Source organism: Glutamicibacter sp. MNS18 (assembly GCF_026107515.2).
Classification (GTDB): Bacteria; Actinomycetota; Actinomycetes; order Actinomycetales; family Micrococcaceae; genus Glutamicibacter.
In genome coordinates this window covers 173,015-230,685 of sequence record NZ_JAPCHW010000006.1, presented here as the reverse complement: position 1 = coordinate 230,685, position 57,671 = coordinate 173,015, and the positions used below count along the sequence as shown (strand labels likewise).

The following is a 57,671-nucleotide window of genomic DNA, read 5'->3' as shown; positions in this document are numbered from 1 at the left end:
TGATGCCCCAGGTATCGGCTTCTCCTCCGGGCACAATGGCGGATCGGCCCGCCTGCACGTTCAGATCGAAGACGGTGGTCCCTGGGGAGCGGATCGGCTCGGCCAGCGGTGGGATGTGTAGCCGGTTCCGGAAATCGACCTGTCCCACCGTGTTGACAGGGTTACGCGCGTCGAAGATGCTACAACCGGTAAGTGTAACGGCACCGGTTCCCACGGCGGTGAGTCTCAGAAACATGCGGCGATCCAGGTCGCGACGGGTCATGGGCGGCCCTTCCGTGTGCGCTGGGCGTACGTACGTGTTGGTCCGACGATCCCCAAGTCGAGGACGGGAACGGTCAGTAAGGTCCGGGGGTCTTCTATTAGTTCGTTCGTTCGTACGAACTAATAGAAAAAAGGTAGCATGGTGCCATGACGTGGTCAACTGAGGAGAACCCGGCCCGGGCCGAAGTGTTGCAGGCGCTGGCCGATGCCGGGCGGCACCAGAGTACGGCGATGATCCTGTTTCATACCAACTTGTCCAAACGCGTCGGCCTGGGTACGACCGAGGAAAAGGTGCTGGAACTGGTGCGCCGCCACGACCACCCCTCGGTGGGTGATCTTGCCGCGCACACGGGTATGGCCAAGAACTCGATCAGCGATGTGTTAGACCGGCTGGAGGCCAAGGGCTTTGTCGCCCGCGAACGGCATCCTGAGGATGGGCGCAAGGTCGCGATCATCGCTACCGAAGAGGGCGTGGCACGAATCGGCCGGCTCTTCGCCGGCCTGATGGGGCGGCTGAGTCAACTCCAGGCCGAGTATACAACCGAGGAGCTGGCCCTGATTGCGGAATACCAGCGCCGTGCCGCAGAGATTCAATCGGATGAGGCCCGCACCCTGGCCGAGGAAAGCTGATCACCGGGCCTGCCCCGGTGAGTCTGGACCGTAACTCCGTTGCTGTCTGCTGTTCACCAGGGTCCCGCCCCACACCGGGGCGGGTTTTCTGGGCAGGGGCGTTGACTGACAGCGAGGTATCGTATTGCGCGACAGTCCCATAGAAACACAGGAGACAGCGGGGCGGCATACCGGGCCGTTGTGTGGGTGAGACAAAAAGGCGCGGACGCAAGAGCTGGCGGCAGCCCCAGTGATTCTGGCCTGGTCTTGATCCCGGGTCTCATTCGGGGCATCGAGGGTGTTACCGGGGAAATGGAAGACCAGGTTCGGATGCGCTGCTCATTCTTTCCGGGCGGTCCTCCGCCCGGCAACGCATGAACCATCGCCAGGGAACCCTGGAGAACCGTTGTTGGCGCATTCGCGCTTGCAAGACGCGTCACATAGCTGACGCTCCGGCTAGCTGCCGCGCCGATGCCGCTGCAACTATCCGATGCGTCCAGAGAATGGGTAACTTCTCATAAACCGCTTCCTGACGTGGGTTGGAGGACAACTCGTGACCTGCTTGCCTCCTGGCGCCGCTGGACTGGCCGCCGATCATCTCAGCAGGCCACGAACCGAAGATGAGAACATGCTCATCTGATTCTCTTATTTCCTTCATTTGGCTTTTCTAGGCTCGTACCAAGACGAAAAGTTCCACGAAAGGGAAGAAAATGCTGTCGTTCTGGATGGGATTGACCGCCAATATTGTTGGCATGACCGTGCTGGTCTACTTCGTGTATTTCCGCCGGCACTTCCGGCGTGACCTGGTTCTGGCCTACATCGCCCTGAGCATGGGCATCTTCGCGGTCACCATGCTGCTCTCCGGTTCGGGAGCCGGCATGGGGCTAGGCCTGGGACTGTTCGGCATCCTGTCGATCATCCGCCTTCGCTCGGACACCCTGACCCAGGAGGAAGTGGCCTACTACTTCATCTCGCTGGCCATTGGCCTGGTCAACGGCCTGCACCCGGACCCGGCCTGGTTCTCCCCGGCTGTCACCGCTGCCCTGGTCGCCATGATGTTCCTGGCCGACCACCCCGGATTCGCCCCACGCACCCAGCGCCAGACCGTGACCCTGGAAAAGGCCTACCCGCGCAACGAGGACCTGGTTCCGGCCCTGGAACAGCTGCTCGGTGCCAAGGTGCTGCGCACCGTGGTGATCGAACTGGACATGGTCCGCGACCTGACAATCGTGGACGTGCGCTTCCGTGTCAACACGGTGAGGGCAAACAGCGAGTACACCGGAACCTACCAGCTGGCCAATTCGCCGCGGCAGGACACGATGGCCAAACAGGGTGTGTGGTCCTGATGCAGCCGATTGTCGAGAGGCCCGCCATGCGGCGTCCCGAACGGGCGGAAACGATCGGCAAGGCCCGTGCCGCACTGGAGGCGGCCGTGGCGCACCGGGAGCCGATCGGGCTGGATGAAGTCATTGCCGAAGCCGCGTTGCAGACCCGTGTGGACCGCAAATTCCTGCTCACCCCCGGGGAATTCACCGCACTTGCCCGGCGTCTGGGTGAGGAGTTCCGGATCATGGAGATCGATGGACTGCGCACCTTCCGCTATGAATCGGTCTACTTCGATACCGAGGATTTCGAGCAGTACCGGGCGCACCGACAGGGCCGTCGGCGCCGCTACAAGGTGCGAAGCCGCACCTATGCGGACACCGGGCTGTCGATGTTCGAGATCAAGACCAAGGGCCTGCGCGGGGCCACCGTCAAGCACCGTATCGAGCAGGATCCCCGGGAAGCGGGAATGCTCACCGAACACTCCCTGGGGTTCCTGGACGAGGTGGTGACCCGCGAATACGGGGAGCACGTGCCGCCGTTGCAACCGGTCCTGGACAGCTCCTACGTGCGTGGCACCTTCGTCAACCCGCTTGATGGCGAACGGGTGACCTGCGATGTCGAGCTGAGCTACGCCAACGACGAGCGGCGGATCGACGGTCCGGACCTGATCGTGGTGGAAACCAAGTCCGCCGACGGACGCGGGGTCAGCGACCAGGCCCTGGCCGAACTTGGCATCCGGCCGGTGAGCATGAGCAAGTACTGCATAGGTATCGCCTTGCTGAATCCGCAGTTACCGGCCAACAAATGGAGCCGCTTGTTGCATCAGCGCTTCAATGCCCCACAAGATTCGCGCGGGCCACGGACCCGGGCAGGCGCTGCCCTGCGCCGCCCGGTGCGGATACCGGGTCGCGGATGATCCCCGCGGGGGCGAATTCCTGTGCGAAAAACCGGTGGTTGAGCGGTCCACCAACCGGAACCGCCGCGGTATCATGGTGCCCATGATGACCAGTCGGGTCTTCAACGGCCACTCACGGGCAGGCAACCTGGTCGTGTCCTGAGCCGCGCACCTCCCGGTGTCTGGAAGAACAGCCATTCATCGACACCAACCCAGGGAGAGACTTGCCAGCACGTTTTAACCCCACCATCATTGCCTCGTACGACGCCCCTGAAATGGCGGCCTTCTACACCGACCTGCTGGAAGCGGATCCGGCCCCTTCCTGGGGGCCGTTCAGCAACATCCGGATCGCCGACGGGGTGCTGTTGCAGTTCGCGGTCCCGCCGATCGAGTTCCCGCCGCAGCACTACGCCTACCTGCTTGATGACGCGCATTTCGATCGCGCCTACGCCAAGATCACCGCGCGCAACCGCGAGCATTGGGCGGATCCGGGCAGGACCCGTCCGGGCCGGATCAACCATGAGCATGAAGGCTGCGGGGTCTACCTGCTCGACCCTTCAGGGCATTACCTGGAACTGATCACCCGGCCCTATCTCTGAGCCGCTGCCCGATGCGGGCCCTGCAGGGACACCCGGTCCCGGGTATTATGGTTGTGTGCCCCGGGCCAGGCGGTAGCCGACACCGCGGACTGTTTCGAAGCGCTCGCCACCGAGCTTGTTGCGCAGGTAACGCACGTAGACATCCACCACATTGGAGCCGGGGTCGAAGTCGTAGCCCCACACGCGCGAGAGCAGCTGTTCGCGGCTGAGCACCAGCCCCGGATTGCGCAGGAAGGCCTCGGCCAGGGAGAATTCCCGGGCCGAAAGATCGACTTCGGCCCCGTCGACCGTGACCAGACGACGCAGCAGATCCATTTCCAGGTCCCCATGGCTGAGCACCGCGGTATCCGAGCCGTTGTCCTCGGCGCGCAGTCGCAGCCGCACCCGGGCCAGTAATTCGTCGAAGTGGAAGGGTTTGGCCATGTAGTCGTCGGCACCGTTTTGCAGGCCGGCCACGGTGTCGTCCACGCTATTGCGTGCGGTCAGGATGATGACCGGTGAATCGATGTGGGTGGCCCGCAACCGGCGCAGCAGGCTGAAACCGTCCTCATCGGGCAACCCCAGATCCAGGATGATCAGTTCGAAATTCCCGGTCTGGGCCTGGTCGAATCCCTCGCCGGCGGTACCGCAGACGGTGGGCGCGAGCCCCGCAGAGCGCAGCCCCTTGGCGATGAACGAACTGATCCGTGGCTCATCCTCGATGATCAAGATCCGGCTCATACGGCATGGGCTCCTTCGGCTAGGGGAATGTCGATATAGAACGTGGACCCGCTGCCGGGCACCGAATCCACCCAGACCATTCCACCATGGGAGGTCGCGATCGCCGAGACGATGTTAAGGCCCAACCCCGAGCCGCTGGCCCGGTCGCTGTTCTGTCCACGGCCGAAGCGTTCGAAGATCCGCTCCAGGTCCTCCTGGGCGATGCCGACTCCCGCGTCGTGGACCCATAGGCGTAAGGTAGGTCGGCCTTGCTGGTCGTCCAGCACGGCCGAACCGAGATCGATCCGTGAGCCCGCTGCGGAGAACTTCACCGCATTGGCAATCAACTGCAGCATCGCCTGGGTGATGCGCGTGGGGTCCAGGGCCACGCTGACCTCGGCACGGTTCCCGATCCGCCAGTCACGATCACCCAGGGCCCGGGCCTTGTCCAGGATGTCATCCAGAAGCGCGCCCACGTCGGTGGGCTTGCTGGTCACGAAATCCGCGCGGTTGGCCCCGGCCAGAGTCATCAGGTCGTTGATCAGCATGGACATGCGTTTGAGCTCATCCAGCGAGATGTCCTTGGTCTGGGCCACGTCTTCCGCGTCGGCGATATCCATCAGCTCCAGGTGACCGCGGATAATGGTGACCGGGGTGCGCAGTTCATGGCCCACGTCATCGAGCAGCTGGCGCTGCGAGTTCAGCGCCTCCTCCAGCCGGTCCAGCATTTCGTTGATGGTGGCGGTCAATTCGGCGAACTCGTCATGCCCGGATACCTCGATACGGGAGGACTGGTCGGATTCGGAGATCTGCTGTGCGGTGTCACGCAGCTTCCGGATGGGTTCGAGCATGCGTCCGACAATCAGGTAGGCCGCGCCACCGGCCAGCAGCATCACCACGATGCCCACACCAATAAACACCGCGAACTGGGTGTCTATGCGCCGCACCTCGGCCGAGTAGTCGTAGGCCAGCACGAAACGGGCGGGATTGGGATCCGAGGAGAGCTGGATCGGCACCACCACGGCACGGTAATCGCTCATCTCGGTTTCGACGTTGGCGATGCGCACATGTTCATCGGTGGAACTTGTCCTCGCCCACTCCAGGAACTCCGGATCATCCTCGAGGCGCAATTCCACCGAGGACGGTGCGGTCCATTGCAACTGGTCGGCGCTCAAGCCGAGCATGCCCTGGAAGCGGGCCGGCAGGGTCCGTTGCATTGCGGTATACAGCAGGTCCTCGGCATGGGCGAAGCCCTGCCGGGTCTGCGGATCAACGCCCGTTTCGGCCAGTACCCGGAATTCCTCCACAGTACGGGTCAGCGAATCGTCCAGCCGCTCGTTGAGCTCGTGGCGTTCCAGGACGTAGCTTGCCGTCCCCGAGGCGGTGAGCGCGAAGCCGACCAGCAGGATCATGCCGCTTAGCACCCGCGCGCGGATGGAGACCCGGCGCTTGGGCCGTCTAGTCGTCATCGTCGTCGTCATCGTCCCAATCGTCGTCATCGTCGTCATCATCATCATCCCAGTCATCGTCATCGTCGACGTAGACCTTAGGCGACTTGGGAGGAAGCGGTTTCACCGGGCCCTGGGAACGGGTTGATTCCGGCGCAGTGGTGGCCGCCGGGGTGCTGGACCTCGTTTCCGTCGGTTCCGGGGTACGGCTATCCTGCGGCATCGTTCCCGCCGACTCCTCCGGTGCTGTTGGGGATCCGGTGTCGCCAGTAGTTGGATCCTCCTGTGGGGGAGCGAACTGCTGGTCGACCACGATTCCCGGGCCGAGGTCCCTCTGTGTGGGGCCGGAAAGGATCTGGGCCAGGCCGGCGACGCCCAGCGCGATCAAGGCCACCGCCACGAGCAGGCCAATTGTCCGTAGTATGCCGAGTTTTCCCATGGTGCCATTCTCTCCAAGCCAAATGAGATGATCATGAGAAAGCTGCCTCCACACGGGTGGCGCCCATGGGACCTGTGCGGGGCACCGGGGCAACGTTCGCCCTGGCCCGGTCGCCACACCCACTCAAAATACCTGGTCATAGCGGGGTACTGGGGATTTCCATGCGGTCAACCTGCAGCCGGGAGAACGGGTAACGGCCAACGCCGGATCGCCTTGTGTTAACCAGCTGTTCATGGTGGGGTCACTTTGCGCCAGGACACCCGTCCGGCCGGCGGTCGTCGCTCGGATCAGCGAAGGTGTTCGAAGATGATATTGGTTTGCGTGGAAGAGAACGCCCGGTTGGATCCCAGGTGGCTTGCGACGAACGTGCGCAACTCATCAATGGAGCTGGTGGCCACACGGATCAGCAGGTCGGGAGTGCCGCCCAGTACAAAGACATCACGGACCTGCGGCAGTTCCGCCAGCGCCCGCGCCGCGGGTAGCATCCGGTCGCGGGCCTGCGCGGCGACGATGACGGAGATCATCGCGTTGACCGTGACACCGAGGAGCTTCTCGTTGATCCTCGCCTCGAAACCCTCGATGATGCCACGCGTCCGCAAGGCCTTGACGCGCCCCAAGCAGGTGGATGGAGCCAGTCCCACCCGCTGAGCCAGGACGTTGTTGGCCAGGCGGGCATCGTGGTGGAGCTCGGTAAGGATCGCCAAATCGGTATCATCGACCGGCACGAAATTCGATTCGGCGTTAGCAGCCGCGGCCCAGATCGAAGCAGGCACTGTTTTCCTCCAAGATATTTTAGAGAAGTTCGGAATGAGGGGAAACATTCCACTGATGATTCTACGATGAGGAGGAGGGAAACAACGAGTGTGGGAGGAACACCAGAGATGGAAACCGTGGTCGGCCGTGAGGAATTGGAACTGTTGGACCAGCAGGATCCGTTGGATTCTTTCAGGGAGCAGTTCCTGTTGCCCGACGGGGTGCTGTACCTGGACGGAAATTCCCTGGGCCCATTGCCCGTGGGTGCGACCGAACGCGCTGCGGAAGTGGTCACGACCGAATGGGGGCAGGGGCTGATCCGTTCCTGGAATAGTGCCGGCTGGTTCGAGATGCCGACCCGGTTGGGGGACAAGCTTGGCCGGCTGCTGGGAGCGAACCCCGGGGAAACCGTGGTTACCGATACCACCAGCCTGAATTTGTTCAAGGCCCTGGCCTCGGCATTGAGGATCCAACAGGTCGACGGCCCGGGGCGCCGGGTGATCATCACCGAACGTGATAATTTCCCGACCGATATCTACATCGCCGAAGGACTCGCGGACCTGCTGAATTCGGTGGGTGCCGAGAGCGGGACCACCTATGAAGTCAAACTTGTCGACAATGAATCCGAGCTGCGCGCCGCGCTGGGCGGGGATACCGCGGTGGTTTCCCTCTCGCACGTGAACTACCGCACCGGATCCATGTGGGATATGGCGGCGATCAACGAGGCCGTGCACCAGGCCGGGGCACTGGCCATCTGGGACCTGGCCCACGCCGCCGGGGCCGTGCCGGTGGAACTGAATGCCAGCAACGCCGACTACGCGGTGGGGTGCACCTACAAGTACCTGAACGGTGGTCCGGGATCGCCGGCGTTCATTTGGGTCAATGCCAGGCACCAGGACCGCTTCTGGCAGCCGTTGTCCGGGTGGTGGTCCCACGCCGCACCGTTCGAGATGGCACAGAGCTATGCCCCGGCCAACGATGTGCGCCGCTTCATGTGTGGCACCCAGCCGATCACCTCCATGGCCATGGTGGAGACCGGTCTGGATATCTCGTTGTCTGCCGACATGAACCTGCTGCGCGCCAAGTCGCTGGAACTGACCGACCTGTTCATCGAGCTCGTCGAGACCCGCTGTGCCGGGTACGGGCTGACGCTGGTCACTCCCCGGGAACATGCGCAGCGTGGAAGCCATGTCAGTTTCCAGCACCCGGGCGGCTATGCCATCATGGCCGCCTTGATCGACCGAGGGGTTATCGGGGACTACAGGGAGCCTGAGGTGCTGCGTTTCGGCATCACCCCGCTCTACCTGTCCCGCACCGATATCTGGGATTCGGTGGAGATTCTGCGTGAGGTTCTGCACACCGGCTCCTGGCAACGCGAAGAGTATTCCGTGCGAAATGCCGTAACCTAAAGGCGAATCGCGGGTACGGGCCCGTCCTGATCCGCAACGGGATGTTGCCCTGCCGCGCAGTACCGTGGTTCTCGGTGGCCCGCGCGAGGCCGCCGGGAACCACGGATTTTTGCAAGGACGGGACGTGTCACATTCCTCGGTGCGCAATGCGCCTACGACCGGGCTCAAGCAGAACCTGAGTTCGGGACAGATGGCCATGATCGCCCTGGGCGGGGCCATCGGCACGGGCCTGTTCATGGGCAGCAAGCTGGGGATCGAGCTGGCCGGTTCCAGTGTCATCATCAGCTATCTGATCGGCGGGCTGATCGCCCTGGTGGTCATGGGGGCGTTGGCGGAGCTGACTGTTCACCGGCCCGAGGCCGGGGCGTTCGGACACTACGCCGAAAAGTACCTGGGCAACTACGCCGGGTTCCTCACCCGCTACCTGTATTGGTCGGCTCTGGTATTCGCGGTGGGCACGGAAGTCAGTGTGGTGGGCCAATATATGCAACTATGGTTTCCGCAGGTGCCGTCGGTTATCTGGGTGGCAGGGTTCTCCGCGGCTCTGTTGGGTGTGAATATGTCCAACGTCAAGGCGTTTGGAAGCACCGAATACTGGTTCAGCGCCATCAAGGTCTTCGCGGTGTTGGCCTTCGTCATCGTGGCCGGTTGGCTGGTACTGGGCAGCGGCAACCCTGGCTACTCGGTGGCCAATTACGTGGCCGAGTCGGGATTCCTTGCCGGAGGTATCGGTGGCATGTGGGCAGCGGTGATCGTGGCAATCTTCTCCTATATGGGAGTGGAGGTGATCGCGATTGCCGCGGCAGAGGCCCGCGATGCACGAAATGCCGTGAAACGTGCCTTCAGGATCACGTTCCTGCGGCTTCTGCTCTTCTACATCGCCACCCTGTCGTTGATCCTGGCCATGGCCCCACGCAGCGAACTGCTCGATGGCGGTTCGCCCTTCGTCACGGTGATGGGGTTGGTGGGGATCCCCTTCGCCGACACGGTGCTGAATTTTGTGCTGATCGTGGCCGCGTTGTCGGCCATGAACGCCCAACTGTATGCGGCCTCGCGCACCCTGAACTCGCTCTCCCGGGCCGGGCATGCCCCGCGGATTGCCGGCCGGATCGCGTCCAACGGTGCCCCGGTCCATGCGGTGTGGATGTCCGCCGGCGGTATCGCCATCGCCGCGGTGGTCTATGCGCTGGCTCCGGGGGAGGGCCTGGGCATCATGATCTCGCTGGCGACCTTCGGGGCCATGGCCACCTGGCTGATGATCCTGCTTACCCACGTGGTGTTCCGCCGAAAACTACGGCGGGCCGGGGCCGAGCCGGGTTTCCGGCTTCCGGGGTTTCCCGCCGCCTCGCTGGTCGGGGCCGCGCTCCTGGCTGGATTGTTGGTGACCTCCCTGTTCACCGAGCAGTTCCGACTCACCCTGGTCTTCGGGCTCCCGTTCGTGCTGCTGATCAGCACAGTCTACGGATTACTGGCCCACCGGCAGCGGGCACTAAACTCGGAACCGGTGTCATCCGGGTCTACCGGTAATTACTGAGGGGACTTTAGTGGCCAAGCTGTATTTCCGCTACGGGGCGATGAATTCGGGTAAGTCGACGAGCCTGCTTCAGGCTGCGTTCAACTACGAGGAGCGTGGCCAGCGCATTGCCCTGGCCAAGCCCGGGGTCGACACCAAGGGGGATACCGCCATCGTGTCCCGGCTGGGGTTGCGCCGTGAGGTGGACTTCGTGGTGGCTCCGCAGGACGACCTGCGTGAACAGTTCACCGCCATGGCCTCGGGTGAGGACCCCGAAGCGTTGCTCACCCATGTGGACGCCCCGCCGGTGGCCTGCCTGCTGGTGGATGAAGCCCAGTTCCTGACCCGTGCCCAGGTCGATGACCTGCTGCGCATTGCGGTGTTGGACGGGGTGCCGGTGCTGGCCTACGGAATTCGCACGGACTTCCGCACCCATGCCTTCCCCGGGTCGGCCCGTTTGATGGAACTGGCGCATTCATTGGAAGAGCTGAAGACGATTTGCCGGTGCGGTTCCAAGGCCATGTTCAATACGCGGCGTGTGGGTGATGCCGTGGTGTTTGACGGTGACCAGGTGGCCATTGACGGTGAGGACGTCTGGTACGAGTCGCTGTGTGCCCGGTGCTATCTGGAGATTTCCGGCGGACAGCTGGGTTAGGAAACCCCGACCGGGTGTCTCAGCTTCCGAACGGTTCCTCCAACCGGCCGGCGGGCAACAATACGATGTGGGCCCAGATGGCGGCGGTGAAGACCAGCACGAATGCGAGCAACCCCAGCCCCAGGGACTGGGACGTGGCCTCTGCTGGGCTTACACCACGCACGGCAAACAGACTGGCCAGCAGCAGACCCGCCACGGCATAACCGGCCGACAGGAAGCCGGACACGATCATCTTCTGGGTCTGGTACCAATGCCCGTGCTTCCAGAAATCCAGGGCGCAGCAGGAACCGATGGCGAAGAAGACGGCGGCCACCGCGCCGCCGATCAGCAGTACCAGGGCAGTGGGACTGTATCCCAGGCCGTCGGGACCGGCATGCCGGACCAGATGCGAGGGCAGCTGCTCCCTGAACAACCAATAGCCGAGGGCTACCAGCAGCAGTGCGCCGGCCGGCGCCAGCAACAGCAGACGCAGTTTCGGTAACGGGGTATTCCGCGGATCGGCACCGGGGGTTCCAAGCTGCGAAGGCATGGTGGACACCTCCTACTTCCTGTCATGTCGGGGTAGTAGTCCGTCCACGGCGCGTTGCAGGGCCCATTCGAAACCGTCGGGCTGATCGGAGCCGTCCACATCCAGCTGGACCAGGTTCTGCCGGTAGGCCACCGATCCGAGGATGTGGTTCAGCAGCAGCTGCCGGCCGAAGTCCGCTTCCTGCGCCTCTAGGCCGGCGGACCGCAACAGGTCATGCAGTTGGCTCAGCGGTCGCAACTCGGTGGTTTGCAGGGCGCTGGCAACCTCCATGACCTCCGGACTGTCCTGGATCGGCAACAACGTCAGGTAGAGCTTGCGAGAAAGCTGTAGTAGCGCCTGACGAGGATCCGGGAAATCGTGCGGGTCGACTTCCAGATGCGGGGCGTTCAGCAGCTGGGCGGCCACCTGGGCCAACAGTTCCTGCTTGTTTTTCACATGCCAGTACAACGCACCGACCTGGACTTCGAGCTCCTTGGCCAAACGCCGCATGGACAGATCCGCCAACCCGAACCGCTGCAGGATGTCTACTGCGGTGCTCACTACTGCGGATTGTGTCAGGGCCATACCCTCCAGTCTAGGGCCAGCGCCGTCGAATGGGTGGCTCGGGCTGCGTCGCGGCATGGGTTGGCAGTAACCTGAGTCGCAGGTGGTGTTGCGCGAGGTGGGGGTGGCGTTGATGGTCCCGAAGGTGGATTTCAAGAGGGAACTGGAGTCGTATCGAGCCCCGCGCGGCACGTTCCAGCAGCTGCAGGTTCCATCCTTGCAGTACCTGATGATCGACGGGCAGGGGGATCCGAACAGCTCGCCGGCCTTCACCCGGGGAATCGAGGCACTGTATCCGCTGGCCTACAAGCTGAAGTTCCTGAGCAAGCTGGAGCTGGGCCGCGACTACGTGGTGATGCCCCTGGAGGGGCTGTGGTGGGCCGATGACATGGAGAGCTTCACTTCGCGCCGGGACAAGTCCACCTGGAGCTGGACGCTGATGATCATGGTGCCTGACTGGCTGGGTGCAGGCCATTTTGACCGCGCTTTCGAGCAAGCCACCGCCAAGACCCCTCCGACGGGAATCGACAGGGTGCGTTTGGCGAAGCTGGAGGAGGGCCTGTGCGTCCAGACCCTGCATGTGGGTTCCTTCGACGAGGAAGGCCCGGTGCTGGAAAAGATGCACACCGAGGCGATTTCGGGGGCGGGTCTGCAACTGGTCGGCAAGCACCACGAGATCTACCTCAGCGATTTCCGCCGCACGGCACCGGACAAACTGCGTACTATCCTGCGGCAACCAGTGCGACCAGCCTAGGAGGATAAGTCCAGAAACGCTGGAGTGAAACAGCAGACCCCTTGACCGGAAACTTTTTTGGCCACGGGGACTTTTGGTCCTGGTCCGACCCTTGCGGTGTTTTTCTCTGGACTTGCTCCGCCGATGGCAATGCTTCGGCGGGTACCCCTATGGCAACGAGGGGTTGGGTGGACCGGAAGAACCTGAGGTCAGGGCCGGTAGGGTGGTGCCTGCGGAACCGATAAGGAAGGGTTTGCATGGAAGAACCGACACGTGCGCAACGGGCGCTGCTGGATGGGCTGGTTGAGGCCGGAGGGTTGTACGCCCCGGTCCTGGAGGCGCAATTCGCACAATGCCTGACTTGGAATGATGAGATTTGTGCCGAATGCTTCTACGTGAAGCCGACCGTGGGCGCCCCGCGCCTGCCCTCCGGCTCCGAGAAACCCATGGGGTTCTCGGCCACGACAACGGAAGGCCCGGACGGCGCCATGGTGTTGTTGTGGCATACCGGAGGGATGGTGGATTGGGTGGAGATCTCCTGGGTGGGCGAGGAACACCCGCCCCTGGAACGGCTGCGTGTCGACAAGGAGTAGGTCAGCGAGGACGCCCAGCCAGTTGGTAGACGGATCGGTCTAATTGGACTAGTCTGTCTATCGGAGGTCCCCTATGCGCAACAAACCCGATACCCGCAGTAAGCTGCTGGACGCCGCGGCCCGGCTCTTTTACGCCCACGGAATCTCGGCCACCGGCATCGACGCGGTCATCGCCGAAGCCGGTGTGGCCAAGATGAGCCTGTACAACAACTTCGAATCCAAGGCCGGGTTGGTCCAGGCGTATCTCGAGGCCCGCCACCAGCAGTGGCTTGACCTCTACAGGGCACGGCTCGGCGAGGAGCCCGGGGGCCACGACGGGGTCATGGCCGTGGTCGGCGCCTACCTCGACCATGCCGAAGCCGGTTATGAGCACGGGTTCCGTGGCTGCGGACTGCTGAATGCCGCCGCAGAGCTCGAAGCCAGCGACCCCGGCCGCAAGATCGTGGCGGCTCACAAGGAGGAAGTCGAGCAATTCCTGCAGGGGCACCTTGGGAAGCTCACGTCACCGGATACGGCGCGCGATCTGGCCGAGCGGATTTCCTACCTGCTCGAAGGCGCGATTTCCCGGGCCGGGCTGGAGGGGGACAGCCGGCGGTTGCGCCGTGCCGGCGACATGATCAGTTCCATGGTCCGTGCCCTGTGATCCGCGGGCGCTCCGGCGGGATTGCCGTACTGCTGATCACCTCGGTCCTCTGGGGTACCACCGGCACCGCCGCGGCCCTGGCCCGGGATGTCTCGCCGTTGGCCATCGGCGCCGTGTCACTGGGAATCGGCGGACTGCTGCAGGCAGTGGTGGCGCTGCGACCCCTGCGACGTGCCCACGGGAAATTGGCTCAGCACAAGGTGCTGCTGGCCCTGGGTGGCTTCGGAGTGCTGGTCTACCCGCTGGCCTTCTATAGCTCCATGCACCTGGGCGGGGTGGCACTGGGCACCGTGATCTCCCTGGGGTCGGCACCGCTGTTCTCCGGGGTGCTGGAGCGGATGATCGACTCGGTGCGGCTCAGCCGCCGCTGGTATCTCGCCGCGACCCTGGGCATTGCAGGAAGCGCTTTGCTGGGGTTCTCACGATCGGCCCAGCCGAGCGTGGACACCGGGCAGGTGGTGGGTAGCTGCCTTCTGGGGCTGGTGGCTGGCGCAAGTTACGCCTTGTACTCCTGGGTGACCGGCCGGCTGCTGGCCAATGGCATTGACCGTGGAGCCGCCGTGGGCGCGGTCTTCGGGCTGGGAGGAGTGCTGCTCATGCCGGTCCTGTTGGCCACCGGGGCGCCGCTGCTGGCCAGCCCCGCGAACATCGCGGTCGCGGCCTATCTGGCACTGATCCCGATGTTCGTCGGGTACCTGTTGTTCGGGCTGGCGCTGACGAAGGTGTCGGCCAGTACCGCCACCACCGTGACCCTCAGCGAGCCGGCGGTGGCTGCCGCGCTCGCCGTCTGGGTGGTCGGCGAACGGCTGGGCGTCACTGGCTGGATCGGCATGGTCCTGATCGGGGTGGCCCTGACGGTGCTGGTGGCACGTTCACGCACCCTCAAGCCCGGCTCAGAACTTCCCGTATCCGTGTCCGGCACATGACGGCGCGGCTGGCTGGGCTCGAGAATAACCAACCGGTTCGCTAAACTTTGGTTGTAAGAGCCCCTAACTCTTGCATTGCGCCCTTTCGGGCCAGGTGAGCAGGACAGGGGCATATTTTTTGCCCGGTACCGTGCCGGGCCGGCGCGAAGCACGCCGGTACCACTGCTTTATGCAAGGGGGAGGATCCCATGCCAGCAATCGTGATCGTCGGCGCCCAATGGGGCGACGAAGGCAAGGGGAAGGCCACCGACCTACTCGGTGGCAAGGTCGACTACGTAGTCAAGCCCAACGGTGGAAACAACGCCGGGCATACCGTGGTCGTTGGCGGTGAGAAGTACGAGCTCAAGCTCCTTCCCGCCGGCATCCTGTCCCCGAACGCCACCCCGATCATCGGCAACGGCTGCGTGGTGAACCTCGAGGCGCTCTTCGAGGAGATCGACGGCCTGGAAGCCCGTGGGGCGGACACCTCGAAACTTCGGGTTTCGGCCAACGCCCACCTGGTTGCCCCGTACCACCAGACCATGGACAAGGTCACCGAACGCTTTCTGGGTAAGCGTGCCATTGGCACCACCGGTCGCGGCATCGGTCCCACCTACATGGACAAGATCGGGCGTCTGGGCATCCGTGTCCAGGACGTCTTCGACGAATCCATCCTGCGCCAGAAGGTCGAGGGCGCACTGCGCCAGAAGAACGAACTGCTGGTCAAGGTCTACAACCGTCGTGCGGTGACCGTGGATGAGATCGTGGAGTACTTCCTGTCCTTCGCCGAACGCCTGCGCCCCCTGGTCATCGACTCGACCTATGTGCTGAACAAGGCGCTGGATGAGGGCAAGGTCGTCCTGATGGAAGGTGGCCAAGCCACGTTCCTGGACGTGGACCACGGGACCTACCCGTTTGTCACCTCGTCGAACCCCACTGCCGGCGGCGCCAGCGTGGGCTCGGGGATCGGACCGACCCGCATCAACCGCTCGATCGGCATCATCAAGGCCTACACCACCCGTGTGGGTGCCGGGCCGTTCCCCACCGAACTGTTCGACGAGATGGGTGAATACCTGCAGAAGACCGGTGGCGAGTTCGGTGTGAACACCGGCCGCCCACGCCGCTGCGGCTGGTACGACGCGGTGCTCGCCCGCCACGCCTCGCGCGTGAACGGCTTCACCGACTACTTCGTGACCAAACTGGACGTGCTGACCAATATCGAGAAGATTCCGGTCTGCGTGGCCTATGACGTGGATGGGGTGCGCCATGACGAGATGCCGATGACGCAGACCGAGTTCCACCATGCCAAGCCGATCTTCGAGTACTTCGACGGTTGGACCGAGGACATCACCGGAGCACGGACCCTGGAGGACCTGCCGGAGAACGCACGGAACTACATCCTGGCGTTGGAGGCCATCAGTGGTACCCGGATTTCCGCCATCGGCGTGGGCCCGGACCGTGACCAGACAATTGTGCGCCACGACCTGCTCAACGACTGATCCCCGGACCTCCGATGGATTCGAGGGGCCAGCGGTGTGGAGTGATTCCATGCTGCTGGCCCTTCTGGGTTTAAGACTCCGATCCGACTAGGATCGGAGTGTCCAGACGAACCGCCCGAGGAGAACTCCATGGCCGCGAAGGAACCAGCGATGTCGCCGTCGGACCTGCCAGTGGGGCCGGTGCTCGACCGGGCCGCCGGGGCGCGTCGTGCCGAGGTCGATGAGCTGCTGGCCCTGCACCGTGAGGTCAGCGGGTGCGAGCCGGTGGTGTGGGCCGGACGGATTCTCGGTTTTGGTGAATACGAGTACCGGTACGACAGTGGCCATTCGGGACGGGCGCCGCTGCTGGCTTTCGCTCCCGGGCCCACGAAACACACCGTCTACCTCAGCAATGATTTCAGCGAGCGCTGGCCGGAGCTGATGCAGCGGTTGGGAAAGTACCGCGCCAGCAAGGCCTGCCTGTACCTGACCAGGCTCAGCGCCGTGGACAAGGAGGTCCTGAAGGAGCTGCTGGAGCGTTCCCTGGCCGAGACGCTCGCGAACGACTAGGCGGACCAGGCTCCAGGGGGGTCGGGGTCGTGCCGAAGTGCCAGTGACGCGCTTGCCATGCTGCCTTGGGGCCGTTCACCGGCAGGGATGGCGCGTTCCGCAAGCGTCCGCTCCGCGGGGACAAAGCGTTCACCCCGCTCTTGGCCTGCGGGATCCGCCAGGTGGTGACTGCAGGGCGGATGCTGCAACACGAGGGGTGGTTGATGGCCACCCCAGAGGAAGTTGTAACGTGGATCACAATTGCTTGGTATGCGGGCGATACTATGGACAATTTGATCACTGCTACGGGATGTAGAAGTCATTCTGACATAATCACGTAGCATTCCACCCTCAGAATGCATGTTCTGTCTTTCGCGTTGTATTGTTTTCGACGATGCATCCTCTCGGAGTCGAAACCGAGTCAAGCAAACACACGGAAAGTTGCCTGAACCCATGAGCGAACACAGTCACCGCCCGACAAAGAAGTCTGCGGGACATGTCATTGTCGACACCTTGGAAGCCCACGGCGTGGAACGCGCCTACATTGTCCCGGGCGAAAGCTACCTCGATGTCTTGGACGGGTTGCATAAATCCTCCATCGAAACCGTGGTCACCCGCCATGAGGGCGGCGCCGCGTACATGGCCGAAGCCGACGGAAAATTGCATCAGCGCCCGGGTATCGCCATGGTGACCCGCGGCCCCGGTGCGGCCAACGCCCTGGTGGGACTGCATACGGCCTGGCAGGATTCCACGCCCATGGTGTTGTTCGTCGGGTTGATTCCCTTCGAACACCGCGAGAAGGAGGCTTTCCAGGAGTTCGACCCCAAGGCCTGGTTCGGTACCAGCGCCAAGCGCGTCATGGTCCTGGATCACCCGGAGCGGGCCAGCGAAGTAGTCGCCGAGGCCATGTTCGCCGCCATGTCCGGGCGTCCCGGACCGGTGGTTGTCGGCCTGCCGGAGGACATCATCACCAGGGACATCCCCGCGGAGATCCACCCGACGATCCCGGTGGCTACCGGCGGCATGACGGTGACCGACTGGAAGGCCCTGAACTCCGCGCTGCAGGAAGCGGAGAAACCGTTGTTTGTCTTCGGCGGCAACGACTGGTCCCATGAAGGCGCCGAGATCTTTACCCGCTGGCTGGAGGAGCACGACCTGCCGGCGGCAGCGGAATGGCGCTGCGAGGGCACCGTCCCCTTCGACTCCCCGTCCTATGTCGGCCCGATCGGCTATGGCCGGCCGCGTCCAACCTATGACCTGTTGGAGGAAACCGACCTACTGGTCTTCGTGGGCACTGTCCCGGGCGACGTGATCACCAACGGTTTCACCACGCGCCAGAACTGGGAAAAGAACAACTTCCTGGTCACCATCGATCCCTCCCTGCGGGGCCGTTCGGGCCCTGTTTCCCACCAGATCGTGGCTAAGCCCGATGTGTTCGTCCGCGACCTGGTGCTGATGGACCTAACGGTCAAGGACTCCTGGAAGGAATGGACCGCCCGTATGCGCGGGGAACAGGAGAAATTCGCGTCTTTGCCAGAGGCCGAGCCGGGCGACGGCCAGGCGAAGATGGCGACCCTGATGGCGAACCTGGTTCCCACCCTGCCACGTGATGCCATGGTTACCTTCGGTGCCGGTGAACACACCAACTGGGCGCATCGCTACTTCCCCACCAATGGTTACGCCTCGATGATCTCGGCACGCAACGGCTCCATGGGCTACTCGATCCCCTCGGCCGTGGCCGCCTCGCTGTCCTACCCGGAACGTCGCGTGGTCACCATCGCCGGCGACGGTGAGTTCCTGATGAACGGACAGGAACTGGCTACCGCCGCGCAGTACGGGGCTACTCCGCTGGTGATCGTCATGGACAACCAGCAGTATGGGACCATTCGTACCCACCAGGAGCGCGACTACCCGGGACGTGTGTCGGGCACGCAGTTGAAGAACCCAGATTTCGCCCAGATGGCCGAGTCCTTCGGCGGCTTCGGCGTCCGTGTCGAAAACGACGCCGATGTACCGGCGGCCATCGACGCGGCACTGGCGGCCATCGACGAGCAGGGTTCGTTCGCCCTGATCCACCTGGTGGTGGAGCAAGGCGTCAAGGCCTACTGATACCCGCCGGGGCCACCACCCCAGGGCCACGCAGCCGGCCCCCGCACTGACGAGATCAGTGCGGGGGCCTATCTGGCTGGCGGGGACCGGAAGACCCCGGGTAACCGGCATGTCCTGCCGTTACCGTGCAGCCTGATCCGGCACACCGCTGAGGCTGGCAACTCGTGGCACGGGGATCGGCATGGGGCATCCCACCTCGCCGGGTGTCGTTGTTCGCACACCGGAGATTGATCACTGGAATCCGGCATGACAGCGGCCGTCAACCGACATAAGATGAATTGCTACAAATCATCATTCGAACCGAAGCGGAGTAGTCATGGCACAGATGGGCGCGGAGCTCATTGAACAGTGGGCGGATGCCACTGCGGAGATCTACAACGAGTCCCTGACCGGCATCAACTTGTCCCGGCTGGAATCGGCGGTGGACAAGTACATCGAGCTTTTTGCCGAAACCGAGGACCTGACCTTCAACCCGGATGTGACCCCGCTGGATTATTTCGAGCGTCATCCTTTCCACGCCGTCACCACGATCCTGAACATGCCCGAAGCCCAGGAAGTGCTCGACTCGGATCAACTGGACGAGTTGGATGCGATTGCCGACTTCACCGAGGCATGGAACAACTTCGATGCAGAGCAGGAACCCGAACTGGGTATCTCCGAGGCTGACGACGAGGAAGAAGACTGGTAAACCGGCCGCACCAATGCCGTCAAGGAAGGCCCCGGATCATGATCCGGGGCCTTTTCCCTATGGAACCCACCGTTCTGGCTTGGGAATTACCATTCGGGTATTCCCAACCGGTCGCGCAGGTGGCACGATGCGCATATGAGCCAGTTCACCGTTTTCGAAAGCGTGGAGATCATCCACCTGCCGGTTCGCAGGGTCTGGGAGCTGCTGACGGACTGGGGGTCGGCCAACCTGTGGATGCCCCAGGTCACCTACATGGAGCCCAATGAGGACCCGCCGCGGGTAGGGACGATCCTGGACTACCGGACCGAGAAGTATACCCGGCAGTTCGTGATCCACGACCTCATCGAGCAAGCCGCATTGGTGTTGCATACGGCCGAGGACTCGGACAGCCTGTCCTACCGTTTCGATCTGAGCGACAAGGGCGCCGACACACAGGTCATCGTGCAGGTATCCATCATCGACCCCGACCTGTCGGTCGCCGAGTGCGAACAGCTGGCCGAACAGGTACGCGTGATCGATGAACCCATGCTGGCCCGACTCAAGGAGTATGCGCAGAAGGCGCCATAACCCCGGGCCTGCTAATCCCCGGCATCGGCGGAGGAATCCCGGGGTGTGGCCTGCGCTCCGGTTTCCAGACTCGAATACACTGCGCCCGGTTCGAAGTCGCTATGGGCGAAGAGCTCATCCACCGTGACCAACGTGTAGCCCTCGGCCTGCAGCATGTCCACCAGCTCCGGAACCGCCTGGAGCGAGGTTTCGTGGATGTCATGCAAGAGGACCACCGAACCGGGTTTGACCTCTTCACGGGTGATGTCCACGGTCTTCTGCGGGTCATGGTGCGACCAATCCAGGGTGTCGACATCCCAGAGTAGCAAGGGGGTGGGGATCAACCTGTTGTAGACCGCGCCGTTGGCACCATAGGGAGGGCGGAAGACCGTGGGGGTAACCCCCGCGGCCTGTTCCACGGCCTCATCGGTCCACTGCACCTCGTGCTCGATCCCCTCGCGGGTCAGTGTGGTGATGTCCTGGTGGTCGTAGCTGTGGCTGCCGACCTGGTGTCCCTCGTCCACCATGCGCTGCACGGTCTGCGGATGGTTGCCCACGTTCTTGCCCAGGACGAAGAAGGTGGCCGGTGCGTGGTGTTCGGCCAGTACATCCAGTAGTGCCTCGGTGTAGCGGCCCGGTCCGTCGTCAAAGGTGAGCGCGACGCAGGCCACCTGCTGGCAGTTGACCTGCTCGGCCGGTTCCGTGGCGGATGCCGGGTCCGCGGCAGGTGCGGAGCCGCTACTGGCGCAACCGGCCAGCATCGGAAGCAGCAAGGCGGGGATCAGCCACAGGCAATGGTGGCGCCGATTCGTGGAACGCATGATTCCACTGTGCGTGGTTCGTTCCCGAATGGGAAACTGCCACGCACGCCGTCCAGCAACTTCCTAGCCGCGGGCATGGCGAAGCCCGGCGGGTGCCGGTGCATGGTGCACCGAAGCCGCCGGGCCCGCAGTCAAGGGATCGGCTACTCGGCGTCGTGGTCTGTTTCCAGCACGGCCGCCAGGGTTTCCAGTGCCTGTTCCGCGCCTTCACCTTCGGCACGCAGCACGACCTTGGTTCCGTACTCGGCGCCCAGGCCCATCAGGGACAGGATGCTGGAGGCGTCCAGCGCCTCGTCGGCCGGTTCGTTTTCCAGGGCGATGGTGACTTCCACCGGCTGCTCGGCGGCGGCTTCGGCGAAGATGGCTGCCGGGCGGGCGTGCAGCCCGACACGGCTGGCAATGGTTGCGATACGTTCTGCCATGATGACTCCTAGTGTTGGTGGCGGATTAGTTGGTTTACAGGCCGAAAAGTTCGAGTTCGGGTAGTTCGGCGCGCACCAGGCTGCGGGCCTCGGCGGCGTGCGATGCGCCCAGCGCCAGCCGGGCGAGGCGCTGCGCCTTCTCCGGATCCACGCTGCCCAGCACCCGGGCGACGGCCGGCAGTGCGCGCTTGTTCATCGACAGGGTGGCAACCCCCAGCCCGACCAGCACGACCGCCAGCGCCGGGTCGGCCGCGGCCTCGCCGCAGACCCCGACCGGTTTGTTCCCGGCGGCCTGCGCACCACGGACGGTGGCCTGCACCAGGTGCAGCACCGCCGGCTGCCAGGGGTCGTTGAACGCCGCCAGGGTGCCCAATTGGCGGTCGGCGGCCATGGTGTACTGGGTCAGGTCGTTGGTGCCGATCGAGGCGAAGTCGCAGGCGCCGAGGATCGGCTCGGCCAACACGGCCGCGGAGGGCACCTCCACCATCACCCCGGCGGTGGACAGTCCGGCTTCACGGACCATGGCATCGAAGTCCGCGGCCTCGGCGGGGGTGGAGATCATCGGGGCCATGACCCACACCTCGGCCGCGGTTTGCTTCGCGGCTTCGGCAATGGCCGCCAACTGGCGGGCCAGCACCCCTGGAACGGTGGCATCGGTGCGGTAGCCGCGCACCCCGAGGGCGGGGTTCGGTTCGCTGGTATCGGTCAGGAAAGGCAGCGGCTTGTCGGCCCCGGCATCCAGGGTGCGCACCACCACCTTCTTCCCGGCGAAGGCCTCGAACACCGCACGGTAGGCCTCGACCTGTTCCTCGGCGGTGGGCTCTGCATCCCGACCGAGGAAACAGAATTCGGTGCGCAGCAACCCGACACCTTCGGCACCGGCAGCGGCCGCGGCTTGTGCGTCGACGCCGCTGCCCACATTGGCCAGCAACGGCACCGCGGTGCCATCGGCCAGCCGTCCCCGGCCGTCGAAATCCGGTAGCGGCTGGCGTTGCGTATAGGCCAGGGCCAGGTCCCGTTCGGCTGGCCCGGGGTTCTGGACCACCTGGCCGGTGATCCCATCCACGAACAGTAGTTCGCCGTCGACCAGGGAACCGGTGCCCGCGGCCGCCACGACGGCCGGCAGGCCCAGCGACCGGGCGATGATGGCCGTATGCGACTGCGGACCGCCTTCGGAGGTGACCAGCGCCAGGACCTTGGACGGATCCAGGGTTGCGGTGTCGGCCGGGGCCAGGTCCACCGCCGCGAGGACAAACGGCTCGTCGGAGTCCGGGATGCCCGGGGCCGGAACCCCGCGCAATTGGGCCACAATGCGGGCGCGCACGTCGAGCACGTCGGTGGCCCGTTCGGCCATGTATCCGCCCAGCGCACCGAGCTGGGTGGCCACCGCGTCGGCGGCCTCCCAGATCGCCGATTCGGCGCTGGTCCCCGACTGCACCAGGGCGATCGCCGATTTGAGCAGGGTGCGGTCGCCGGCCATCAACGCGGTGGCCTTCAACACCGCCTGTGCGTCCCCGGTGGCCGCGGCGGCGCGGGCCTTGAGCCCGGCGGCCACTGCGGCGGTGGCCTCGCCCAGGCGTTCGGCTTCGCTTTCCGCGGTGGTGCCCTCGGGTAACGGGGCCCCATCGGCGGGGGCCGCCAGCGGTTCGGGCATGCGGCGCACCGGGCCGATCACCCGGCCGGCGCTGACCCCGACGCCCTGGAATTCTCGGGACTCTTCGCGGCTCATGCCGCCACCTCCGTCGTGCTCTTGGCACCCTTGCGGGCGTACTTCTTCAGGCCCACCACCAGCAGGCCGGAAACGATGGTTCCCACCAGGACCGAAACGATGAACATCGGCCAGGTGCCGTTCATGGCGAAGAAGACGAAGATCCCGCCGTGCGGGGCCTGGCTGACCACCTCAAAGGCCATGATCATCGAGCCGGTAACCCCGGCCCCGACCATCGAGGCCGGGATGACGCGCAGCGGGTCGGCCGCGGCGAAGGGGATCGCGCCTTCGGAGATGAACGCGGCACCCAGCAGCCAGGCGGCCTTGCCGTTCTCCCGTTCGGCGGGGCTGAACAGCTTCGGGCTGACCAGCGTGGCCAGGGCCATCGCCAGCGGCGGCACCATACCAGCGGCCATCACCGCGGCCATGATCATCCAGGGGGCCTGGTTGCCGATCGCCCCGGCACCGAGCCCGGCCACGGCGAAGGCGTAGGCGACCTTGTTGACCGGTCCACCCAGGTCGAAGGCCATCATCAGGCCCAGGATCAGCCCCAGCAGGGCAGCCCCGGTGCCGCTCATCGAGGACAGGAAGGTGTTCAGCGCCTCGGTCAACTGGGCGATGGGACCGCCCAGGAACAGGAACATCAGCCCGGAGGCGATAATCGAACCCAGCAGCGGCACGATGACCACCGGCATCAGGCCCCGAGCCCACTTGGGCACATTCCAGGAGGTGATCCAACGGGAGGCCAGCCCGGCGATCAGGCCGCCGATGATACCGCCCAGGAACCCGGCCCCCATGAACCCGGCCACCGCACCGGCGGTGAACCCCGGGGCGATGCCCGGACGATCGGCATATGCGTAGGCGATATAGCCGGCCAGGGCGGGAACCAGGAAGGCCATGGACAGATTACCGATTTGGAAGGCCACCGCACCCAGGTAGGCACCCAGCCCGCCCTCGGGCAGGTTGAACAGGGTGTTGCTGCCCAGGATGTCCTCGGCTACGTCGGTGATGTCGTAGCCGCCGAGCAGGAAGCCCAACGCGATCAGCAGGCCGCCGCCGGCGACAAACGGGATCATGTAGGACACGCCGGTGAGCAGGGCGCGTTTCAGCCCGGCCCCGAAGGACTCCTTCTTGCCTGACTGTTCCTGCTTCTGTTCCTCGGAACGGGCGGCCGGGACCCGGCGGGCGTTCGGATCGGTGGACGCGGCGATGGCATCGTTGATCAGCTTGGCCGGTTCGTCGATACCGCGTTTGACCGGCACCTGGATGACCGGTTTGCCGGCGAAGCGGCCGCGGTCGCGTACATCCACGTCCACCGCGAAGATCACTGCGTCGGCTGCGTTGATCTGGTCCGTGGACAGGGACGTGGAACCGGAGGACCCCTGGGTTTCCACCGCGAAGTCCACATCGAGTTCGGCAGCCGTTTGGGCCAGCGAGTCCGCGGCCATGTAGGTATGGGCGATCCCGGTGGGGCAGGCGGTGACCGCAACGATCCGCTTGCGGGCCGGTGCCGCGGCCGCCGGAGCGGCCGGGGCGGGATCGGCCGGCACCGCTGCGGCTTTGGGGGTGTCGTCCAGGATCTCCCCGACCAGCTCGACGATCTGCTCAGGGCTCTTCGCCTCGCGCAGCGCGGCGGTGAAACTCTTCTTGACCAGTGCGCGGGCCAGCTTGGAAAGCAGTTTGAGATGGTCCTTGTCCGCCCCGTCCGGGGCCGCGATGAAGAACACCAGATCCGCCGGTCCGTCCTTGGCACCGAAATCCACCGGTGGGGCCAACCGGGCCATCACCAGGGTTGGTTCGCTCACCGCGGCGGAGCGGCAGTGCGGGATGGCGATGCCGCCGGGAACACCGGTGGCGGTCTTTTCCTCGCGGGCCCGCGCGTCCGCGGCCAACGCCGCCGCGTCGCTGGCGCGGCCCTCGGCGGCCACCATCCGGGCCAGCCGGTCGATGACTTCTAACGTGCTCGTACCCAGGGAGGTATCCAGGCTGACGAGCCGGGGGTTGATCAGTTCGGTCATGACTGCATCCTTGGCTTCTAGAACAGGCCCGTGACGTTGACGGCGTCACCGGCGAGGTGGTCGGGGGAGGGGATGGTGGAACCCGGCAGGGCGACGGCGGCCGACCCGTAGGCGACGGCGTGGGCCAGGCGCTGTGGTGCGCTCTGCCCGCGGACATCGCTGATCAGGTAGCCGGCCAGGGCCGAGTCGCCGGCCCCGACGGTGGAACGGGTGGTGACCGGTGCATGGGTGGCGTGCCAGGCACCCTGCCCGGTGACCAGCACCGCGCCCTGGGCACCGAGGGTGGCCAACACCGCACCGATACCGCGCTGTACCAGGTAGTTGGCGGCCTGAGCCGCCTCACCGGGTGACTGCTCGAAACCGACCGCGGAATCCTGGGCCACCAGTTCGGTCAGCTCCTCCGCATTCGGTTTGATCAGATCCGGAAGGTGGGCCGTATCGAAGGCGAAGAGCCTGGTCAACGGGGCGCCGGAGGTGTCCACGGCGATCTGTGGTGCCCTTGCCCCGTATTCGCCACGTACCGCGGCACACAGGGTGGCGTAGAAGTCGGGACTGACCCCCGGGGGTAGTGAACCGGCCAGCACCAGCCAGGCTGCGCCGGCGCTGAGGTCCAGCACCGTTTCGGTGATCCGTTTGATGGTGGGCTCATCGAGTTGCGGGCCGGGCTCGTTGATCTTGGTGGTGGTGCCGTCGGGGTCGGTGATGGTGATGTTGGTACGCAACGCCTGCTCGATGGACACCGCCCGGTAGGGCAGCTGGTCGGCGGCCAGCGACTGGACCAGCTTGTCGTTCGCCGCCCCGGGCAACACGGCCAGGACCTCTTGCCCGGCCTGGTCGATGGCCCGGGCGACGTTGACCCCCTTGCCCGCGGCCTGGATGTGGCTGCTGGCGGCGCGTTGTACCTCGCCAGGGGCCAACGGCAGGCTGAGCTCCACGGTCTGGTCGAGTGACGGGTTCATTGTCAGGGTGACGATCATGCCACAACCACCTCTACCTCGGCCGCGTCAAGGGCGGCGGCCAGTTCCGGGTCCGGGAACTTCTCCGTGACCAGCGTGTCGATTTGTTCCAGGGTGGCGAATTGCACCAGTGTCAGTGACCCGTGTTTCGAGGCGTCGGCCAGCACCACAACCCGCTGCGCACTGCGTGCGATGGCCGCCTTGACGCTGGCCTCCAGCGGATCGGGGGTGCTCAGCCCGAACTCGGGGTGCAGGGCGTTGGTCCCCAGAAAGGCGATATCGGCCCGCAACCGGCTGTAAGCCAGCACCGTGTCGGCGCCGGTGGCCGCGTTGGTCAACCCGCGGATCCGTCCCCCGATGACATCCAGCGACAGCTGCGGGTTGCCGCTGATGCGCGCAGCGATGGGCAACGCGTGCGTGATGACCAGGCAGTCGCCGCTCCGGTGCCGGGCCAATTCCTCGGCAAGGATCTCGGTGGTCGTGCCGGCATCGATCATGACCGAGGTCATCTCGGTGGGTAGTAGCGCGTAGGCGGCTTCGGCGATGGCCCGTTTGGACTGCGCGTGGATCGTGGTCCGGGCGCTATGGCTTTCCTCGCGGGTGCTGGCCGAATCGGCCCCAACTGCCCCACCATGGACACGGCGCAACAGCCCCGCGGCCTCCAGCTGTGCCAGGTCGCGGCGCACGGTTTCGCGGGTGATGTCGAACCGCTCCGAGAGTTCGGCGACGCTCACCTTCCCGTGCGCGGCGAGGGACTCTGAAATGAGTCGGTGCCTCTCCTCGGCAAACATGCCAACAAACCTCCAGCAGACCAGTGACATGACCCACAATGGATCTTTGTTTGTATGACTTTATGTTTGATTCGGTGGCATAGTCAAGTGTTCTGCCGGAAAACTTTGTGGAGGTTTGTGGTTTTGTCTGCGCTTAGGTGGGAATTTGCCGGCGCCCCGGCTATTCCGGGGTGGATAGTGACTGGGCCGGCGACCGGTCCAGGGGATGGTCCAGCTCGTCGCGCCAGAACCGGCCGCAAATCCAGGCCACCAGGGCCAGGATGGGTGAGGCGAGTCCGGCGACAATGAAGATATCCCGGGTGGAGACCACTTCGCTCAAGGGGCCGGCGACCGCCATGGACACGGGCATCAGCGCCAATGAGACAAAGAAATCCAGGCTCGAGATCCGTCCCAGCAGGTGGCGCGGCACCCGGCGCTGCAACAGTGTTCCCCAGGTGACCTGCCCGATGCCGTCGGTGAGCCCGACAATGAACAGCAACGGGAAAAGCCACCACAGGGCGGGAACGACGCCCACCCAGGCCAGCGGCAGCGAACCCAGTCCCCAACAGGCCATCATGACGGTCAAGTAGCGCCGCGGCAGCCGGAAGGAGGCCGTGGCCACCGAACCCAGGGCGCAACCGACCCCGTAGGCGGCCAGGGCCATCGCGAAACCGGTGGCATCGGAATCCAGGCGGTCACTGATCTCGAAGGGCAATAGCACCTCGAAGGGGCCGATAAACGTGAAAACCGCGACCACAGCGAAGATCAGTGTCCACAAGAGCCACGGGGTCCCCAGCGTGTAGTCCACCCCTTCCCGTAGCTGCTGGAAGGCCGTGGCCGGACTGGGGTCGGCCCCGGTGCCCTCGATGCGGTCATAGACCGGCTGCCGGGAGATCAGCCGCAACACCAGCAGGGCGGCCAGGTGGGCCAGTGCGACGCCGGCGATCGCGTGGGCCGGGGAAATCCAGGCCACGATAACCCCGGCGGTCATCGGCCCCAGGGCGGTCTGGATGGCCGGGCGCATGGTGCCTTCCACGCCATTGGCGGCTAAGAGCTCCTCGCCGGGCAGCATCCGAGGCAACAGGGCCGAGTAGGCCGGATAGAAGAAGGCCGCTCCGGCCCCGGAGATGAATCCGGTGATCACCAGGTGCCATAGCTGCAGGGTTCCTGTTAATGCCAGGAGCGCCGTCGTGGACATCAGCAGTACCGAAACGGTTTCCACCCAGATCAGGATCCTGCGGCAGGAGTAACGATCTGCGGCAATGCCACCAGCCAGTACCAGCAGGATCAGCCCCAGCGCGCTGGCGGTGGCCACCATCGACAACTGTGTCGGGCCGCCGCCGAGTTGGCGCACCTGGTAGACCATCGCCACCGCCCACATGCCGTGGGCCAGGATCGACAGCGCCAAGGCGCAGGCCAGGATCCGGTAGTCCCGACGGGCGAAGGGGCGCAGGATGCGCAACGCCGGAACCCAATTGCTGCCCATGGTGCACTCCTTGGTGATTGAGGTAACCAGTCAATGATCAGGTCTCTGATTGAGGTTTGTCAATCACTGGGTTGCGCCGTACGGCGGTTGATCCGGTTGGCTAGGCCTGCCCGCCAACGGGTCTGCGGGTCAGGGCCTGGCCGCCGGAAAGCTCCGTGCCGGCAAAGAGCTCGTCGATGGTCACCAGCGAGTACCCCTGTCCCTTCAGTCGGCCGATGAGTTCCGGAACGGCCTGGACGGAGGTTTTGTGGATGTCGTGCAGCAGGATGATCGATCCACCGCGGACCGCTTCCATGGCCACGCTGACGGTCCTGGCGGGATCGTGATGCTGCCAGTCCAGGGTGTCGACATCCCACAGGATGAGCGGGTCGTGGATCAGCCGATCCGTCGCGCCGTTGTGTGCACCGTAGGGAGGGCGTACGGTATCCGGCGCGAAACCGGTGATCTTCCGGATGGCCTCGTTGGTGGATTCCAGTTCATCGGCAACCCGCTCGGGCGGGAGCGTGGTCAGGTCGGGATGGGTGAAGGTATGGCTCCCCAGCTGGTGTCCCTCGGTCACCATGCGTTGCAGTGCGTGGGGGTACTGCTGGACATTCTGTCCCAGCAGGAAGAAGGTTGCCGGTACGTTCTCCCTGGCCAGCAGATCCAGTAGCCCTTCGGTGTACTTGCCTGGACCATCGTCGAAGGTCAGCGCCACGCACTTGGCAATGGCGCAATCCACCCCGGGGTGTCGTTTGATGTGCACAGGTCCGGCCGGGGCCACGACGGGTGGCGGCGCATGTCCCGTGGTCGGGCCGACCTGCGCCGAACCGGCGATTCGGGCTGCGGAAGCTCCGGAAGCCGGCCTCCAAGTACCGGGTTCGGCGGCATCCGGCGACGTATCGCCGGCGAGGCCGCAGCCGGCCAGTAGGGTTGCGCAGAGAAGTAAAGACGCCGTTAGGGCAAGGCGGGAGCGCAGGGGCATGAAATAACCCTCTCGCGATGTCCAAATGAGATCAAATTCCCATGCTCACTTGGTGTGAATATGATTCAATTCACTGCGAATGGGGTGTGTTGCCCAGCTTTCGGGTGCCCAACGGCCACGGGGGTGCCTGGCGCAAAGGCCAGGCACCCCCGTGTTCAAATCCGCGGCACCGGTATCAGGCCAGCAATTGGCGCTTGGAGGAAATCACCCCGGTATTGAAACCGGCCAGGCGCAGCCCGCCGTGGAAGCGCGCGTGCTCGATCTTCACGCAGCGGTCCATGACCACCTTCAAGCCGGCGGCCTCGGCACGTTCGGCTACTTCCTCATGCCAGGAACCCAGCTGCAGCCAGAGGGTCTTGGCTCCCACGGCCAGTGCTTCGTCCAGTACCCCGGGCAGGTCGTCATGCTTGCGGAAGACCTCGACCAGGTCCGGGGTTTCGGGCAGGTCGGCCAGCGACTTGTAGACCGGCTGGCCCAGGATCTCGTCCACCACCGGGTTGATGAAGTACACCGTGTAGTTCGAGGAGGACAGCAGGTAGGTGGCCACGAAGTAGCTGGCCCGCGAGGGCTTGTTCGACGCGCCAACGATCGCAATGGACTTGGTGTTGCGCAGGATGTTCAGCCGTTCGGCGGCGCCGGGGCCTTCCCAGGTGCGGGTTGCGGTGCTCATTAGTTCGCTCCCTTTCCGGCGGCAGGCAAGGCACAGGCCGCGCCGTCATAGGCCGGAGCCTCGAATTCACTGTCTGCGGTGGCCTGCTGCGAGGCGTCCAACGCCTGGTCCAGGTCCCAGAGGATGTCCTCGACATCCTCCAGCCCCACCGAGAGACGGATCAGGTCCTCGGGCACACCGCCGGCCGCCAACTGCTCGGCAGTCAGCTGTTGGTGGGTGGTGGATGCCGGGTGCAGCACCAGGGTGCGCGCGTCCCCGATATTGGCCAGGTGGCTGGCCAGCTGCAGCGCCTCGATGAACTTGGCGCCGGCGGCGCGTCCGCCCTTGACCCCGAAGCTGAAGACCGAGCCGACCCCCAAAGGCAACAGCTCCTTGGCGCGCTCGTGCTGCGGGTGGCTTTCCAGTCCCGCAAAATTCACGTAGCTCACCCGTCGATCCTTTTGCAGCCATTCGGCAACGATCCGGGCGTTGGCCACATGGCTGTCCATACGCTGGGCCAGGGTTTCCACGCCCTGCAGCAGCTGGAACGCGGACTGGGCCGGCAGGGAGGGGCCGAAGTCGCGCAGCTGCTCGCTGCGCAACTTGGTCAAGAAGCCGTATTCGCCGAAGTTGTCCCACCAGGAGACGTTGCCGTAGCTCGGCACCGGTTCGGTCATGGTGGGGAACTTGCCGTTTCCCCAGTTGAAGGTGCCCGACTCGATGACCACGCCACCCAGGGTGGTGCCGTGCCCGCCGATGAACTTGGTGGCCGAGTGGATCACGATGTCCGCGCCGTGCTCGATGGGGCGCAGCAGGTAGGGCGGGGTCAGGGTCGCGTCAACGACCAGCGGCAGCCCGTGGCGGTGCGCCACCTCGGCCAGCCCCTTCAGGTCGGCGATGTCACCGGAGGGGTTGGCGACCACTTCGGTGTACACGGCCTTGGTGTTTTCCTGGATCGCGGCCTCGAAATCCGCGGCCTCGGTGGAATCAACGAAGGTGGTGTCGATGCCGAAACGGCGCAGCGAGACGTCCAGCTGGGTGATGGTGCCGCCGTAGAGCTTCGAGGAGGCCACGATGTGGTCCCCGGCCTGGGCCAATGCGGCAAAGGTGACGAATTCGGCGGCCATGCCCGAGGCGGTTGCCACCGCGCCGATACCACCCTCCAGTGACGCCATGCGCTCCTCGAAGGCCGCCACGGTGGGGTTGCCGATGCGCGAGTAGATGTTCCCGTACTTCTGCAACGCGAAGAGGTTCGCGGCATCATCGGCATCCTTGAAAACAAAGGATGTGCTCTGGTAGATCGGCACCGCGCGGGCGCCGTGCTCGGCATCGGGGGTGCCGCCGGCGTGCAGCGCACGGGTGCGGAATCCAAACTTGTGGTCGGCCATGGTGGCGTACGACTCCTTATCGGTTCGTCTTTGGACCCACCACGGCATCGGCCTGGTGAGCCTTCAAGGCAGTATCCCGAGGTGATGACCGATGTCGCTGTATATTGCCGTACAGGCCGAAGGCAGCTCCATCGTTCCTGGCGGTAGCACCATATCCACCGGTTGTGGCAGGTTGCTGCGGCGTCATCGAACCAGATCTCTCGGCCGCTCGGGATGGTCGCCTCCAGTCTCTCAACATGAACGAATGCGGCCCAAGTTGTGCGTCGAAAGATTGCGCGGCGCACACCTCGGTCGGTGGCCTCCCGGCAGGCCGGATACGCCTGGTTCTGGCTTTCGTTCCCCCATGCCGTTCGCGGATTTGTCGCCGGAAACGACGAGGGTGGCCCGGCACACCCGAAGAGGCGTGCCGGGCCACCCTGATAGGCGCCACGTGAGTCGGCTCGTTAGGCCACCTGCTCCTGATGCGCCCGTTCCCGGGCAAAGTGGTTCCGGGGTACCGGCAGACCGTAGTGCCCACGCAGGGTACTGTCCTCGTAGTCCTCGCGGAACAACCCCCGCTGGCGCAGGATCGGCACGACATGCTCAACGAAATACTCCAGTCCCGAGGGGAGAACCGGCGCCATGATGTTGAAGCCATCCGCAGCACCCTGGGTGAACCATTGCTCGATATGATCCGCGGCTTGTTCCGGGGTTCCGACAAGGGTCTGGTGCCCACGCCCCGGGCCCAATTCACGGATGATCTGCCGGACCGTCAGATTCCGCTCGTAGCCCAATCCGAGCACGAGGTCACGGCGTGAGGTCGATTTCTCCGCGGGAACCAGCTGGCCCAGACCTTGGGGCAAGACCCGGTCAAGGTCCAATTCGGCGGGGTCCACGTGCAGCACCTGCGCAAGGTTTTGCAGTGCATATTGCGGCAGGATCAGTGCGTCGAGTTCATCGGCCAATCGCTGTGCCTCGGTCTGGGTGGAACCCAGGATCGGCACGATCCCCGGCAGGATCTTCACTTCCTGGCTATTGCGTCCCACTTCTGCCGCCCTGGCCTTTAGCTCCCGGTAGAAGTCCTGCGCCGAGGCCAGGGACTGGTGCGCGGTGAAGATCGCCTCGGCCCAGCGTGCGGCAAACCCCTTTCCGGCTTCGGAGGCACCGGCCTGAATGATGACCGGACGGCCCTGCGGTGAACGGGGCACATTCAACGGACCGGCAACCTGGAAATGCTCCCCCTGGTGGTCGATGCGATGGATCCTGGTGGGAGCGGCCCATACCCCGCTGTCCTTGTCACCCACCCTCGCGTCGTCTTCCCACGAATCCCACAGTCTTTCGGTGACCTTCAGGAATTCCTCGGCCCGGGCGTAGCGCTGGGAACTATCCGGTTGCGCGTTGCGGGAGAAATTCCGGGCCGCGGCGTCTCCTGCGGTCGTCACGACGTTCCAACCGGACCGGCCGTTGCTGATGGCGTCGAGGGATGCGAACTTCCGGGCAAGGTTATACGGTTCGTTGTAGCTGGTTGAGGCCGTGGCAATGAGTCCGATCTTCTCGGTGGCCGTGGCCAACGCCGCCAACAGGGTGACCGGATCCAAGGCGCCAGCCGGACGTTGGGCCGGCGGAGCCTGCAATACCGGCGAATCGGCGAAGAACACCGCGTCGAATTTCGCTTGCTCCGCAAGTTGGGCCAGCCGCTGGTAATGGCGAATATCGGTGCCGGCACCGGTATCGCTTTCCGGCAGGCGCCACGAGGATTCATGATGCCCCGTGGTCATGAGGAACGCATTGAGAATCAGGGAACGGGTCATGGTTATCGAGTCCTTTTCATTGGTCGGGTAGGAGGGCGGTCAGCTGGAGGCATGGTGCCAGCGCGAGAAGTGGCGTTCCAGCGCGACGAGTAGCGCGTTGACCACGTAGCCGAGGACGGAAACGGTCAGGATGGCGGCGTACATCTGGGGGATCAGGAAGCTGGCTTGCGAGTTGGTGATCAGGTATCCCAAACCGGCCTTGGCGCCGATCATCTCGGCCGCGATTAGTACCAGGACCGAGGAGGTCCCGGCCATGCGGATCCCGGTGAAGATGGTGGGCACCGCGGAGGGGAGGATGACCTTGGAAAAGACCTCCAGGCTTCCCATCCCGAGGGTCCTGGCAGCCCGGATAAGCAGCGGGTCCACGCTGCGCGCCCCGAGGATGGTGTTCAACAGCACGGGGAAAAACGCCGCGAAGACCACGATCGCCACCTTGGACACCTCACCGATCCCCAGCAGCAGGGTGAATACCGGAAGCAGGGCCAAGGCCGCGGTATTGCGGAACACCTCCAGTAACGGGTTGAGGAACTCCCGGACCCGCGGATACCAGGCGATCACCAGGCCGGTGGGAACACCGATCGAGATCGCCAGAAGGAACCCGGTGGCCGAACGGCCCAGGCTTGCGGTGGCGTGGACCAGTAGTTCTCCGCTGCCGATCAGTGCCCACAGCGCAATCAGCACCTCATGCAGCGGTGGAAGGAAGACCCGGGCCGCGTCGGAGAGCACGAACCGCGGTACCAGCTCCCAGAGGGCCAGGAATGTCAGGACCGCCCCGGAGCGGTACAGGATCCGGCCCGCTACGACTCCGACTTTCCGGAACTCGGCCTCAGGAACCGGTTCGAAGGAGACCTGCTCGGGCGGTTTCCCGGAGATGACGGGTGAACTCATGCCGCCACCACCGCAGCCACGTGTTCGGCATCGTCGATATCGGTGGACCCCGTGGGCAGATCCTGGTGATGCAGCAGGTTCCAGATCTGGTGCCGGTACGCTCCGAAACGGCCGGTGGAACGGATGTCCTGTACAGCGGATTTGTCTCCCAGATCAATGTCGATGATTTCGCGGATGGTTCCCGGCTGGGAGGACATCACCGCGACCCGTTGGCCCAGATACACCGCTTCCTCGATGCCGTGGGTGATGAAGATGATGGTGGTCCCGGTCCGCTGCCACACCTGCAACAGCAGGTCCTGCAGCTGTTCGCGGGTCTGTGCATCAAGCGCGGCGAAGGGTTCGTCCATCAGCAGCACCTGTGGCTCGTGCGCCAGCGCCCGGGCAATGGCGACCCGTTGGCGCATGCCTCCGGAAAGCTCGTTCGGATAGCGTTCCTCACGTCCCTGCAGACCCACCAGCCGCAGGTATTCGGTGGCCCGGGCCCGCCGTTCCTGCTTGGTCAGCCCGCCCTTGCCGCGCGCCTGGCTTTCCAAGCCGACTTCGACATTGGCCACCGCTGTGCGCCAGGGGAAGAGGGCGTACTGCTGGAAGACCACCGAGCGTTCAAGTCCTGGCCCGGTAATGGGGCGGCCGTCGACGAGTACCTGACCCGAGTCCGGAAGGCTGAGCCCGGCCAGGATATCCAGCAGCGTGGACTTGCCGCACCCGCTGGGCCCCACCAGGGTCACGAATTCCCCCTCGGACACCTGCAAGTCCAGCGACCGAAGCGCTGTCACGGCCTGGGATTGCGGCCCACCGGAGCGACGGAAGACCTTGCCGACGTTGTTGATTTGGATCTTGGACATGTTCGCCTACTTTCCTTGTTGCGTCAGGTTGTTGTATTCGTTGGTGTAGTAGTCGCCCGGATCGATGGAGCCCTCGATGCTGCCGCTGTCGTTGAGCCAGCGTTCCCAGAGGGTGAGATCCGAGTCCGAAATGAACCCGTGTTCCGACACCCCGTAGCTCTTGAAATACTGCAGCGTGTCGGTGCTCTCACCGCGGTCCCTGCCCTGGATGATTTGGGCCTGTCGTGCGACGACTTCCTCCCGGGTATGTTCCCGCGCCCAGTTGATCGCCTTTCCGATGCCGGTGACCAAGGTGCGAGTTGCCTCGGGATGTTGGGCGATGAAGTCATCCCGCAGGACGTACTGTCCGGCGTTGAATTCACCGAAGAAATCCACGTCGCTGAAGAGCCGGCGCAACCCTCCCTGGGCCACGGCCCGGTCCTGCAAAGCGGCGCTGAGGGCTCCCACATCGATCTGTCCGGTGCGCAACGCCTGTTCGGTGTCGTTCGGTGGCAGCACCACGAGTTGGACCTGGTCGATTTCCTCTTCGGTCAACCCGTTCTCGCGCAGATAGGTGCCGATGACGGCTTCGGAATGGGCTCCCAGGGTATTGACCGCGACGCTCTTGCCGATCAGGTCCCGCGGTTCGGTGATCTCACTGTCTTCGGTGACGTAGTAGCCGAAGAAGGACTGTTCATCCGAGCCGTAGGAGGAGATCACCGCGGTCACCGGTGCCCCGGCGTCCTGTAGTTTGATGATTGCCCCGGTGAATGCGCTGCCGATATCGGTGGCCCCCGTGGCGGTATTCTGGATCGAGGACGGTCCACTGGTGGTATTGCCGACCCACTCCAGCTCGATACCGTCCAGGAAACCCAGGTCATCGGCAAGTTCGGGGAGGGGCACACCGTTGGCCGTCCCTTCATAGCGGACGGTGACCGTGCCGTTGGCGTCGGCTTCCGTCGCGGCCTGCCCGGTGGTTGCGCATGCGCCAAGCAGTACCGGTGCGGCGAGCAGCAACGCCGCAATGGAGGGGTTGCGCTTGTGGAGCCGTGTTGGTGCATTCATCGATATGTCCTTCGAAATCGGTGCATTGGTGTGATTGGTCGAAATCAGCCAACCACGGACCGAGCCCCAGGGATACCCCCATGTCAACTAGGGAAACACGGTGCAATTTAAGTACTTGATGTCTTTGGGCTACGTGGTGCTACGCCGGCGGTAGCTGTGTGGCATTTGGCGCTGCGGTCGGCCCGCCGCGGGGGCACATGCCTTGGACAATCCATTCATTTGTTGCGCGGTTTCACGTCACCGCAGGCAACCTTCGGGCTGTTCTCCCGAATCCCGTGGACTTCACCGGTCATGGAATTCCCGGAAAAAGGTTCCGAACAGGTTTCGATGGGTACCTTCATGACGGCATCGGACGCGCGCCGGGGCCGCCCGGGAAATCCTCACACTGGTTAGACTCGTGGATATGGACAGTGCATTGGCTTTGGTCCGTCATGGACAGACGGATTGGAATCTTCTCGGGCGACTACAGGGGCAAACCGACATCCCGTTGAACGGCACCGGCTGTGAACAGGCCCGTGCGGTGGGCGGGCAGCTTGCCCAGCAGCACTGGGATCTGGTGTTGGCTTCCCCTTTGGGGCGGGCGCAGCAAACCGCCCGGATCATCGCCGACGAGCTCGGGGCGCAGACCGGTCCTGCAGTGGCGGACCTGGTGGAGCGAGGCTTCGGTGCGTTGGAAGGCCAGTGCCGTGCGGAGCTGGACGAGGATCTGGTCCAGCAACTGCTGGAACAGGCCGAACCACGCCAGCACGTCCTGCAACGGGCCGTTCTGGGACTGCACCGGTTGTTGGACGAGAACCCCGGGAAGAGGATTCTGTGTGTCAGTCACGGGGCGACCATGCGGATCCTGCGTGACACCCTGGCCGGGAAGAAAATCCCGCGAGGAGTGGAGAACGGGGAAGTCATCCCGATCGACCTCGAGCAGCTCGAATCCCTGAGGAACCAGCTGCTCAGTGGTGAAGTTGCCGTGGTCTGAGCGGCCCGCCCATCACCCCAGCGGGCGTCGTGGCGAAGAATTCTTGGCACCTAGGCTCACACTTTGGGGCTATATACCGTTTACAGGGTAGGAACCGCACACCAGGAGCCCCATGAAGCAGCCCTTTGAACAGATTGTCCAGGCCTACGGCCTGAGCGTGCTGCGGGTGTGCCGTGCCCTGCTGGACGAACACCGGGCCCAGGATGCCTGGTCGGAAACCTTCCTGTCCGCGCTCAAGGCGTACCCGGGGCTCGACCCCCAGGCCAACATCCAGGCCTGGCTGATTCGCATCGCCCACCACAAGGCGATTGACGAGTTGCGCCGCCACCGGGGGGAAACCGTGCAAGCCGATCCGGCGGCCGGTGAGGTTGCCGTGGAGCTCAGCCCGGAAACCAACGCCGAAAACCATGAACTGTGGGCACTGGTCAAACAGCTGCCCGAAAAGCAACGACTGGTCGTTGCCTACCGGTATCTGGGCGGTCTCGGGTACCGGCAGATATCCGAATTCCTGGGCGGTACCCCCGAGGCAGCACGCCGCGCCGCGGCCGACGGGATCAACAGCTTGCGCAAGGTCATCGACATCAGCGCCTACGAAGGAGCCAGCCCATGAAGAAGAAGGAAACGACTGCGGTCGCCACCGCGGCAGAAGCCGCATTGCTGAGCGAGCTGCGCCAGCGGTTGGAAGACTCCGCGCAGTTGGAACAGCTCACCGATGTGGTGTACCGGGTGGTGGATTCGCCGCTGGGCAAACTGCTGCTGGCCTCCACCGGACAGGGGATTGTCCGGGTGGCCTTTGAAGGCGAGGAACACGACAAGGTCCTGGAAAGGCTCAGCGACAAGGTCGGGTCACGGATCCTGCGCTCCGAGGCAAAGCTTGATGCGGCCGCACGCCAGATCCACGAGTACTTCAACGGGACACGCAGGACCTTCGAGTTGCCCCTGGACCTTCGGCTGTCGACCGACTTCCGCCGCCGGGTACAGCTGGAACTGGACCGGATCGGCTACGGGCAGACCCTGAGCTACGCGCAGATGGCCGATCGCATCGGCAACCCGAAGGCCGTGCGGGCGGTGGGTTCCGCCTGTGCCACCAACCCGCTGCCGATTCTCCTGCCCTGCCACCGGGTGCTGCGTACCGACGGATCGTTGGGCGGGTATCTCGGTGGGTTGGAGGCCAAGCGCCAGCTGCTGTTGCTGGAACATGCGCAGGCCGTGCCGGCGGAACAACACCTGTTCTAGCCCCGACGAACACGGTGACCCACGGGGAACAACCTGCACGGGTTGCCGCACGAGCGCAATCCCTATCCGGCGGGTGGCGGAACCCGCAAAGGATCCCACCAGCCGCCCGCCGCGGGATCAGGCGTCGATTTCCAGGTCGCTCTGCGCAGTGGAGCAGCAGGGCAGGAATTTGCCCGCCTCGATCTCCCGGGCGCGGATCCCGCCTTGGTGCTGCATATCCACATCCCCCGAGATCTTGACCACCTTGCACGAACCGCACATGCCTTCCTGGCAGTTGGCCCCGATCCTCACCCCGGCCCGTTTGGCCACGGCCAGGATCGGCTCCCCGGGATCGATCCTGACCTTGATCCCGGTTTTCATAAAGGCCATGGTCAGGCTTCCCTCGCCCACGGTCTCGAAATCCGCGGCATCCGGCGGTGGCTGCTGCTCGGCGGTGGCCGCGGCATCATCGATGGCCGCTGCCGACTCCAGCACGATGACCTCACCCGGAGCCGGTTGCTCGGGGTCGGGCCAGGCCTCGGATCCGGCGGCCTGCAATTCAAGCCCGGTGGCCTCCAGTGTTCCGTCCTCGTCGTAGCCTGGTTCGTAGATTCCCAGCTCGGCCGGTTGCTGTTCGAAGTAGTCCTGCGCCGACTCGGCCAACTCGTCGGCGAACTCCTCGGCCAGGCCCTCGGCGTACGCCACTTCCTCCCGGTATTCCCGCCGGGTCTGCCGGTTGCCGGAGAAGAACTCCATGTGGATCGAGGTCTCATCCACGCCAACCTGCCCGAGCAGGTCCGCGGCATTGTTCAGGTATCCCTCCGGTCCGCAGGCGTACACCTGGCGGCCATTGGCATCCGGTGCCACCTGGTCGATCATCTGGCAAGTGAGCCGACCCAGCATCCATTCCCAGTTCCCCGGAACGGAGCGGTCGCCCAGGGAGTAGAACACCTTCAGGCGCTCATCGACAGCGGCGATGTATTCCAGTTCCTTGGAAAAACCGAATCCGCCGGGCTCGGCACCGTGATACAACACCACCACATCGGCCTGGCCGGGCAGGGAATGGATGGTGCGCACCATGGACATGATCGGGGTGATTCCCGCCCCGGCGGCCAGGAACAGGAAGCGTGCTCGGCGTTCGGCATCCGGAAGGTGGAAGGCCCCGACCGGGCCGAGCATGTCCAGCACGGTGCCGGGCTTCACGTTTTCATGGACCCACGGGGACACCAGCCCCTGGCGTTCGCGTTTCACCGTGATGTTGAAGGTCCACGGTTGGGTCGGTGCGCTGGAGATCGAATAGCTGCGGTCCACCGAGTCCCCGTCCGGCCCATGTACGGGGAAGGCGATGTTCAGGTACTGTCCGGCCCGGAAGGCCAATGGCGCGCCGTCGGTACGGCGGAAGACGAAGGTCATCATGCCGCCGGCTTCCGGGACGGTTTCAACGCATTCGGCCGTGAATTCCTGCGGATGCCACGGACCCAGGGCACGGGCGGCCCCGGCGGCCTGCTCGGTGGATCGCAGCACCCGGTTCCATGGCATCTCCAGGCCGCTGATCCGCTGCATGACCGGTGCCTGGATACTGGTGGTGGTAACGATCATGCCAGGTGCTCCTGCATGCGCTGCACGTACCAGTTGATGAAGGCCTCGACCTGGTATTCACTCTTCATGTAGGGCCCGGGCTCGTAGGCGGGGCTGGCCGCTCCGGCCTGGCACAGTTCCACGAAGGCCTTGTCCTGCAGGTTGGTCTGCTTCCAGGTGTGGGTGAGTTTCTCCAGGTCGTAATCCACCCCTTCGACCGCGTCGTCGGCCACCAGCCAGGTGGTGCGTACCAGGGTCTGGTGCTCGTTGATCGGGAAGGCCCCGAAGGTGATCACATGGTCGCCCAGGAAGTGGAACCAGCTGTTGGGCTGCACGTGCATGGAGCAACGGCCCAGCCGGAAATCCCGCAGGTCACCCAAAAGTTTCTTCGACAGACGACGACCATCGGGGGAGAAGGACTCCCCGTGCCCGTCCAGCGGTTCACGTGAGATCCGGAATCCGGCAATTCGGCTATCGAGTTCCTCCACCACCTCGTAGGGCAGGCCGTAGCGGCGGCAACGTTCCTCCAGGGAGGACTCGGCTTGCTTGTTCCGGTCCCAGACCTCCTCCAGATGGGTGGGGACGATGTCATCGGTCAGCCCCCAGGTGGGGAACAGTGAACAGGCCAGTTCGGGGTGGCCATCGCAGTGGTAGCACTCGCGGTTGTTCTCCATCACCAGCTTCCAATTGCCCTCCTCGACGATATTCTGCTGGTAGGCCACCTTGGTGCGCGACAGGTCATGGGGTGCCAGATACGGTTCGAAGATCTTGGCTGCTTCGTCGAAATCCGCTGGTGGTTCCTCGGCCACGCAGACAAACACCAGCCCGGCGTAGACCCGGCTATGGGCCCGTTTGAGTCCAAAACAGCCCTTGTCGAAGGTGGTTTCACCGGGTGCCGAGGCGTGGATCAGATCGCCCTCGGGTGAGTAGGTCCAGGAATGGTAGCCGCAGACCAGGTTGCCGGTGGAACCCGACTTCTCAGTCAATACCCGCGCGCCGCGGTGGCGGCAGACATTGTGCAAGACGTTCACGCCCCCATCGTCCTTGCGCATCACGATTAACGAGGTCGGTCCGTACTCGATGGTCACGTAGTCCCCGGGTTCCGGGATCTCGGCGATACTGGCGGCAAAGAGCCACTGTGATCCGAAGACACCCTCCATATCCAGGGCGAATACCGTCGGATCGGTGTAGAACGGCGCGTCGAGCGAATAGCCGACACGGCGCTGGTCGAACAACTCCTTGATCTCCGACAGGTGCTCCGCTGGCAGCGTGCTGGAGAGCCTTCCCCGACGAGTGCGAGGTGTGTTGATCGATACAGACATGGATGTACTCCTTGGGAGACGGATGCAGGGGCCTGCGGTAGTTGAAAATAAATGTGGTCGTTCATGAACCAAGTGTTGTTGTACAGATCACACTATTCCCTGTAATGCTGCTAGAAAAGCGCAAAAAGATGCCTAACATCGTGCACAATAGCTGCATGATTGATCCACGGCTCATGACCCTGCGCACCTTTGCCGCTTGCGGCTCGGTGGCGGCCACTGCCAAGCTCACCGGTTACTCCCCTTCAGCTGTCTCGGCACAACTGCGCGAGCTGCAGCGGATGCTTGGAATGCAGCTGCTGGCCAAGGACGGACGGGGCGTGCGGCTGACGTCTACCGGGCGGCATCTGGTGGCTGAGTCTGACAAGTTGGTGACCGAGTGGGAGCGGTTGCGGTCCTCCGCCTTGACAGCCGAGGGGCGGGTGCAGTCCCATCTGGGACTCGGTGGGTTCTCCACCGCTGCCGCCCAGTTGCTGGCGCCGCTCGCTGCGCAGCTGCGAACGACTCGGCCGGATGTCGAGGTCCAAGTGATTGAGGCCAGCCCGGCCCGCTGCTACGAGCTATTGATTGCCGAGCGGATTGACTTGGCCGTGGTGGTGGCAATGCAGACGGAATCGCACATGGAGGAGGAGTTCCAGTTCCAGCAGACCACCTTGCTCAATGATCCCCTGGACGTAGTGCTACCCGCGGACCATCCGCTGGCGGGGCGCGAGACGGTACGACTCGAGGAGCTGGCGGAGGATCGCTGGATTTCCGACACTCCCGGGTCGGCCTACCGGGCGCTGTTCACCGCCGCGTTCACCGCAGTGGGCGTTAGCCCAAGAGTTGCCCACGAGGCCTTGGAGTGGGAAACCATGGTGGCGTTCGTGGGAGCGGGGCTCGGTGTGGGCCTGCTGCCGCGGCTGGCCACTATCGGAAGTACCGGGAATGTGCGTCGACTGCGCCTTGTAGGCCCCGGCAGGCCCACGCGGAGAATCGTTGCCTCGGTGCGCACGGGTAGTATGGATTCCCCTTTGGTCGGTGAATCCTTACAAATTCTTCAGGCGACTGCGCATCGGATTCTCAGTGAGCGCTTGGTGGAGGAAAACTAGACTACCCCCGGCGTCAGCTCGATAAGTGGCGCTGAACTACTGACCTAAGGACTACAGTTGAGAAGGCATGACGCCGTACGGTTTCCCGCTGCTACAGTCTTTCTGGGCGATGCCGAGGACCATGCGCTCAAATGACTTCCCAGTTGTGCGTCAAGGGTTCTCAGAACTGGATGCTGAAAAACCATGGCGTTCATCGAAAACATGCTCGCTCATCTAAAATCCGTCAGCTACATTACCCGGAGCGAGCAGTGAGGTTGCCGCCAGCATGTAGGACAGCAATGCTGGTAGGAGCATTGATGGTATCAAGCCTACGACCTACTTGGGCGGCCCTTGGTAAGCGATGACCGGAAAATTCTGAGCTTTTGGCAGAGAATCTGAAAGGTAAGAATATGACCCTGCCCCTCGACGGCTCGTCTGGTAACGGGCCATCGTCTAATGTCCCAAGGAAGAGCTGTTGCGTGCCTTCGCGCGAGCCACTGTTCACCGTGGTGGGCAGTCGAAAACTAGATGTTAAGTCCGCTCTATCCGCGCGCCAGTTTCACCACGATATTGAAATCCCTAGGGGAATTTTCAGCATGGGTGACGCCTTTGGCGAAGGGTATCTTGCCGATGGCGAGATCCCCGTTCACGAGGTGCACCTGGAGAGCTTTCGTATCGATGCCACCACTGTCACGAATGAAATGTATGCCGCCTTTGTTCACTCCACGGGTTACCGGACCGAGGCCGAGAAGTACGGTAGCTCCGCCGTCTTTCACTTGCTTTCTACGGCATCGGGATCGGACGTGATCGGTGTCGCTGCCGGAGCGCCATGGTGGCTAAATGTGCGTGGAGCCAGCTGGAAACGTCCTACCGGCCCGAATTCGAACTGGAAGGACATCCCCAACCACCCAGTGGTCCATGTTTCCCACCGTGACGCACTGGAATATTGCACCTGGGCTGGAAGACGCTTGCCCACGGAGGCTGAGTGGGAATATGCCGCCCGTGGCGGGCTGGAAGGTATGCGATACGCCTGGGGCAACGAGCTAACTCCGAATGGAGAGCACCGCTGCAATATCTGGCAAGGCGTATTCCCCGCAAGCAACAGCAGCGACGATGGCCATATTGGTACCGCACCCGTCGCCTCCTTTCAATCCAATGGGTATGGCCTATATGAGATGGCGGGCAACGTCTGGGAATGGTGTGCGGACTGGTTTCTACCTAAGTACTACCGCAATTCCCCTAAAGAAAATCCGCAAGGACCCACTATTGGTTCGGGCCGCGTGATGCGTGGGGGATCCTACTTGTGCCACGACTCCTACTGCAATCGCTACCGAGTCGCCGCACGTACTTTCAACACCCCGGAATCATCCTCTGGCAACGTGGGCTTTCGAACCGTAGCGCTGAGCTGAGGTCCGCAGTTCTGACATGCGGTCAAACCCCGAGATGCATTACACACAATGCGGGCACCTGCCAAATCGGCAACTCCGGTGAACCCAAATACATCTAGGTTCTACACTGCAACATACGTATCACTAATATATAAGAACTATTGACAACACTTGAGACCCCGATTAGTCTCCGATGTTATGACCAAGCTTACTTTTTTGGCACAACGCCCCCGCACTCGCGGGGTTGCCAGGAGAGTCGAGGCGTCAGCCATTCTGCGCAACCTAACGAAGTCTTTTCCTTCGGTTCCCACTGTGGGATACGAAAATGACTCGTGGGAGGTCGTCGCGATTGGTTGGTGGGGCAGCGAGCCCTAAACTGTGAATTCTCTTTAGCAGAACCTGGTCTGTACCGAACGAGCAGCGCGCTATCCGCTGACGCTCACATCGTTCCCCGATTCCTGTAATTCGCTTCGTCGCGCCATGAGCAACCCTCGGTGCCAAGCAAGCACACACTAATGACAGGTTCTTGGCAAACGAATCTCTTGGCTGTGTATTTACAACCGATTCCCTTTCCCGACTCCCATGCAGTAATTGGTCTCGTTGCGGTTCGCTCGCGAAAGCGACTACTTTGCTCTGCTGTGCCTCGAGGACCAAAGAGAGGACTCTGTTTCGATGTCTATAAACTCCCACCACCCTGAACGAGAGCCGAGCAGCTCTCGCCTGAAACAGCCCAAGCGAGATCGTCAGCGCGAAAAACAACGTAAGGTCAATGATTCCAGACGCCTGAACCGCAGATTGCTTGCCTACCCCCACGCCACGCACCCAGTCCTGGTCCCCGGTATCGCTATCGATGAGCAGCGGAGGAGGTATCGGGTCGACAAACTTGTTTTTGCCATCGCTGGCTCCTTAACTGTGGCGTTCGTCATCTGGGGCATTTGGTCCCCCCAAAGTGTCGCTTCTGTTGCAGAAACGGCTTTCTACTGGTCGACGGGTAACCTCGGCTGGATGTTCAACACCGTGGCCATAGTCGTGCTCATCGCACTGGTGGGTATGGCACTGTCTCCCTATGGGAAGATCCCGCTGGGTAAAGATGACGAGAAACCTGAATTCAGCACCTTTTCTTGGACAGCGATGCTTTTCGCGGCTGGACTTGGCGTGGCGGTACTGTTCTGGGGGCCCGCAGAACCACTCGCATATTTCGTCTCACCGCCGCCGCTGACCAACGCGCCAGAATCGGTGGAGGCCATGCATCGTGCCTTCGCCCAGACGTACTATCATTGGGGCTTCCACGCGTGGGCTATATACGCACTCGTGGGCGGGTCCGTAGCCTACGCTGCTTACCGCCGCGGACGTTCCTTGCTCATGTCCTCCATTTTCCGTGCTCTTTTCGGACAGCGGCTCACAGAGGGCCTGGCAGGCAAACTAGTCGACGTGTTTGCGATCATCGCTACGCTCTTTGGCACCGCTGCCGCGCTGGGAATCGCTGCAATGCAAATCGGAACCGGAGTCAGCATTGTCTCTGGAGCCGGGGAGGTCACTAACTACACACTTGTTGTCATCATCGCCGTGCTCACCATTGGATTCGTCGTCTCGGCCGTCTCAGGCGTCGCCCGCGGCATCCGCTACCTCTCGAACATCAATATCGTGCTGACTGTCGCTATGGTGCTGATCGTGCTCGTCTTGGGCCCCACTCTCTTCCTGTTGAATTTGTTGCCCTCGGCTATCATCGAGTATCTCGGCTCCATGTTCGACATGATGGGTCGGTCCCTCTCCTGGGGCTCCGAGACGCAAGAGTTTCAGTCCGTCTGGACCGTTTACTACTGGGCATGGTGGATCTCGTGGTCACCATTTGTCGGCATCTTCATCGCTCGAATCTCGCGCGGTCGAAGTATTCGACAGTTCGTGCTCGGCACTATCCTGGTCCCCTCGTCCTTGATCTTCATCGCCTACGGCGTTATGGGCGGTTCATCAATTTGGATGTATCGAGAAGGTCTTCCAGGGTTTACTGACGATATGGCCGCCCCTGAGGTGCTCTTCGCCCTGATTGGCAATCTGCCATACGTCGAATGGCTGCCGTACGTGGTGCTTGTCGTGCTGGCGATCTTCTTCATCACTGCTGCCGATTCAGCGTCGGTGGTGATGGGCATGCTCACCACACAGGGCGATCAGAAACCCCGCCGCTGGGTGATCATCTTTTGGGGCTTGGTGATGAGCGGAATTGCCATCGTAATGTTGCTGTTAGGCGATGCCATGGCGCTTGCGGGACTGCAACAACTAGTGATCATTACCGCTGTCCCGTTCGCACTTGTACTGATCTTGAGCTTGGTCGCATGGTTCCGGGAGTTGCGCACTGATCCGATGGCGTTGCGCTTCCGGTATGCCGACAGCGCGCTTAACAATGCGGTGACCGAAGGTGTTGACCGATTCGGTGACGACTTCGCCCTCGATGTAGTGAAAGCGAAAGGCGGAGGTGGTGCTGGCGCTGACGTAGATTCGTTAAACGAGGCGTACACCCAGTGGTACCAACGTACCAATGAAGACGGGGAGCCGGTAGGGTACAACTTCGAGACAGGGGAGTGGGCCGACGGCTACGATCCCGAAACTGGTGGGATCGCAACGATCATGCCAGCGCAGGTTGTTGAAACGCCGGGCCAGCAGGGGCGTCAGGCTGTTGAAGCCCCAGGAAGCTCCATTGATGAAGACAAAACAAGTAAGGTCAGTGAGGAATCTCGCTCGCTACCATAGGCCACCAACAGCGGCCGGCTTGAGGGTTCCGAATAGCTATTCATCTCTCCAAGTCGGATATTCAGCCCCGCGAAAGCAAGCGCTCATTCGCAGCACAAAGAGTGCTACATGGCACGTTGGCTACAAGACAGTGGCGACTTCGCTGGACACATAGCGGGATACTGCTAGGCGTTCAACTGCGGAAACTGGTCATTCCTGCACCTGCGGCCGAAGGCCCGAGCCACAACGGGCGGTTCTACCCCCTCATTATTTTGCGGGCAGACCACATGAGCCCGACCAATTGCCGGGCAGCTACTCGACACCCACAACAGTTGATTGCAGTTTTTTGCTCAAAATAACCGAAAGGAATAGTTATGACTATGAAACGACCGAACATCGTGGTCATTCAGGCCGATCAGATGGCCGCTCAGGCGCTTGGCGCGTACGGTGACACGGCCGCGAAGACGCCGAACATCGATAAATTAGCAGAAAACGGTGCGGTGTTTGACCGGGCCTACTGCAATACCCCTTTATGCGCTCCGTCTCGTGCATCGATGATGACAGGCAAGCTCCCCTCCGAGATTGATTGCTATGACAACGGGGATGACTTCGCGGCCTCCGCACCAACTTTTGCGCATCGACTGCGCGCCGTCGGCTACCACACCACTTTAATTGGCCGAATGCACTTCATCGGCCCCGATCAGCAGCACGGATTTGAAGAACGTTTGACGACCGATGTCTATCCGGCAAGCCTTGACATGGTGCCGGACTGGAACCGACCGCTTGGCCAGCGGTTGCAGTGGTATCACGATGCAGATGCGGTATTCAACGCAGGGGTCTCGAAAGCCACGGTACAGCAGGATTTCGACGACGAAGTCGGTTTCCGTGCAATTCGCCATCTGAATGACCGAGTACGGGCCAACCAGGCAGCCAATCAAGACATACCTTTTCTCATGGTGGCCTCATTCATCCACCCGCACGATCCATATGAGCCACCGCGGGAGCATTGGGAACGTTTCGCCGAAGGGCAGATCCCTGATCCCCGGAACCCCGAGGTTCCCCCGATCGACCAGGATCCTCATACCCATCGATTGCGTGCGATGAGTGGGTTCGACAAGCAGGACCCGACCATTGAACAAGTACGTAGGGCCCGCCGTGCATACTATGCGGCAGTCAGCTACATCGATGACCACATCGGGCGGATCATCGGACGCCTCGAAGAACTGGGGCTGGCCGACAATACCGTTGTTATCGTTACCAGTGACCACGGCGACATGCTGGGGGAGAAGGGCCTCTGGTTCAAGATGTCGCCCTACGAGCAGTCCTCGCGGGTGCCGTTGATAATGCACGGTGCTGAGCATCTGGTGCCCAGGGGTCGCTTTGCTAATCCAGTTTGCCTGCTCGATCTCTTACCGACGCTGGTCGAGCTTTCCGGGGCTCCGAAGGTGAAGACAACAGGCTTATCACTGCTGGAATCTGCACGCCGCGAACGTTCTGCTGAAGCCGGACCGGAAGAGCGTGACATTATGATCGAGTACCTGGCCGAGGGCACGTATCGACCCCAGTTAACCCTTGTCCGGGGTCCATTCAAGTATATTGTTTGCCCTGGCGATCCGGATCAACTGTTCGACCTAGACCAGGACCCGGAGGAACTACAGAACAGGGCTGAGGATCCACAGTATGCGCAGGCGATTGCGTCACTGCGGGAAGCCCTGGATGCCCGGTATGAGCTTGCTGCATTGGAGTCCGGCGTCCTGGCAAGCCAAGCTAACCGGCAGCTGGTGGCCGATGCGCTGCAACGAGGGCGGACCCATTCTTGGGACTTTGAACCCGCTCCTGAGCAGCGGTATGTCCGGGGTGACTTCTGGAACGCCCTTGGGTACGGCACGATTCCCGATCTAATGTCATGATTTCGCGGACCATATCGGCTCAGAACCAACCGCTTGTGCTTCTGCAAATGACGGTAGGCGTGTCTGCGGGACCGCCACGAGGCACAGAGCAAGCACAACAAGGCTGGTTTGCTCCCGACGATCTAGAAAGGCCGAAAGAAATGAGGTTTCGGCGATCGGTTGGAACACTGACACCGGCATTACATTGCTCGATAACTACCAAGGGGGAGCATGAGCTTTCCACAAAATCAGAATGACCGACTCACCGGCGGGATCGCCCTTTATTTCGATGGAGCCGTCGGGCCTGCTGCGTCGGGGCGCACCAGGAAGATCAGTTGTCCGTCCAATGAGGAAATAGTGGTGGTGGTCTCCGAGGCGGGTCAGGAAGATTCGGTGCCGGCTGGTGAGCGAGCGCAAGGCGGAAGTCACGTATGTTGAATCCGAATATCACGGTGATGATTGGTGAGCGTTGCGCTGAACCAGTGCCAAGCAAGTAGTGCATTGATACCTCTGATGGGCCCACCCCGCAGCCCGCCAGAGGGCAGCCTATTTTCCCTCGATATCCTGCTGATCTGCGGCACGGGACCTATCTGCCCGGACCGAAGCGGAACCGTAGGGTGCGAGGCCTGGGCAACAGTGTAGGCGTAATTCGAGCCTACAGCGGGTAAATCAGTGGCTCTTTGAACAACGAAAGGTAGGCCCTCAACGATAGGTGCATACGTCCCCTACGCGGGTTCCTGTTGCCATTGCATCGAGGCTGGGCGATGATGGCGGACTCTAACCCGTAGCGCATAGGTGCGCCAGTTTTCTTGCCTTGTCATGGTCTTACCGCGCCCAAACTGCTGCTCATCAGGCTCCGGCAGGAGCGCTAGGAGGCAGAACAAATAGCTCCGAACTGATACAGGTGACCGTGAGGCCCTCGGATTGCCATCGCAGGTGGAAAGTTCCCAAGTGTCCTCTGATGGTGCGGTAATCACAACACTCAGAGCGCGCTTCATGTTATCTACTTTTGCGCGAAATAAAGTCTACGTTTCCGCAAGCCCCGCAGCGCCTGATGTCAATATGCTCGTGAAACCCTTGACACCGAATGTGACTCCAAGCACACTGTTCATTAGTCGACGACATGTATCCAACTAATATTTTAGGAACCGGAGGTTCTTAGATGGGTAACAAAGCTGTTAGCTATGCAAGTCCTGGCAAGGTCGAAATCATTGATACCGGGTATCCGGATTTTGTGCTTCATGACGGTCCGGGAGTTCATCCGGCGAACGTGGGGCGCCAAGTGCACCACGGAGTCATTCTCAAGACCATTGCGACCAACATCTGCGGTTCGGATCAGCACATGGTGCGAGGACGCACGACTGCCCCGGCGGGTTTGGTGCTTGGACATGAGATCACCGGCGAGGTGATCGAGGTGGGCCGCGATGTCGAATACCTCAAGGTCGGTGATATCGTCTCGGTTCCCTTCAACATCTCCTGCGGCCGCTGCCGGAACTGCAAGGAAGGGCAAACCGGCATTTGCCTCAACGTCAATCCGGATCGGCCCGGCTCCGCCTACGGCTATGTGGACATGGGCGGCTGGGTCGGTGGGCAAGCCGAATACGTGCTCGTCCCCTACGCGGACTGGAACGCACTGAAATTTCCGGATCGGGACCAGGCGCTGGAGAAGATCCTGGATCTGACCATGCTCTCGGATATTTTCCCCACCGGGTACCACGGAGCCGTCGGAGCCGGAGTCGGCGTGGGCTCCACGGTCTACATCGCGGGAGCCGGGCCGGTGGGCCTGGCGGCCGCGACCTCCGCCCAACTGCTCGGTGCCGCGGTGGTCATTGTCGGGGACCTGAATGCCGACCGCCTGGCCCAGGCACGGAGCTTCGGGTGTGAAACGGTGGACGTTTCCCTGGGGAACCCCGCGGACCAGATCGAGCAGATCCTGGGGGTCCCGGAAGTCGACTGCGGCATTGACGCGGTAGGTTTTGAAGCCCGTGGCCACGGGGCCGAGGCCACTACGGAGCAACCGGCCACCGTGCTGAACTCGCTGATGGAAATCACCCGTGCCGGTGGCAGGCTGGGCATTCCCGGTTTGTATGTCACCGGCGACCCGGGAGCAGCCGACGAATCCGCCAAGGTGGGTTCGTTGTCGATGCGCTTCGGCCTCGGATTCGCCAAGTCGCATACCTTCATCACGGGCCAGTGCCCGGTGATGAAATACAACCGCGGACTGATGCAGGCGATCCTGTCGGAGAAGGTCTCGATCGCCAGGAACGTGAAGGCCACGGCCATTTCACTGGACCAGGCCCCGGAAGGCTACGCGGCCTTTGACGAAGGCGCCGCACAAAAATTCGTCCTCGACCCGCACGGGATGATCCACACCTAAAGCGGTGCCGCGACAGTGCGGGGTGCAACCACTGACCCGCGCTGTCGCCCCCGGGCACTGCCCCGTCACGGTGCCCCCCCACGCTCGCATTGCCCGAGCGACTACTGCGGTCTCGGCTTCGAGCCCTTTTTCCAAGGGATTCCATTCCCGAATCACACGACTATCTGGTGTGGGTGCATTCGACCTTGTTTGGATCCCACCCCGGAAAAGGAACGCGCCATGAATCACAGTGATCATTCGATCCAGAACCTCGTCGAGGAACTGCATTCGGCTCGCCACCGTCAGCCAAAGAAATACTCCATGCTGGGCACGGACTACTGGGTATTCGGCATCGCCGGGTGCCTTGCCTTGGCCTTTATTCTCTGGGGATTCATCTCCCCGGCGAGCCTGGGCAGCACTTCCAGCACAGCCCTGGACTGGGTGATGACGAATACTGGTTGGTTATTCGTCATTGCAGCAGCATTCTTCGCAACGTTCGTGCTGGTGGTCGCCGTCAAGAACTTTGGACGCATCACCCTTGGCAAGGATGGGGAAAAACCGCAGTTCAGCACCATCTCATGGATATCCATGATGTTCGCAACCGGTATGGGGATCGGATTGGTCTTCTATGGGGTAGGGGAACCGCTGTACTTCTACATGTCACCCCCGCCAGGTACCGTTGAGGGGCAAACGGATGCGGCAGTCAGCACGGCGATGGGGACCACGCTTTTCCATTGGACCTTGTTCCCCTGGGCCATGTACGCGATCGTTGGCCTGGGGATGGCCTACAGCAGTTTCCGGCTGGGACGTCCGCAGCTGTTCTCCTCGATGTTCTGCTCCATATTCGGCGAGCGGGTCATCCACGGATGGGGCGGTCGAACCATCAATATCCTGGCGATCCTGGCTACCCTGTTCGGTTCGGCCTGCTCGCTGGGTCTTGGAGCCCTGCAGATCGGTGGTGGACTGCAGACCACCGGCATCATGTCCCGGGTCGGTTCAGGGATGCTGGTCGTGATCATCGCGGTTCTCACGGCACTGTTCGTGGCCTCCGCCGTATCGGGCATTGAACGTGGAATCCAGTGGCTGTCCAATATCAACATGGTGCTCGCCGTGATCCTGGCAGCCATCGTGTTCATTGGTGGCCCGACTCTGTTCATCCTGAATGTGATCCCCAACTCGATCGGTTCCTTCATCCGTGACCTGCCGGAAATGGCCTCGCGTACCGCGGCCTCCGGTGACGGCAGCATGGCCTCATGGCTGTCCTCCTGGACAGTGTTCTACTGGGCCTGGTGGATTTCCTGGACCCCGTTCGTCGGGCTGTTCATTGCGCGCATTTCCCGTGGACGTAGCATCCGGCAGTTCGTCACCGGGGTCCTGCTGGTACCCTCCACCGTGACCCTGGCCTGGTTCTCGATCTTCGGCGGTGGGGCCATCGGCCTGCAGGAGCGCGCCGAACGTTCCGGACAGCTGAACGAGGCCCTGGCCGGCATCGTCGACGGGTCGCCGGATATCGACTTCGACGTGGTGCTTTTCGACCTGCTCGGAGCCCTTCCGCTGCCGGGATGGCTCTCGGTGGTGCTGATGGTGGTCACGGTGTTGCTGATCGCGATCTTCTTCGTCACCGGGGCCGATTCGGCCTCCATCGTCATGGGGGCGCTCAGCGAACGTGGTGCCGAGCACCCCACCAGGAAATCGGTGATCTTCTGGGGTGTTTCGGTCGGGGCGGTGGCCGCGGTGATGCTGCTGGCCGGCGGTGATCATCCGGCGGCCGCGCTGAACGGGCTGAAGAACATCACGATCGTTTCCGCATTGCCCTTCGTAGTGGTCATGCTGTTGCTCTGCGCGGCAATCTGGAAGGATCTGAGTCGGGACCCGGTGGTCTTGCAGGGCCGGATCGCCCAAGGCGTGCTGGAACAGGCGGTGGCGCAGGGAGTCGAAAGGCACGAAGGAGGGAACTTCGGACTGATGACCCAGGAAATCACGGTAGTCAGTAGCCCCGGAAGAGAAAATGGCCAGTTGGCAACCCCCACGGTGGAAGAGCTGGAACTGACCGTTGATGCTCTGGATCCCTCCGCGAACGGTCGGAGGGCGAACGGTCGCGAAGCCGAAGACGACGAGGTGGGGATGCCGGCCAACCAGCCCGGTTAACCCCGCACCCCTTCCGAACAAGCACAAACCGCAGCTGGCCTGCCCGATTTACCGGGCAGGCCAGCTGCGGTTTGCCCGGGCCTTGGCCGCCTTCCGGAAACCGGTCTTGCCTGCGGCCCAACGGGGCGTCAGGGATCGGTCCTGTCCCAGGTATCCCACGTGCCCTGAAACTACGCACCCCCAGGCTCGCACGATGCGCCATGGTGACAGGGGGGATTCCGCCGCCGGTCCGTCCCTTATGCAACATCAAGTTGCCATGGCTTTCGAGCCTCACCACTCGCTTTGCGCCGGCTGCGCCACCGGGAGGCTGATCCGGTCGCACGGGTTTGTCGGGGACCTGCACAACGATATAAGGCACGCGCCCGACCCGGGTCGGGCGCCGCTTCGGCACCTTCGAGCATCCGGAAGAAGCGGAACCCATGCAACAGATCCGTACCGTGGCCGGGCAAGGTCCTTGGCCTAGCCGGTCAAAGGCCGGCAGCTCATGATCGCGGTGGCCTGCCGGCCCGATACCTGTCTCCGCTGCGCCCATCAGCCGGAAGGGTTCACAGGGATAGTAAGCTCGGCACCAGCGCTCCCGGCATGGGAAACTCCGAATTGATCCAGACCCCGACGGTTATTCGTCGGGGCATCAGGGGGAAGGGGGAATCACCGATGCCCGGCGGTTCAACCTGAGAGTTTCCCGGGCGGGGCCGGTCCATGCGGCTGCAGACGACGGTTTAGCGGTGGATCCCCGGGCCGCGCCGCAACCTGGGCAGGACCGCGATCACCCCTCCGGATACCGGGACCCACGCGGCGGTAGCGGCACCTCGGGCAAGCTGCTCCTCCAACTGGTAAATGAAGCCGGATGGTAGTCGCTGCACGAGGTCTTGCAGATCCGCGGCGGCTGGCTGTCCAGGTTACTGGGCGAACGTGGTTCTGGATTTCCGGGAATCCCATGCAGTCAGCTCACTGGTCGGCGTCAGAAAAGTCCTCGGACCAATTCCCCGGCTGTTTAAGGAATTGGGCCATGTCCTCGGAGACGGTTTGGGAACGCCCCAGGGCCACGTGTCGTTCGAAACGATCAACCATGTCGCCGATCAGTTGCTTGCGCGGCAAACCCATCACATCGTAGCCGCAGCTTCCTGTGGCCGAGAAGACTTCGAGTCGTAGCCCATTGGCTGCAGGCTGCTGCGGGACCTGTCCCACCGCCGTGGCGTCCAGGACCGGATAGATCTGGTAGCGGAAGGGCAGGTGCCCATCCAATGAAACCGTCAGATCCAGCTGTCGTACCCGGGTTTCCGGAACCTGAGCCGTGGTCAGTGACACTTCGGCACCGGTTTTGGCCAACTCGTTAGCCACTTCCAACATCGCCGGCTCGGCGACCTGCTCGATAAAGCGATTCGCGTCGTCCGCCTGGCAGTTGCTGACCGTGCGCGCCAAACGCTTCCGCCACTTGCGTGGTTTTCCAGTGGCGTGAGAAGTACCGGAAGTCCTCAGATTGCCTTCCTCCTGTTTGAGGGACTTCCAGAACGAAACCATGATCAGGTACAGGATCACGGTAAACGGGAGTGCCATGACAATGGTCATGTACTGGATCGTTGCGAAGCCTCCGACAAACAGCATGGTCAAGGTCAAGGCGCCAACAGCCAGCGCCCAGAATATCCTGCTCCACTTCGGCCCGTCCTGACCTGGCCGATTGGCGTGGGACGTGAAGCTGCTCATCATCAACGCTCCCGAATCGGCGCTGGTCACGTAGAAGAGCAAACCGGTGAGGGTGGCTATGGCGGCGACCAGGGTGGCGCCCGGATATTGGTCCAGCAACATGTAGAAGCCATGCTCCGGGGTGCTGATGGCAAGATCGCCGAACTCGGAATGTCCTGAACGCACGGCGTCGACCGCAGAGTTTCCGAATATGGAGATCCAGACCAGCGTAAACAGGAACGGCACGACCAGCACACCGGTGACGAACTCGCGAATGGTTCGTCCCCGGGAGATCCGGGCCAGGAACATCCCCACGAACGGCGACCAGGCGATCCACCAGGCCCAGAAGAAGAGGGTCCATGAATTCATCCAGGCATCGGGACGGTCAATGGCGAATGTCTCCAGGGTCATCTCCGGAAAATGGCTGATGAACTGCCCAAGGTTCATGACTGTGGCATCGATTAGCATCGTGCTCTTGCCACTGAGCAGTACGTAGAGCATGAGTCCAACGGCCAACAGGAAATTGATCTCCGATAGCCTGCGGATTCCACGGTCCACGCCCGAAACGCAGGAGATGGTGGCCATCGCGACGCCAAGCAAGGCCAGCCCGACTTGTAGGGCGATGTGCTCCGGCCAGCCGAAAAGGTAGGTGAGGCCGAAGTTGAGTTGCAGAACACCGATGCCCAGCGAAGCAGTGAGACCGAAGACCGTTGCAACGGTGGCTGCGATATCCACGGCGTCGCCAGTGCGCCCATGGATGCGCCGACCGATTAGAGGGTAGAGCGCCGCACGAATACTCAGTGGCATCTTGAACCGGTAGGCGTAGTATCCCAATGCTGCGCCGACCAGCGCGTACAGGGACCAGCCGCTGATTCCATAGTGGAAGGTCGTCCACACGACACTTTGTCGTGCCGCCTCGATGGTTTCCCCTGCCCCCGTGGGAGGTTCCAGGTACTGTGCCACGGGTCCGGCCACTGAATAGAACATGAGATCCACGCCGATGCCGGCGGCGAAAAGCATTGCGGTCCATGTTCCCAACCCGTACCTCGGACGGGAATGGTCAGGTCCCAGTCGAATGGACCCGAACCGGGAAGCGGCAAGGAACACCACGAACCCCAAGACCACGGTCAAGGTGACGATGTAGACCCAGCCCAGTTTCTGTGAAGCCCAGTCGACAGTTGTGCCGATGATTCGCTCTGCTTGTTCGGGAGCGGCTATGGCCCAGATGGTTATGCCCAGGATGATGACCGCCGAACTAATGAAGACCCGCCAGTTCGTTCGTGTCGGGGCACCTGCATCGCCCACGTCCAGCACCGTAATGGTGGCCCTCGTTGGTGGATTGCCGTGATCTGCACGTTTCATGAAATACACCTCAGTAGGAAATGGGGAAGGGCCGTTCGCAATGGCTGGCACGACGAACGGCCCATCCCAGGGCTGCCACTAGATCGTTTCGCTCTGCGGCTGGTAACGATAGAAGTCGACTGCTTCGGCAAGCGGAGGCTCGACACCCAGGATCAGGTCGGCTGCTTTTTCTGCGAGCATCATGACGGGTGCATAGATATTCCCGTTGGTGACATATGGCATGGCCGAGGCATCGACAACGCGTAGTCCCTGCACACCATGGACCTGCATGGTCAGCGGGTCGACAACAGCATGTCTGTCGGTGTCCGGTCCCATTTTCGCTGTACCGCACGGGTGCAGTGCGGTCTCAGCATCACGGGCAACCCAATCAAGGATTTCCTTGTCCGTGCGCACCTGGGGGCCGGGGGAGAGCTCACCCGAGTTGTACGGGCGCATGGCGGGCTGGGAGAGGATCTCCCTGGAAACCTGGATCGCCTCGACCCATTCGCGACGATCCTGCTCGGTGGAGAGGTAATTGAAGACCATACTCGGATGCTGCCGGGGATCTGCGGAGCGAATCCTGAGTTTGCCGCGGCTGTCGGAGTACATCGGTCCGACGTGCAGCTGGAACCCGTGCCGTGTTTCGGCTTTCTTCCCGTCATAGCGCACGGCCAAGGGCAGGAAATGGAACATTAGGTTCGGGTAGCTGACCTCGTCATTGGACCGGGCGAAGCCTCCGCCTTCGAAATGGTTGCTCGCCGCGGAACCGGTGCGTGAAAGCATCCATTGGGCACCGATGAACGGCATGCGCCACAGGTCGAGGCTTGGTTGTTCAGATACAGGTTGCGGGCACCCGTGCTGGATGTAGACTTCCAGGTGGTCTTGGAGGTTCTCCCCGACACCGGGCAGGTTGACCGTGGGGGAAATGCCCAGGGAGCGCAAATGATCGGCCTCGCCGATTCCTGCCAGCTGCAGCAGCTGAGGCGTATTAATGGCACCTCCGCACAGAATCACCTCTCCGGCGTTCACCTGGTAGGCCTTGCCATGACGCGTATAGCTCACTCCCGTGGCCCGTCCCTTGTCGATCCTGACGCCGGTGACAAAAGCTCTGGTCAGTACCGTGAGGTTCGGACGCCTGCGGACCGGGGCGATATATGCCCGCGCCGCGTTCAGGCGCCGTCCACGGTGGATATTGCTGTCAAAGGGCCCGAAACCTTCCTGCCGGTACCCGTTGACGTCATCAGTGCGTAAATAGCCGGCTTCGGCGGCTGAGGAGAAGAATGCTTCAAAGAGCGGGTTGCTTGCCGGACCGCGTCGCATGACCAAGGGGCCATCCTGGCCGCGCATGGGGTCGTTCGGGCTTCCCGTGGCGGTTTCCAGCCGTTTGAAATAGGGGAGACAATGTTCGAAATCCCAGGACTGCATTCCCGGGTCGGCGCCCCAGCGCTCGTAATCCATTGGGTTGCCTCGCTGGAAGATCATCCCGTTGATGGAACTTGAACCACCCAGGAGTTTGCCGCGAGCGTGTTTAACCCGGCGCCCGCCCATGAACGGTTCCGGGTCGCTCTGGTAGGCCCAATCGTAGGCCTTGTTCCCGGCGGGAAACATCAACGCCGCCGGCATCTGGACCAGCAGGTCCCACCAGGAGTCCTTCCGTCCGGCCTCCAGGACCAGTACCTTACGTTGTCCATCGGCGCTGAGACGGTTGGCCAACACCGACCCGGCGCTACCACCACCCACAATGACCATGTCGAAATTCTGGACTGAAGTATTCATCGTTCGTGTGCTCCTTTAATCCTGAAACCACCGTGAGGGTGCCGGGGCTATGTTCTGGTAAATATGCCGGGTCTCGCGGTACTCGTTCAGGCCCTGCAACCCGTTCTCCCGCCCGAGTCCCGACTTCCCGAATCCGCCCCATTCGGCCTGCGGCAGGTAGGGGTGGTAGTCATTGATCCACACGGTTCCATGCCGCAGCTGTTCGGCGACGCGGTGGACCTGCGAGGCATCATTGGACCAAACGGCTCCGGCTAATCCGTATTCCGTATCGTTGGCAAGGAAAACGGCTTCTTCCTCGGTGCTGAATCGTTCGACGGTCACAACCGGGCCGAATACCTCTTCACGTACGATGGCCATGCTTCGATCGCAGTCTGCGAAAACCGTGGGTCGTAGGAAATTGCCGGACTGCAGGTGTTCTTCACCTGGCCTGACACCGCCGGCAACCAACCGGGCACCGTCGGCGATGGCTTGCGTAATATGCCGTTCGACGTTCTCACGGTGCTCTGCGGTGGCCAGGGGGCCGCACTCGGTCTCTGGGTC

52 protein-coding genes and 1 riboswitch (2 of these 53 running past the window's edge) are annotated in these 57,671 nt (G+C 62.9%); of the genes, 25 read left to right on the top strand and 27 right to left on the bottom strand.

Annotated elements, in window-relative coordinates; all coding sequences use genetic code 11:
* On the bottom strand, positions 1-262 hold the start of the coding sequence (locus OK351_RS10815) for a multicopper oxidase domain-containing protein (protein ID WP_265158734.1). The gene continues 623 nt to the left of window position 1, outside the view; only the first 262 of its 885 coding nucleotides appear in the window; it begins with the start codon at positions 260-262; its stop codon lies off the left edge, out of view.
* Positions 263-408: 146 nt separating this feature from the next.
* Between OK351_RS10815 and OK351_RS10810 the strand changes: the two genes are divergently transcribed.
* From OK351_RS10810 to OK351_RS10795, 4 genes are all read left to right on the top strand, one after another.
* Positions 409-891 carry a MarR family winged helix-turn-helix transcriptional regulator gene (locus tag OK351_RS10810; protein WP_265158732.1) on the top strand — a complete coding sequence of 161 codons (483 nt, stop codon included), beginning with the start codon at positions 409-411 and terminating at the stop codon, positions 889-891.
* A gap of 689 nt (positions 892-1,580) precedes the next feature.
* Positions 1,581-2,216, top strand: coding sequence for a DUF4956 domain-containing protein (locus OK351_RS10805; protein ID WP_265158730.1), 636 nt, complete (start codon positions 1,581-1,583; stop codon positions 2,214-2,216).
* On the top strand, positions 2,216-3,112 hold the full coding sequence (locus OK351_RS10800; protein WP_265158728.1) for a polyphosphate polymerase domain-containing protein: 897 nt from the start codon (positions 2,216-2,218) through the stop codon (positions 3,110-3,112). The genes OK351_RS10805 and OK351_RS10800 overlap by 1 nt, the downstream gene beginning before the upstream one ends.
* Positions 3,113-3,315: 203 nt before the next feature.
* Entirely contained in the window at positions 3,316-3,690 is a 375-nt protein-coding gene (locus OK351_RS10795) for a VOC family protein (protein WP_265158726.1), read from the top strand.
* A 45-nt stretch (positions 3,691-3,735) separates the two neighbouring features.
* On the opposite strand, the gene OK351_RS10790 is transcribed toward OK351_RS10795, so the two are convergent.
* The 4 genes from OK351_RS10790 to OK351_RS10775 form a co-directional block, all read right to left on the bottom strand.
* Positions 3,736-4,410 carry a response regulator transcription factor gene (locus tag OK351_RS10790; protein ID WP_265158724.1) on the bottom strand — a complete coding sequence of 225 codons (675 nt, stop codon included), beginning with the start codon at positions 4,408-4,410 and terminating at the stop codon, positions 3,736-3,738.
* Complete coding sequence (locus tag OK351_RS10785) at positions 4,407-5,858, bottom strand: sensor histidine kinase (RefSeq protein ID WP_265158722.1); 1,452 nt, start codon at positions 5,856-5,858, stop codon at positions 4,407-4,409. Before OK351_RS10785 ends, OK351_RS10790 begins: the two co-directional genes overlap by 4 nt.
* Complete coding sequence (locus OK351_RS10780; protein WP_265158720.1) at positions 5,848-6,276, bottom strand: hypothetical protein; 429 nt, start codon at positions 6,274-6,276, stop codon at positions 5,848-5,850. Before OK351_RS10780 ends, OK351_RS10785 begins: the two co-directional genes overlap by 11 nt.
* Positions 6,277-6,563: 287 nt before the next feature.
* Positions 6,564-7,049 carry an Lrp/AsnC family transcriptional regulator gene (locus OK351_RS10775; protein WP_265158718.1) on the bottom strand — a complete coding sequence of 162 codons (486 nt, stop codon included), beginning with the start codon at positions 7,047-7,049 and terminating at the stop codon, positions 6,564-6,566.
* A 90-nt stretch (positions 7,050-7,139) separates the two neighbouring features.
* Here OK351_RS10775 and kynU point away from each other — a divergent pair, with 90 nt between their 5' ends.
* The 3 genes from kynU to OK351_RS10760 all read left to right on the top strand — a co-directional run bounded on the left by kynU (position 7,140) and on the right by OK351_RS10760 (position 10,606).
* Positions 7,140-8,438 (top strand): kynureninase, encoded by a 1,299-nt coding sequence (gene kynU, locus OK351_RS10770; protein WP_265158716.1) that lies wholly within the window; start codon positions 7,140-7,142, stop codon positions 8,436-8,438.
* Positions 8,439-8,562: 124 nt separating this feature from the next.
* A complete protein-coding gene (locus tag OK351_RS10765; protein WP_265158713.1) occupies positions 8,563-9,972 on the top strand; it encodes an amino acid permease in 1,410 nt (469 codons plus the stop codon).
* A 10-nt stretch (positions 9,973-9,982) separates the two neighbouring features.
* On the top strand, positions 9,983-10,606 hold the full coding sequence (locus OK351_RS10760; RefSeq protein ID WP_265158711.1) for a thymidine kinase: 624 nt from the start codon (positions 9,983-9,985) through the stop codon (positions 10,604-10,606).
* Positions 10,607-10,625: 19 nt separating this feature from the next.
* Here the strand turns inward: OK351_RS10760 and OK351_RS10755 are convergent, their stop codons facing one another.
* Both OK351_RS10755 and OK351_RS10750 read right to left on the bottom strand, forming a co-directional pair.
* A complete protein-coding gene (locus OK351_RS10755; RefSeq protein WP_265158709.1) occupies positions 10,626-11,135 on the bottom strand; it encodes a hypothetical protein in 510 nt (169 codons plus the stop codon).
* A 12-nt stretch (positions 11,136-11,147) separates the two neighbouring features.
* Positions 11,148-11,699 carry a TetR/AcrR family transcriptional regulator gene (locus tag OK351_RS10750; RefSeq protein WP_265158707.1) on the bottom strand — a complete coding sequence of 184 codons (552 nt, stop codon included), beginning with the start codon at positions 11,697-11,699 and terminating at the stop codon, positions 11,148-11,150.
* Between the two features lie 112 nt (positions 11,700-11,811).
* On the opposite strand from OK351_RS10750, the gene OK351_RS10745 reads away from it, so the two are divergent.
* The 9 genes from OK351_RS10745 to OK351_RS10705 all read left to right on the top strand — a co-directional run bounded on the left by OK351_RS10745 (position 11,812) and on the right by OK351_RS10705 (position 19,943).
* Positions 11,812-12,432: a GyrI-like domain-containing protein gene (locus OK351_RS10745; RefSeq protein ID WP_265158952.1), complete on the top strand. Its 621-nt coding sequence runs from the start codon at positions 11,812-11,814 to the stop codon at positions 12,430-12,432.
* 236 nt (positions 12,433-12,668) lie between these two features.
* A complete protein-coding gene (locus OK351_RS10740) occupies positions 12,669-13,004 on the top strand; it encodes a hypothetical protein (protein ID WP_265158705.1) in 336 nt (111 codons plus the stop codon).
* 73 nt (positions 13,005-13,077) lie between these two features.
* A complete protein-coding gene (locus OK351_RS10735) occupies positions 13,078-13,647 on the top strand; it encodes a TetR/AcrR family transcriptional regulator (RefSeq protein WP_265158703.1) in 570 nt (189 codons plus the stop codon).
* Positions 13,644-14,573 carry a DMT family transporter gene (locus OK351_RS10730; RefSeq protein ID WP_265158701.1) on the top strand — a complete coding sequence of 310 codons (930 nt, stop codon included), beginning with the start codon at positions 13,644-13,646 and terminating at the stop codon, positions 14,571-14,573. Before OK351_RS10735 ends, OK351_RS10730 begins: the two co-directional genes overlap by 4 nt.
* A gap of 188 nt (positions 14,574-14,761) precedes the next feature.
* Entirely contained in the window at positions 14,762-16,051 is a 1,290-nt protein-coding gene (locus OK351_RS10725; RefSeq protein ID WP_265158699.1) for an adenylosuccinate synthase, read from the top strand.
* Between the two features lie 129 nt (positions 16,052-16,180).
* A complete protein-coding gene (locus tag OK351_RS10720) occupies positions 16,181-16,600 on the top strand; it encodes a DUF1801 domain-containing protein (protein ID WP_265158697.1) in 420 nt (139 codons plus the stop codon).
* Between the two features lie 432 nt (positions 16,601-17,032).
* Positions 17,033-18,688, top strand: a complete 1,656-nt coding sequence (locus OK351_RS10715; RefSeq protein ID WP_265158695.1) for a thiamine pyrophosphate-dependent enzyme — start codon at positions 17,033-17,035, stop codon at positions 18,686-18,688.
* A 316-nt stretch (positions 18,689-19,004) separates the two neighbouring features.
* Positions 19,005-19,376 (top strand): hypothetical protein, encoded by a 372-nt coding sequence (locus OK351_RS10710; RefSeq protein WP_265158693.1) that lies wholly within the window; start codon positions 19,005-19,007, stop codon positions 19,374-19,376.
* 135 nt (positions 19,377-19,511) lie between these two features.
* A complete protein-coding gene (locus tag OK351_RS10705) occupies positions 19,512-19,943 on the top strand; it encodes an SRPBCC family protein (protein ID WP_265158692.1) in 432 nt (143 codons plus the stop codon).
* A gap of 11 nt (positions 19,944-19,954) precedes the next feature.
* Here the strand turns inward: OK351_RS10705 and OK351_RS10700 are convergent, their stop codons facing one another.
* From OK351_RS10700 to OK351_RS10635, 14 genes are all read right to left on the bottom strand, one after another.
* A complete protein-coding gene (locus OK351_RS10700) occupies positions 19,955-20,743 on the bottom strand; it encodes a polysaccharide deacetylase family protein (RefSeq protein ID WP_265158690.1) in 789 nt (262 codons plus the stop codon).
* 143 nt (positions 20,744-20,886) lie between these two features.
* Positions 20,887-21,165, bottom strand: a complete 279-nt coding sequence (locus OK351_RS10695; protein ID WP_265158688.1) for an HPr family phosphocarrier protein — start codon at positions 21,163-21,165, stop codon at positions 20,887-20,889.
* A gap of 34 nt (positions 21,166-21,199) precedes the next feature.
* Entirely contained in the window at positions 21,200-22,894 is a 1,695-nt protein-coding gene (gene ptsP, locus OK351_RS10690; RefSeq protein ID WP_265158686.1) for a phosphoenolpyruvate--protein phosphotransferase, read from the bottom strand.
* Positions 22,891-24,891: a PTS fructose transporter subunit IIABC gene (locus OK351_RS10685; RefSeq protein ID WP_265158684.1), complete on the bottom strand. Its 2,001-nt coding sequence runs from the start codon at positions 24,889-24,891 to the stop codon at positions 22,891-22,893. The genes ptsP and OK351_RS10685 overlap by 4 nt, the downstream gene beginning before the upstream one ends.
* A 17-nt stretch (positions 24,892-24,908) precedes the next feature.
* Positions 24,909-25,868 (bottom strand): 1-phosphofructokinase family hexose kinase, encoded by a 960-nt coding sequence (locus tag OK351_RS10680; RefSeq protein WP_265158683.1) that lies wholly within the window; start codon positions 25,866-25,868, stop codon positions 24,909-24,911.
* The gene (locus tag OK351_RS10675) at positions 25,865-26,638 is read right to left on the bottom strand and encodes a DeoR/GlpR family DNA-binding transcription regulator (RefSeq protein ID WP_265158950.1); all 774 of its coding nucleotides are present in this window, start codon (positions 26,636-26,638) and stop codon (positions 25,865-25,867) included. The genes OK351_RS10680 and OK351_RS10675 overlap by 4 nt, the downstream gene beginning before the upstream one ends.
* 160 nt (positions 26,639-26,798) lie before the next feature.
* Entirely contained in the window at positions 26,799-28,103 is a 1,305-nt protein-coding gene (locus OK351_RS10670) for an MFS transporter (RefSeq protein ID WP_265158680.1), read from the bottom strand.
* Between the two features lie 100 nt (positions 28,104-28,203).
* On the bottom strand, positions 28,204-28,848 hold the full coding sequence (locus OK351_RS10665) for a polysaccharide deacetylase family protein (RefSeq protein ID WP_265158676.1): 645 nt from the start codon (positions 28,846-28,848) through the stop codon (positions 28,204-28,206).
* 394 nt (positions 28,849-29,242) lie between these two features.
* On the bottom strand, positions 29,243-29,737 hold the full coding sequence (locus OK351_RS10660) for a CoA-binding protein (RefSeq protein ID WP_265158674.1): 495 nt from the start codon (positions 29,735-29,737) through the stop codon (positions 29,243-29,245).
* Positions 29,737-31,104, bottom strand: coding sequence for an O-acetylhomoserine aminocarboxypropyltransferase/cysteine synthase family protein (locus OK351_RS10655; RefSeq protein ID WP_265158672.1), 1,368 nt, complete (start codon positions 31,102-31,104; stop codon positions 29,737-29,739). The genes OK351_RS10660 and OK351_RS10655 overlap by 1 nt, the downstream gene beginning before the upstream one ends.
* A 125-nt stretch (positions 31,105-31,229) precedes the next feature.
* Positions 31,230-31,324, bottom strand: a riboswitch (SAM riboswitch).
* A gap of 223 nt (positions 31,325-31,547) precedes the next feature.
* Positions 31,548-32,894 (bottom strand): LLM class flavin-dependent oxidoreductase, encoded by a 1,347-nt coding sequence (locus OK351_RS10650; RefSeq protein ID WP_265158670.1) that lies wholly within the window; start codon positions 32,892-32,894, stop codon positions 31,548-31,550.
* Between the two features lie 39 nt (positions 32,895-32,933).
* On the bottom strand, positions 32,934-33,782 hold the full coding sequence (locus tag OK351_RS10645; RefSeq protein ID WP_265158667.1) for an ABC transporter permease: 849 nt from the start codon (positions 33,780-33,782) through the stop codon (positions 32,934-32,936).
* Positions 33,779-34,627, bottom strand: a complete 849-nt coding sequence (locus OK351_RS10640) for an ABC transporter ATP-binding protein (RefSeq protein ID WP_265158665.1) — start codon at positions 34,625-34,627, stop codon at positions 33,779-33,781. Before OK351_RS10640 ends, OK351_RS10645 begins: the two co-directional genes overlap by 4 nt.
* A 6-nt stretch (positions 34,628-34,633) precedes the next feature.
* Positions 34,634-35,671, bottom strand: coding sequence for an ABC transporter substrate-binding protein (locus OK351_RS10635; RefSeq protein WP_265158663.1), 1,038 nt, complete (start codon positions 35,669-35,671; stop codon positions 34,634-34,636).
* Between the two features lie 403 nt (positions 35,672-36,074).
* Here OK351_RS10635 and OK351_RS10630 point away from each other — a divergent pair, with 403 nt between their 5' ends.
* From OK351_RS10630 to OK351_RS10620, 3 genes are all read left to right on the top strand, one after another.
* On the top strand, positions 36,075-36,644 hold the full coding sequence (locus OK351_RS10630) for a histidine phosphatase family protein (RefSeq protein ID WP_265158661.1): 570 nt from the start codon (positions 36,075-36,077) through the stop codon (positions 36,642-36,644).
* Positions 36,645-36,756: 112 nt separating this feature from the next.
* On the top strand, positions 36,757-37,254 hold the full coding sequence (locus OK351_RS10625; protein ID WP_265158659.1) for an RNA polymerase sigma factor: 498 nt from the start codon (positions 36,757-36,759) through the stop codon (positions 37,252-37,254).
* Positions 37,251-37,880, top strand: coding sequence for a methylated-DNA--[protein]-cysteine S-methyltransferase (locus OK351_RS10620; protein WP_265158657.1), 630 nt, complete (start codon positions 37,251-37,253; stop codon positions 37,878-37,880). The genes OK351_RS10625 and OK351_RS10620 overlap by 4 nt, the downstream gene beginning before the upstream one ends.
* Before the next feature lie 117 nt (positions 37,881-37,997).
* Here OK351_RS10620 and OK351_RS10615 read toward each other — a convergent pair whose 3' ends face one another.
* From OK351_RS10615 to OK351_RS17950, 3 genes are all read right to left on the bottom strand, one after another.
* Positions 37,998-39,458 carry a flavin reductase family protein gene (locus OK351_RS10615; protein ID WP_265158655.1) on the bottom strand — a complete coding sequence of 487 codons (1,461 nt, stop codon included), beginning with the start codon at positions 39,456-39,458 and terminating at the stop codon, positions 37,998-38,000.
* Positions 39,455-40,759, bottom strand: coding sequence for an aromatic ring-hydroxylating oxygenase subunit alpha (locus OK351_RS10610; RefSeq protein WP_265158653.1), 1,305 nt, complete (start codon positions 40,757-40,759; stop codon positions 39,455-39,457). The genes OK351_RS10615 and OK351_RS10610 overlap by 4 nt, the downstream gene beginning before the upstream one ends.
* 61 nt (positions 40,760-40,820) lie before the next feature.
* Complete coding sequence (locus tag OK351_RS17950; RefSeq protein ID WP_371931425.1) at positions 40,821-40,898, bottom strand: hypothetical protein; 78 nt, start codon at positions 40,896-40,898, stop codon at positions 40,821-40,823.
* Positions 40,899-40,914: 16 nt separating this feature from the next.
* On the opposite strand from OK351_RS17950, the gene OK351_RS10605 reads away from it, so the two are divergent.
* From OK351_RS10605 to OK351_RS10580, 6 genes are all read left to right on the top strand, one after another.
* Entirely contained in the window at positions 40,915-41,847 is a 933-nt protein-coding gene (locus OK351_RS10605) for a LysR family transcriptional regulator (RefSeq protein WP_265158651.1), read from the top strand.
* A gap of 458 nt (positions 41,848-42,305) precedes the next feature.
* Positions 42,306-43,235: a formylglycine-generating enzyme family protein gene (locus OK351_RS10600; protein ID WP_371931415.1), complete on the top strand. Its 930-nt coding sequence runs from the start codon at positions 42,306-42,308 to the stop codon at positions 43,233-43,235.
* A 651-nt stretch (positions 43,236-43,886) separates the two neighbouring features.
* Positions 43,887-45,959, top strand: a complete 2,073-nt coding sequence (locus OK351_RS10595) for a BCCT family transporter (RefSeq protein ID WP_265158649.1) — start codon at positions 43,887-43,889, stop codon at positions 45,957-45,959.
* A gap of 353 nt (positions 45,960-46,312) precedes the next feature.
* A complete protein-coding gene (gene betC, locus OK351_RS10590; RefSeq protein WP_265158647.1) occupies positions 46,313-47,848 on the top strand; it encodes a choline-sulfatase in 1,536 nt (511 codons plus the stop codon).
* A gap of 1,141 nt (positions 47,849-48,989) precedes the next feature.
* Positions 48,990-50,204 (top strand): formaldehyde dehydrogenase, glutathione-independent, encoded by a 1,215-nt coding sequence (gene fdhA / locus OK351_RS10585; protein WP_265158645.1) that lies wholly within the window; start codon positions 48,990-48,992, stop codon positions 50,202-50,204.
* Positions 50,205-50,423: 219 nt separating this feature from the next.
* Positions 50,424-52,331, top strand: coding sequence for a BCCT family transporter (locus tag OK351_RS10580; RefSeq protein WP_265158643.1), 1,908 nt, complete (start codon positions 50,424-50,426; stop codon positions 52,329-52,331).
* 948 nt (positions 52,332-53,279) lie between these two features.
* Here OK351_RS10580 and betT read toward each other — a convergent pair.
* From betT to OK351_RS10565, 3 genes are all read right to left on the bottom strand, one after another.
* Positions 53,280-55,376 (bottom strand): choline BCCT transporter BetT, encoded by a 2,097-nt coding sequence (gene betT / locus OK351_RS10575; protein WP_265158641.1) that lies wholly within the window; start codon positions 55,374-55,376, stop codon positions 53,280-53,282.
* Between the two features lie 78 nt (positions 55,377-55,454).
* Entirely contained in the window at positions 55,455-57,131 is a 1,677-nt protein-coding gene (betA, locus tag OK351_RS10570) for a choline dehydrogenase (protein ID WP_265158639.1), read from the bottom strand.
* Positions 57,132-57,146: 15 nt separating this feature from the next.
* On the bottom strand, positions 57,147-57,671 hold the 3' end of the coding sequence (locus tag OK351_RS10565; protein WP_265158637.1) for an aldehyde dehydrogenase family protein. Its footprint extends 957 nt past the window's final position; the window shows 525 of its 1,482 coding nt (coding positions 958-1,482); its start codon lies beyond the right edge, outside the window; the stop codon is at positions 57,147-57,149.

Bases quoted from the DNA above. Each gene is read 5' to 3' on its own strand.
- OK351_RS10810 (WP_265158732.1), top strand. From the start codon at position 409: ATGACGTGGTCAACTGAGGAGAACCCGGCCCGGGCCGAAGTGTTGCAG.
- OK351_RS10805 (WP_265158730.1), top strand. From the start codon at position 1,581: ATGCTGTCGTTCTGGATGGGATTGACCGCCAATATTGTTGGCATGACC.
- OK351_RS10800 (WP_265158728.1), top strand. From the start codon at position 2,216: ATGCAGCCGATTGTCGAGAGGCCCGCCATGCGGCGTCCCGAACGGGCG.
- OK351_RS10790 (WP_265158724.1), bottom strand. From the start codon at position 4,410: ATGAGCCGGATCTTGATCATCGAGGATGAGCCACGGATCAGTTCGTTC.
- OK351_RS10785 (WP_265158722.1), bottom strand. From the start codon at position 5,858: ATGACGACTAGACGGCCCAAGCGCCGGGTCTCCATCCGCGCGCGGGTG.
- OK351_RS10780 (WP_265158720.1), bottom strand. From the start codon at position 6,276: ATGGGAAAACTCGGCATACTACGGACAATTGGCCTGCTCGTGGCGGTG.
- OK351_RS10755 (WP_265158709.1), bottom strand. From the start codon at position 11,135: ATGCCTTCGCAGCTTGGAACCCCCGGTGCCGATCCGCGGAATACCCCG.
- OK351_RS10750 (WP_265158707.1), bottom strand. From the start codon at position 11,699: ATGGCCCTGACACAATCCGCAGTAGTGAGCACCGCAGTAGACATCCTG.
- OK351_RS10745 (WP_265158952.1), top strand. From the start codon at position 11,812: ATGGTCCCGAAGGTGGATTTCAAGAGGGAACTGGAGTCGTATCGAGCC.
- OK351_RS10740 (WP_265158705.1), top strand. From the start codon at position 12,669: ATGGAAGAACCGACACGTGCGCAACGGGCGCTGCTGGATGGGCTGGTT.
- OK351_RS10735 (WP_265158703.1), top strand. From the start codon at position 13,078: ATGCGCAACAAACCCGATACCCGCAGTAAGCTGCTGGACGCCGCGGCC.
- OK351_RS10725 (WP_265158699.1), top strand. From the start codon at position 14,762: ATGCCAGCAATCGTGATCGTCGGCGCCCAATGGGGCGACGAAGGCAAG.
- OK351_RS10720 (WP_265158697.1), top strand. From the start codon at position 16,181: ATGGCCGCGAAGGAACCAGCGATGTCGCCGTCGGACCTGCCAGTGGGG.
- OK351_RS10715 (WP_265158695.1), top strand. From the start codon at position 17,033: ATGAGCGAACACAGTCACCGCCCGACAAAGAAGTCTGCGGGACATGTC.
- OK351_RS10710 (WP_265158693.1), top strand. From the start codon at position 19,005: ATGGCACAGATGGGCGCGGAGCTCATTGAACAGTGGGCGGATGCCACT.
- OK351_RS10705 (WP_265158692.1), top strand. From the start codon at position 19,512: ATGAGCCAGTTCACCGTTTTCGAAAGCGTGGAGATCATCCACCTGCCG.
- OK351_RS10700 (WP_265158690.1), bottom strand. From the start codon at position 20,743: ATGCGTTCCACGAATCGGCGCCACCATTGCCTGTGGCTGATCCCCGCC.
- OK351_RS10695 (WP_265158688.1), bottom strand. From the start codon at position 21,165: ATGGCAGAACGTATCGCAACCATTGCCAGCCGTGTCGGGCTGCACGCC.
- ptsP (WP_265158686.1), bottom strand. From the start codon at position 22,894: ATGAGCCGCGAAGAGTCCCGAGAATTCCAGGGCGTCGGGGTCAGCGCC.
- OK351_RS10685 (WP_265158684.1), bottom strand. From the start codon at position 24,891: ATGACCGAACTGATCAACCCCCGGCTCGTCAGCCTGGATACCTCCCTG.
- OK351_RS10680 (WP_265158683.1), bottom strand. From the start codon at position 25,868: ATGATCGTCACCCTGACAATGAACCCGTCACTCGACCAGACCGTGGAG.
- OK351_RS10675 (WP_265158950.1), bottom strand. From the start codon at position 26,638: ATGTTTGCCGAGGAGAGGCACCGACTCATTTCAGAGTCCCTCGCCGCG.
- OK351_RS10670 (WP_265158680.1), bottom strand. From the start codon at position 28,103: ATGGGCAGCAATTGGGTTCCGGCGTTGCGCATCCTGCGCCCCTTCGCC.
- OK351_RS10660 (WP_265158674.1), bottom strand. From the start codon at position 29,737: ATGAGCACCGCAACCCGCACCTGGGAAGGCCCCGGCGCCGCCGAACGG.
- OK351_RS10655 (WP_265158672.1), bottom strand. From the start codon at position 31,104: ATGGCCGACCACAAGTTTGGATTCCGCACCCGTGCGCTGCACGCCGGC.
- OK351_RS10650 (WP_265158670.1), bottom strand. From the start codon at position 32,894: ATGACCCGTTCCCTGATTCTCAATGCGTTCCTCATGACCACGGGGCAT.
- OK351_RS10645 (WP_265158667.1), bottom strand. From the start codon at position 33,782: ATGAGTTCACCCGTCATCTCCGGGAAACCGCCCGAGCAGGTCTCCTTC.
- OK351_RS10640 (WP_265158665.1), bottom strand. From the start codon at position 34,627: ATGTCCAAGATCCAAATCAACAACGTCGGCAAGGTCTTCCGTCGCTCC.
- OK351_RS10635 (WP_265158663.1), bottom strand. From the start codon at position 35,671: ATGAATGCACCAACACGGCTCCACAAGCGCAACCCCTCCATTGCGGCG.
- OK351_RS10630 (WP_265158661.1), top strand. From the start codon at position 36,075: ATGGACAGTGCATTGGCTTTGGTCCGTCATGGACAGACGGATTGGAAT.
- OK351_RS10625 (WP_265158659.1), top strand. From the start codon at position 36,757: ATGAAGCAGCCCTTTGAACAGATTGTCCAGGCCTACGGCCTGAGCGTG.
- OK351_RS10620 (WP_265158657.1), top strand. From the start codon at position 37,251: ATGAAGAAGAAGGAAACGACTGCGGTCGCCACCGCGGCAGAAGCCGCA.
- OK351_RS10615 (WP_265158655.1), bottom strand. From the start codon at position 39,458: ATGATCGTTACCACCACCAGTATCCAGGCACCGGTCATGCAGCGGATC.
- OK351_RS10610 (WP_265158653.1), bottom strand. From the start codon at position 40,759: ATGTCTGTATCGATCAACACACCTCGCACTCGTCGGGGAAGGCTCTCC.
- OK351_RS17950 (WP_371931425.1), bottom strand. From the start codon at position 40,898: ATGTTAGGCATCTTTTTGCGCTTTTCTAGCAGCATTACAGGGAATAGT.
- OK351_RS10605 (WP_265158651.1), top strand. From the start codon at position 40,915: ATGATTGATCCACGGCTCATGACCCTGCGCACCTTTGCCGCTTGCGGC.
- OK351_RS10595 (WP_265158649.1), top strand. From the start codon at position 43,887: ATGTCTATAAACTCCCACCACCCTGAACGAGAGCCGAGCAGCTCTCGC.
- betC (WP_265158647.1), top strand. From the start codon at position 46,313: ATGACTATGAAACGACCGAACATCGTGGTCATTCAGGCCGATCAGATG.
- fdhA (WP_265158645.1), top strand. From the start codon at position 48,990: ATGGGTAACAAAGCTGTTAGCTATGCAAGTCCTGGCAAGGTCGAAATC.
- OK351_RS10580 (WP_265158643.1), top strand. From the start codon at position 50,424: ATGAATCACAGTGATCATTCGATCCAGAACCTCGTCGAGGAACTGCAT.
- betT (WP_265158641.1), bottom strand. From the start codon at position 55,376: ATGAAACGTGCAGATCACGGCAATCCACCAACGAGGGCCACCATTACG.
- betA (WP_265158639.1), bottom strand. From the start codon at position 57,131: ATGAATACTTCAGTCCAGAATTTCGACATGGTCATTGTGGGTGGTGGT.